General features: G+C 60.4%; 37 protein-coding genes and 5 tRNA genes. 10 read left to right on the top strand and 32 right to left on the bottom strand.

All coding sequences use genetic code 11. From position 1 onward, the window contains the following. Positions 1-281: 281 nt before the first annotated feature. From RIN56_19590 to RIN56_19575, 4 genes are all read right to left on the bottom strand, one after another. Positions 282-1,277 carry a tripartite tricarboxylate transporter substrate binding protein gene (locus RIN56_19590; GenBank protein ID MDR7868999.1) on the bottom strand — a complete coding sequence of 332 codons (996 nt, stop codon included), beginning with the start codon at positions 1,275-1,277 and terminating at the stop codon, positions 282-284. A gap of 44 nt (positions 1,278-1,321) precedes the next feature. Continuing rightward, positions 1,322-1,948, bottom strand: a complete 627-nt coding sequence (locus RIN56_19585; GenBank protein ID MDR7868998.1) for a hypothetical protein — start codon at positions 1,946-1,948, stop codon at positions 1,322-1,324. Positions 1,949-1,950: 2 nt separating this feature from the next. Continuing rightward, positions 1,951-2,673: a 4Fe-4S binding protein gene (locus tag RIN56_19580; protein ID MDR7868997.1), complete on the bottom strand. Its 723-nt coding sequence runs from the start codon at positions 2,671-2,673 to the stop codon at positions 1,951-1,953. Positions 2,674-2,917: 244 nt separating this feature from the next. Further along, positions 2,918-4,837 (bottom strand): sigma 54-interacting transcriptional regulator, encoded by a 1,920-nt coding sequence (locus RIN56_19575; protein MDR7868996.1) that lies wholly within the window; start codon positions 4,835-4,837, stop codon positions 2,918-2,920. Between the two features lie 334 nt (positions 4,838-5,171). Between RIN56_19575 and RIN56_19570 the strand changes: the two genes are divergently transcribed. From RIN56_19570 to RIN56_19545, 6 genes are all read left to right on the top strand, one after another. Continuing rightward, a complete protein-coding gene (locus RIN56_19570; protein ID MDR7868995.1) occupies positions 5,172-6,167 on the top strand; it encodes a 4-hydroxythreonine-4-phosphate dehydrogenase PdxA in 996 nt (331 codons plus the stop codon). 79 nt (positions 6,168-6,246) lie between these two features. Further along, entirely contained in the window at positions 6,247-6,672 is a 426-nt protein-coding gene (locus tag RIN56_19565) for a tripartite tricarboxylate transporter TctB family protein (protein MDR7868994.1), read from the top strand. A 16-nt stretch (positions 6,673-6,688) separates the two neighbouring features. Continuing rightward, positions 6,689-8,206 (top strand): tripartite tricarboxylate transporter permease, encoded by a 1,518-nt coding sequence (locus RIN56_19560; GenBank protein ID MDR7868993.1) that lies wholly within the window; start codon positions 6,689-6,691, stop codon positions 8,204-8,206. Between the two features lie 311 nt (positions 8,207-8,517). Further along, entirely contained in the window at positions 8,518-9,684 is a 1,167-nt protein-coding gene (locus tag RIN56_19555) for an FIST N-terminal domain-containing protein (GenBank protein ID MDR7868992.1), read from the top strand. 15 nt (positions 9,685-9,699) lie between these two features. After that, a complete protein-coding gene (locus RIN56_19550) occupies positions 9,700-10,410 on the top strand; it encodes a diguanylate cyclase (GenBank protein MDR7868991.1) in 711 nt (236 codons plus the stop codon). 46 nt (positions 10,411-10,456) lie between these two features. Next, on the top strand, positions 10,457-13,393 hold the full coding sequence (locus RIN56_19545; GenBank protein MDR7868990.1) for a diguanylate cyclase: 2,937 nt from the start codon (positions 10,457-10,459) through the stop codon (positions 13,391-13,393). Positions 13,394-13,477: 84 nt separating this feature from the next. Here RIN56_19545 and RIN56_19540 read toward each other — a convergent pair whose 3' ends face one another. The 20 genes from RIN56_19540 to RIN56_19445 form a co-directional block, all read right to left on the bottom strand. Beyond that, on the bottom strand, positions 13,478-17,800 hold the full coding sequence (locus RIN56_19540; GenBank protein ID MDR7868989.1) for a PAS domain S-box protein: 4,323 nt from the start codon (positions 17,798-17,800) through the stop codon (positions 13,478-13,480). 174 nt (positions 17,801-17,974) lie between these two features. Next, positions 17,975-18,280 (bottom strand): hypothetical protein, encoded by a 306-nt coding sequence (locus RIN56_19535; GenBank protein MDR7868988.1) that lies wholly within the window; start codon positions 18,278-18,280, stop codon positions 17,975-17,977. Between the two features lie 61 nt (positions 18,281-18,341). Continuing rightward, entirely contained in the window at positions 18,342-18,953 is a 612-nt protein-coding gene (locus tag RIN56_19530) for a LysE family transporter (protein MDR7868987.1), read from the bottom strand. A 9-nt stretch (positions 18,954-18,962) separates the two neighbouring features. Further along, positions 18,963-19,421 carry an Lrp/AsnC family transcriptional regulator gene (locus RIN56_19525; protein MDR7868986.1) on the bottom strand — a complete coding sequence of 153 codons (459 nt, stop codon included), beginning with the start codon at positions 19,419-19,421 and terminating at the stop codon, positions 18,963-18,965. A 351-nt stretch (positions 19,422-19,772) separates the two neighbouring features. Continuing rightward, entirely contained in the window at positions 19,773-20,588 is an 816-nt protein-coding gene (locus tag RIN56_19520) for a DUF2889 domain-containing protein (protein ID MDR7868985.1), read from the bottom strand. Between the two features lie 105 nt (positions 20,589-20,693). Next, complete coding sequence (locus RIN56_19515; GenBank protein MDR7868984.1) at positions 20,694-21,338, bottom strand: phosphoribosyltransferase family protein; 645 nt, start codon at positions 21,336-21,338, stop codon at positions 20,694-20,696. Positions 21,339-21,342: 4 nt separating this feature from the next. Then, positions 21,343-21,780: a hypothetical protein gene (locus tag RIN56_19510; protein ID MDR7868983.1), complete on the bottom strand. Its 438-nt coding sequence runs from the start codon at positions 21,778-21,780 to the stop codon at positions 21,343-21,345. Positions 21,781-21,875: 95 nt separating this feature from the next. Continuing rightward, a tRNA-Phe gene (locus tag RIN56_19505) sits at positions 21,876-21,951 on the bottom strand. A gap of 6 nt (positions 21,952-21,957) precedes the next feature. Continuing rightward, positions 21,958-22,034 (bottom strand) — tRNA-Asp (locus RIN56_19500). Between the two features lie 5 nt (positions 22,035-22,039). Next, positions 22,040-22,115 (bottom strand) — tRNA-Val (locus RIN56_19495). Positions 22,116-22,118: 3 nt separating this feature from the next. Further along, positions 22,119-22,193 (bottom strand) — tRNA-Glu (locus RIN56_19490). Positions 22,194-22,198: 5 nt separating this feature from the next. Then, positions 22,199-22,274, bottom strand: a tRNA-Lys gene (locus RIN56_19485). Between the two features lie 243 nt (positions 22,275-22,517). After that, on the bottom strand, positions 22,518-23,801 hold the full coding sequence (locus RIN56_19480) for an adenylosuccinate synthase (protein MDR7868982.1): 1,284 nt from the start codon (positions 23,799-23,801) through the stop codon (positions 22,518-22,520). A gap of 15 nt (positions 23,802-23,816) precedes the next feature. Beyond that, positions 23,817-25,109, bottom strand: coding sequence for an adenylosuccinate lyase (gene purB / locus RIN56_19475; protein MDR7868981.1), 1,293 nt, complete (start codon positions 25,107-25,109; stop codon positions 23,817-23,819). 61 nt (positions 25,110-25,170) lie between these two features. Beyond that, on the bottom strand, positions 25,171-26,556 hold the full coding sequence (locus RIN56_19470; protein ID MDR7868980.1) for an NAD(P)/FAD-dependent oxidoreductase: 1,386 nt from the start codon (positions 26,554-26,556) through the stop codon (positions 25,171-25,173). A 389-nt stretch (positions 26,557-26,945) separates the two neighbouring features. Beyond that, positions 26,946-28,283: a replicative DNA helicase gene (gene dnaB, locus RIN56_19465; GenBank protein ID MDR7868979.1), complete on the bottom strand. Its 1,338-nt coding sequence runs from the start codon at positions 28,281-28,283 to the stop codon at positions 26,946-26,948. 13 nt (positions 28,284-28,296) lie between these two features. After that, positions 28,297-30,222, bottom strand: a complete 1,926-nt coding sequence (lonC, locus tag RIN56_19460; GenBank protein ID MDR7868978.1) for a Lon family ATP-dependent protease — start codon at positions 30,220-30,222, stop codon at positions 28,297-28,299. A 180-nt stretch (positions 30,223-30,402) separates the two neighbouring features. Next, positions 30,403-30,849 carry a 50S ribosomal protein L9 gene (gene rplI, locus RIN56_19455; GenBank protein MDR7868977.1) on the bottom strand — a complete coding sequence of 149 codons (447 nt, stop codon included), beginning with the start codon at positions 30,847-30,849 and terminating at the stop codon, positions 30,403-30,405. Further along, entirely contained in the window at positions 30,821-32,827 is a 2,007-nt protein-coding gene (locus tag RIN56_19450; protein ID MDR7868976.1) for a DHH family phosphoesterase, read from the bottom strand. Before RIN56_19450 ends, rplI begins: the two co-directional genes overlap by 29 nt. A 14-nt stretch (positions 32,828-32,841) precedes the next feature. Next, complete coding sequence (locus RIN56_19445) at positions 32,842-33,801, bottom strand: YybS family protein (protein ID MDR7868975.1); 960 nt, start codon at positions 33,799-33,801, stop codon at positions 32,842-32,844. A 427-nt stretch (positions 33,802-34,228) separates the two neighbouring features. Here RIN56_19445 and RIN56_19440 point away from each other — a divergent pair, with 427 nt between their 5' ends. Further along, positions 34,229-36,127, top strand: coding sequence for a diguanylate cyclase (locus tag RIN56_19440; protein ID MDR7868974.1), 1,899 nt, complete (start codon positions 34,229-34,231; stop codon positions 36,125-36,127). 41 nt (positions 36,128-36,168) lie between these two features. Here RIN56_19440 and RIN56_19435 read toward each other — a convergent pair whose 3' ends face one another. Beyond that, positions 36,169-37,389 carry an MFS transporter gene (locus RIN56_19435; GenBank protein MDR7868973.1) on the bottom strand — a complete coding sequence of 407 codons (1,221 nt, stop codon included), beginning with the start codon at positions 37,387-37,389 and terminating at the stop codon, positions 36,169-36,171. 160 nt (positions 37,390-37,549) lie between these two features. On the opposite strand from RIN56_19435, the gene RIN56_19430 reads away from it, so the two are divergent. The 3 genes from RIN56_19430 to RIN56_19420 all read left to right on the top strand — a co-directional run bounded on the left by RIN56_19430 (position 37,550) and on the right by RIN56_19420 (position 40,312). Continuing rightward, the gene (locus tag RIN56_19430; protein MDR7868972.1) at positions 37,550-38,380 is read left to right on the top strand and encodes an AraC family transcriptional regulator; all 831 of its coding nucleotides are present in this window, start codon (positions 37,550-37,552) and stop codon (positions 38,378-38,380) included. Positions 38,381-38,500: 120 nt separating this feature from the next. Beyond that, positions 38,501-39,520 (top strand): DMT family transporter, encoded by a 1,020-nt coding sequence (locus RIN56_19425; protein MDR7868971.1) that lies wholly within the window; start codon positions 38,501-38,503, stop codon positions 39,518-39,520. A 30-nt stretch (positions 39,521-39,550) separates the two neighbouring features. Beyond that, entirely contained in the window at positions 39,551-40,312 is a 762-nt protein-coding gene (locus tag RIN56_19420; GenBank protein ID MDR7868970.1) for a hypothetical protein, read from the top strand. A gap of 62 nt (positions 40,313-40,374) precedes the next feature. On the opposite strand, the gene RIN56_19415 is transcribed toward RIN56_19420, so the two are convergent. The 7 genes from RIN56_19415 to rpsF all read right to left on the bottom strand — a co-directional run bounded on the left by RIN56_19415 (position 40,375) and on the right by rpsF (position 45,248). Further along, entirely contained in the window at positions 40,375-41,097 is a 723-nt protein-coding gene (locus tag RIN56_19415) for a DJ-1/PfpI family protein (protein MDR7868969.1), read from the bottom strand. Continuing rightward, entirely contained in the window at positions 41,019-41,678 is a 660-nt protein-coding gene (locus RIN56_19410; GenBank protein ID MDR7868968.1) for a 2Fe-2S iron-sulfur cluster-binding protein, read from the bottom strand. Before RIN56_19410 ends, RIN56_19415 begins: the two co-directional genes overlap by 79 nt. Beyond that, positions 41,675-43,714 (bottom strand): NADH-ubiquinone oxidoreductase-F iron-sulfur binding region domain-containing protein, encoded by a 2,040-nt coding sequence (locus RIN56_19405; GenBank protein MDR7868967.1) that lies wholly within the window; start codon positions 43,712-43,714, stop codon positions 41,675-41,677. The genes RIN56_19410 and RIN56_19405 overlap by 4 nt, the downstream gene beginning before the upstream one ends. Continuing rightward, positions 43,698-44,177, bottom strand: a complete 480-nt coding sequence (locus RIN56_19400) for an NAD(P)H-dependent oxidoreductase subunit E (GenBank protein ID MDR7868966.1) — start codon at positions 44,175-44,177, stop codon at positions 43,698-43,700. The genes RIN56_19405 and RIN56_19400 overlap by 17 nt, the downstream gene beginning before the upstream one ends. 147 nt (positions 44,178-44,324) lie before the next feature. Further along, the gene (rpsR, locus tag RIN56_19395; GenBank protein MDR7868965.1) at positions 44,325-44,555 is read right to left on the bottom strand and encodes a 30S ribosomal protein S18; all 231 of its coding nucleotides are present in this window, start codon (positions 44,553-44,555) and stop codon (positions 44,325-44,327) included. 12 nt (positions 44,556-44,567) lie between these two features. Then, positions 44,568-44,948 (bottom strand): single-stranded DNA-binding protein, encoded by a 381-nt coding sequence (locus tag RIN56_19390; GenBank protein MDR7868964.1) that lies wholly within the window; start codon positions 44,946-44,948, stop codon positions 44,568-44,570. Positions 44,949-44,963: 15 nt separating this feature from the next. Then, on the bottom strand, positions 44,964-45,248 hold the full coding sequence (rpsF, locus tag RIN56_19385; protein ID MDR7868963.1) for a 30S ribosomal protein S6: 285 nt from the start codon (positions 45,246-45,248) through the stop codon (positions 44,964-44,966). Positions 45,249-45,673: the final 425 nt, after the last annotated feature.

Raw genomic sequence — 45,673 nt, 5'->3', positions numbered from 1 at the left:
ATCTTGGCCGTAAGGTAGTCGTAGGCGGTCAGGTAAACGATTTTTTCACCCTTGCTCACCATGCTCTGGAAGTCGAGAATACTTTTTTTCGCCATGATTGAATCCTCCTAATTAGTTATTCTCAGACCCGGCATCTGCCGCAGCATCCATACCCCAGACGCGGAGACCCACCTTCAGCCTGATCATCGGCGATGCGGTGGGTCTCGGGCTCGATTGCCTTCGCTCCCAATGCGGTCGAGGGCGGGCCGGGACTATGCCGTGCGCCAGGCAACCCGCTAAGGCTACTTAAGCGCCCCGATGTCTTTCAGGATATCGGCGTACTTTTTGTTCTCGCCGTCCATGAACTTCTTGAAATCCGCCGGTTCAAGGAAGTGATCGGTTAAGCCGTTTTTCGCGAGATAATCCTTTTTCCACTGTTCGGTCTGTGTCGCCTTCTTGAGTACGTCAACCCAGAATTTGACCGCTTCCGGGGACATGCCGGGCGGTCCGGCTATACCGCGGAACTGCTGGAAGACTACGTCTTTATGACCAAGCTCGGTAAAAGTTGGCGTATCCTTGAAGATACCCCCCAGCCGCTTGGTGCCGAACTCGCCGATGGTCTTTACCTTCCCGGCTTCCATCTGGGCATTGCATTCGTTGGGATTGAAGATGCCGGCCTTGATATGGCCCCCAAGTACGGCAGCCATAACTTCGCCCGAGCTGTTAAAGGCGACATATTTGAACTTCGCGCCCGTATACTTCGTCAGCAACCCTACGCACAATTCGTCCTCGGTCCCTTTGCCCGACCCGCCGATCGTTATCGTGTCCGGGGCGGCTTTGGCCGCGGCCAGGAAGTCGGCGAACGATTTATAGCTATCCGCCGCGACTCCGAGCAGATACTCGTCGAGGGCCAGGTTGGCGATGGGGGTCAGTTTATCATAAGTAACCGCCGTTTTGTTCATCAGGCTTGCCGTCATCTGGCCGGAGACAAATGTGGTGATGGTATGGTTGTCGCCTTTTTTCGAGAACGTGTAGGCGTCGCCGACCGCTCCCCCGCCGCCGGCTTTGTTAACTACCATGACCGCTTCGTTGACAATTTTGTTCTTCTGAATGATATCGGACAGGATACGGGCATAGAGGTCGCTGCCGCCACCGGCGGCGTACGGGACTACGAACTCCGTGCTCTTGCTGGGCGTAAAGGCCGCCGGCTTGTCGGGCGCCTTCTGCTGCGAACCGCAGCCCGCCAGGAAGCTCGCCAGCATCAGACAGGCAAAACCCAACACCAACCACTTTTTCACTTGATCCACCCCTTCCTAAATTTTGGAATAGTATGTTTGGCGCACTAGCGTTTTACGATCTCAGCGATTAACTTTGCCGCCCGGTCAGTGTTGAATATCCCGCACATGCAGGGCTTGAACAGCTCCTGGGCGGCAGCTGCCGGGGTCGTCTTGCCCTTCCTCACCTCATCGATCATTTCGTTGATGAAGTTTACGGATATCATCGAATGACCGCACATGGTCGCGATCTCCAGTATTTCCTGCGGCGGCAGCTTTTCGTTTTTGCCCCAGCGGCCCATGGAATGCTCGACGGTATGCATCTTGAGACCGGTTTTCGAGCAGCACTCGCCCACCTCGTCGACTAGCCCGGAAATTACCACCGACAGACCCAAGTCCTCTTTTTTCAGATCCTCGATCATAGCGATGACGGCCTGTTTGTCCTTGAAGGTGGCGGTGACAACCGCTCTGTCCTCGATATTGTCCAGCATATTTTCCCGGCTGAGTTGATGAAACTCGTTGCCCTTGCGGCAATCGCCCAGCGTAACGCAATTATTCTTCAGGCACAGCTCCAAAAATCTTCTCAGCTTGGGGCCTGAGCCCACATGATTGATATCCTTGCTCGGCATGCAGAGAAATACATAGTCCCCCTGCAGACTTTCCCTTTTGCCTACCCGATGCAGTGTATGAGTCATGACTAGTCCTCCTTTGCTAAAGGCCGGCCGAGACCGATATTGATTTTGCCGTTGGGGGACAACCACAGCCCCATATCCTCGACGATCGCCACATGGGGCGACGTCCCGTCCCCGCTTACCTTCGAGCAGATATCCAGGCTGAAAACTGTGTCGAGGGTCGGCGCGACTTCCTCAAGTTTTTTTAGAATTGCCGGAACCTGCTCTTCGCGTACGCCAAACTCGATGATTGCCGACAGCACCCGCTCGTTCAGAAGCTCTTCTTTGAATTTTCCCGTGTTTTGATCAGCCATCATACTCGTGATCGGGTTTTGTTTTTCAAACTCCACCCCTTCTTTAGCAACCGCCATTGCCACCTTTTCCACGTCGTACATTCTGGTGGCGACCCCAGGCCGGCCCAGTTCCATGGCGAGCCCCACCCAGCCTTTTTTGAAGCGACCCGTGACGTCGTTCGTCTTCATTTCCTCGGTTCCCCGGCCCGAGATCTGCGATTCCTCGGCGATCGTCAGCACGTCGCTCATGATGCTCCTGATCGTCCGGGGCCATTTCAGCTCCTGCTGATATAAGGAATCGGTCGGACACACCCGCCAGCGCAGGCACACCCCGCACTCTACACACTCGTCGAAGTCGATCCCTACTCCCGCCGGCATATCGGTCTTGATAGCCCCGACCGGACATCTTGACACGCACAAACCGCAATTGATGCACGTTTCCTTGTTAATCTGCATTTCCGCATCTCCCTTCTAAAAACAGACTGGCATAGGCGACGCCGGTCGCTTTGCGAAGATTATTTTCCTTACCGGGTGCGCTACCGCTATTGTAAATAGTTGCAATATTCATGCCAATGAAAAAAATCAGCCGGCCTTCCGGCCGACCGAAGATTTTGTTAAGATTTAACGGGAAGAGAGTTCGCCGTCGGCGGGGAAATGACGAACAGACAAAATGAAACGTTCGTTTCAACTGTTCACTATGTTACATATCACATTCCTTCAGCCAGCGCCACAGGGTGGTTCTGCTTATTCCCAGCTTGGCCGCCGCCTTGGTATAGTGGTAATCGACCTCCTGAAGAACATTAATCAGCACCGCTTTGTTCAGCTTGGGCTTGCCAGGCCCGCCGGCCACCGGATGTCCGCCTTGTTTCCTGGTCGCCCCCGCAAATCCGAGCGGCAGTGCATCCACCCCTTGGTCGAACCCGGCCCGGACGTCCTCCTCGCTGATAACCTCATTGCTGCCGATGACGGTGAGTCGTTCGGCAATATTCATCAACTCGCGGACATTGCCCGGCCAGGAGTAGCCGTTAAGAAGCTGCTGCGCGCGGGGGGCGATACGCTTATACGGTTTGCGGAACCGCGAGCAGTACACGCGCAAAAAGTGGTCGAACAGTTGCGGCACATCACCGGCCCTCTCCCGCAGGGGCGGAACATTTAGTTTAAGAATATCAAGACGGTAATACAGATCGGGGCGGAAGGCCTTCTCCCGCATCATCTCCCCCAGGCTCCTGTTGGTAGCCGCAATAACCCGCACGTCTATTGGAATGATCCGGCGGTCGCCGAGCCGCATTATCTCCCGTTCCTGCAGCACCCGCAGCAGCCGTCCCTGCATCTTTATCGAGATTTCCGAAACCTCGTCAAGAAAGATTGTCCCCCGGTGGGCAAGCTCAAACAGGCCCGCTTTGCCTTCTTTGGCCGCGCCGGTAAAAGCTCCCCCCACATAGCCGAACAGTTCGCTCTCCAACAGGTTTTCCGGCAGGGCCGCGCAATTGAAGGCCACGAACGGCCCAGGCGCTCTGTCGCTGGCGTTGTGGATGCTCTGGGCGAACATCTCCTTCCCCGAGCCCGTCTCGCCGACAATAAGCACATTGGAATCTACTTTGCAATATTCTTTGGCTATCGAGATCGCCCGTTTTATCGCCTCGCTTTCGCCCATGATATCGGCGAAGTTCATCTTGGCGCTGTGTCCGCGGTGATAAATTTTCTGCCGTATCTTTCCCTCGAGTTCCTGGATGCTCAGCACCGGCTGGAAGGTGGCGATGGCGCCGACCGTATGCTCTTTGACGGTGATCGGCGCTGCGTTTATAACAACCTGGCGTCCGCCGAGGGTTTTGATCTCCCCTGTTTCCGCCGTCCCGGTCGCCAGAATTCTCCCCAGCCGCAGCTCGGGCAGGATGTCGTCCGCCGGCTTGCCCTCCAGTTTGCCCGCCAGACCGGTAATATTCGCGGCCGCCGCGTTGACGAGGTTGATGTCGCCCTGCTCATTGACAGCCACAATCCCTTCTATGGAATAGTCCATAAACGTGCGGAATCTTTCGCTCCGTTCCTGCTCCTGCCGCTTGATGTGATAAGCCCTTCTCGCCTCGGTCAAGACCTGATAAATGGCCTCCCGCCCCGATCTGATGAACACCGCCTTCATGCCGAGCCGCCCGGCTACGAGTGTTGCCACCAAGCCGCCGCAAACGACTTCGATGCCCTCTTTTTTAAGGGCTTCGAGGCTTTTTTGCATATCGTCCTCGTTATCCACGATGGCCGTAATGGCGTCGATGCCGGTCAGTTCCTTTATGCTGCGGGCGCCGTATACCATATCCTCGGAGCCGACGATGGCGATTTTCGCGGAACCAAGCCGGTCCCTGCACTCCAGCGCGGCGCGAATGACATCGTAACCGCTGACCGGCAGCTTGATGACCGGTATATCCCCCATAAGTTTTTGAGCCACAGAAGCGGTTATACCGCGAGCTACGACCACATCGGTCCTGATCTTTTTGTAATCGATGCGCCGCGGCGCTCCATCGACAACAATGAGTTCGATCGACCAGCCACCGTCATTCTGCTCGGCAAAAACTTCGCGAATTTCGTCGCAGATTTCGGGGTAAGGAACCATAAACGTAATCTTCGCCATTTCTCGCTTCCTCCGAGGCAGTCGTATTATATGGCAGCCTTCCGGGGTCCGTCCTCCGTGCCGGGGTTTTCAGCCCCATTGCTTTAATTATAGCATAGGCTCAGAATATTCTAACCATTGTTAATTATGTTTCCTTTCATTATGATTTGTTACATTTGTAACAATGTCCAGCTTTGTGAACAATTGAAACAATATGTTCCAGCGAAACAACGTTGTCCGCACTTCATTGCTTGATTACCGGCATTTTTTCTTTTTTCTGAATTCCGGCACGATTCATGCATATTAAAAGAAGTTGTCACCTGTTCGCACAGCAATCTGTTGTAAGGAGGCCATCATGGCAAAACCGGTATTAGGAATCTTGCTCGGCGACGCGGCTGGCATCGGGCCGGAAATCGTCGCCAAGCTCTGTAGTAAAGCCCGGCTGTTTGAGACCTGCCGCCCGGTTATCATCGGCGATATGCGGGTCATGAAAAAAGGCCAGCAGATCGCCGGCGTAAATTTCCCGCTGCAAGTTATCGACGACGTTCCAGCGGCCACCTGGCGAGACGGCGTTCCCCTCCTCGATCAGCGCGATCTTACCCCCGAGTCTGTCGAACTTGGCCGGCTCAGCCCTCTGTCCGGCCGCGTCGCCGGCGACATGCTGCTGACGGCCCTCGACCTGTGCCAACAAGGCGCTCTCGACGGGTTTGTTTATGCCCCGCTGAATAAGGCGGCGCTCCGTGCCGGCGGGCACCAGTTTGCCGACGAGCAGCACTTGATGGCCCACCACCTGCAATGGAACGACCCCTACGGGGAAATGAACGTCCTCCACGATCTATGGACGTCGCGCGTCACAAGCCATATCCCCTTGTCGGCGGTATCGGCCCACCTCAGCGTCGAAAATATCGTCCGCGCCATTCGCTTGGCCGATCAAACTTTGCGCAGAGTCGGCTTCGACAAACCCAGGATAGCGGTCGCAGCCTTGAATCCGCACGCCGGCGAGTCCGGTTTGTGCGGGACGGAGGAGGTGGTTGTCATCTCCCCCGCCATCGAACTGGCCAGGCAGAACGACATCGACGCCTGCGGCCCCTTCCCGTCGGACACGGTCTTTATCAACGCCAGCAAGGGCGATTACAACGCAGTTGTAACCATGTACCACGACCAAGGTCAGATAGCGATGAAAATAATGGGCTTCCAGTTCGGCGTGACGGTGGCGGCAGGCCTTCCATACCCGATTACCACACCGGCCCACGGTACCGCGTTTGACATCGCCGGCAAGGGGGCGGCCAACCCCGATGCGTTGGAACAAGCGGTGCTGGTGGCCGCCAAGATGGCGAAGCGGAGGTGCTGAAGCAAACTGACCCTGGATGCAGGATTATCGCGACTGGCAGCAACTGAAAACGGCAACATAGCCAAATGGAGGGATAAACTTGGATGCAGATCGGATTATTGCCCTCATCTGTGGTTTAGTCGGCGCCTTCTGGGCGTTTACTGGCTGGTTCGAGTACGGTTTTTGGGTGAATAAAGGGCCGGGGCCCGGCTTTCTACCGGTAATATTCGGTACGATTACATGCATTTTCTGCGTCGTCAGGATACTCAGGGCCGATAAGAACGCGGAGCCCGTCGACGTAAGGGCCCTGTTGCCCATCGCGGCGATAGTGGCGTTCACTGTTTGTATCTACATCATCGGGTTCCTGGCCTCGGCCTTCCTTTTTATGGTCGTATGGCTGGTCAATCAAGGTCGGTATTCTTATAAGTTTTCCGCCATCTTCGCAGCTATCGTTGTATTCTGCGTTTGGGGAATATTCGAATACTGGCTGCAGGTGCCGTTTCCGACCGGCATGATCCGGCTATAGAAAAGGAGGTAAGCTGATGGAATCGATATTCACTCACCTGATAAACGGCTTTGCCATCGCCTTGACCGGCGACAATCTCATGGCCGCCGTGGCGGGCGCTGTTATGGGCATGTTCATCGGCGCCCTGCCTGGTATCGGCGCGGTAATGGGCGTCGCGCTCCTGCTGCCGCTGACCTTCAAAATGAATCCGACGACCGCCATAATCATGCTGGCGGCCTTATACTACTCGACAATGTACGCCGGGTCGTTCACAGCCATCCTGATAAACATCCCCGGCGACCCGCCGGCCGTGATGACAACGATGGACGGCTACCAGCTTACCCTCAGAGGCAAAGCCGGCAAAGCCTTGGCGGTTTCCAACTGGTCCTCGTTCGTCGCCGGGTTCATCGGTGTTGTCATCTTGACTTTCATGGGGCCTATCCTTGCCGACGTGGGGCTGGCGTTCGGCCCGGCCGAGATGGCAACGGTAATATTGCTGGCGATGACGGCGATCGGCTGGCTTCTCGGCGACGACCCGCTCAAAGGCCTGCTTTCCACCTGTCTGGGCATTCTGCTTGCCACCGTCGGTCTTGACCTGGCTGTAGGCAAGCCGCGCTTCGCGTTCGGTGTCAACGAGCTTCTTAACGGCATCGATTTCATCCCGCTCGTCATCGGCCTGCTCGGCGTGAACGAAATCATCCAGATGGCACTTAATAAAGACGGCTACAAGTTAAAAACCAGCGAAAAACTTTCTCTGAAAAGCAATTACCTAAGCATCCAGGAAATGAAGCAGATCTTCCGCCCGACGATGATCAGCAGCTTTCTCGGAACCTTCATCGGCTGCGTGCCGGGCGCCGGCACGACGACAGCATCTTTCCTAAGCTACATCCTCGAAAAACGGACAGGCAAAAATAAGGAAAATATGGGCAAGGGGGCGCTGGAAGGCGTCGCTGCTCCCGAGGCGGCCAACAACGCGGCAGCGGCCGGCGCCTTCGCGCCCCTGCTTTCCCTGGGGATCCCCAGTTCGGGGACGGCCGCTATCTTGCTCGGCGGCCTGATGATGTGGGGCATTTCCCCAGGCCCGCTGCTGTTCACGGAACATCCCGACCTTGCCTGGGGCCTGATCGCCTCCATGTACACCGGCAATCTGGTCTGCATGGTAATCGCCGCCCTCAGCATCCCTCTCATGGTTCACGCGCTGCGCATCCCGCCGTCGATCCTCACGCCGATAATCATCGTCATTTGCGTCGTATCCGCCTACGCCGCCAATAACAGCCATTTCGACATCTGGCTCATGATTATCTTCGGCACCGTGGGCTATTTCTTCAACCGCTATGATTACCCTGTGGCTCCGTTCCTAATGGCCTTCATCCTCACCCCCCGCCTGGAAACATCGCTGCGCCAGTCTTTCGACATTTCCAACGGCGACCCGATGATCTTCATTCAAAAGCCGATCGCTCTGGCGTTTCTGTGCATAACAATGCTTTTCTTCATCGCCCCGCTATTTATAAAAATCTGCCGGTCGTGCCTGCCCAAGCAGCAGGAGCCTTCCTGACCCGGCATTGCCTACCGCCTTTGCTCTGAAGCATGGTAAAAAGCACAAGTAAGCAACACTTAAGAAATGCCTTCCGGCTTAATCGCCGGGAGGCATTGGTTTTAATGCGGCTGCTTTGTTGCCGCCCTTCGGACTGTGCCGCCGCCGTTCGATATCTGAGAATACGGTCGGCTATAGAAGAGGTATTTGTCGTTATTTGGTTAAATATATTATACAGCGTCTCCGGCGAGTAACGGGGGTTTTCCGTCTGGCGGCAAGTCGCTTAGATTGCGGATTTTCAGCGTCCCGGGGTTGATGAGGAGGAGCTTGCGATGTTTAAAGTTGCCGTGGGTCACAGCGAGGATGTGCTGGCGCGTGAGGCGGCCTGCGAGGTCATCGATCAGGTCAAGGCTTCTTTGGCCGGGGCCGAGCCGCAAGCCGGGATAATTTTCTGCTCGATCGATTACGAGCATGCGGTTATTCTGTCAACTATCAGGGGGGCTTTCCCGGCGATACAGTTGGTGGGCTGCACGACCGACGGCGAGCTTTCTTCGGAGATGGGGTTTACTGAGGATTCGCTGATTTTGACGGTATTCGCTTCCGATACGGTGGAGATAAGCGCGGGGGCCGGTCGCGAGGCGGACCGCCGCGGCGAGGAGGCGGGACGGGAGGCGGCCGAAACTGCCCGGTCTGGCCTGAAGCGCCACGCGGGGGAGGAGAAGTTCGCCGTTATCCTGGCCGACCCGCTGAACGCCGGCGTTTCGACTGTGGACCTGGGCATCCAGGGGGTTCTGGGGCGTACTTTCCCGGTGATGGGCGGGGCTTCGGCGGCGCATTCGAAGCAGCGGAAGACTTTTCAGTTTTTTGGCGGCGAGGTGCTGACCGATAGTGTGGTTTTGCTGCTGTTTGCCGGGCCGGCGGTTTTTTCCTGCGGCATCAAGGGCGGCCATTCGCCGATGGGGCCGAAGGAGCCGGTGACGCTGGCCAAGAATAATGTGCTCCATTCGATCGCCGATAAGCCGGCTGTGGAGTATTTCCGCAAGTATACCGGCAATTACGATTTATTTATGAATTACTGCCTGGCAGTGTACGAGAAGGACCGCGACAGTTTTTATGTGCGGACTGCCCCGTTTTCCGACGCGGAGAAGGGGACGGTGACGCTCAACGGCCGGGTGCCGGAGGGGGCCATGGTGCAGATCGGCGCCGCCGACAAGGAAACTTTGCTCGAGTCGTGCGGGGAGTCGCTCAGCCGGGCGCTCGCGGCTTATCCCGGCAGGCGTCCGGCAGCCGCGCTGCTTTTTTCGTGTGCCGGCCGCAAGATGATAATGGGCACTCAGGCGGCCAGGGAAGTGCAGACGGTTGCCCCGCGTTTGCCGGGGATACCGTTCGCGGGATTTTACTGCTACGGCGAGTTTGGCCCTTTGGAAAAGGGCGGCCCGTATTTATTCCACGGCACTACTTTCGTTACGTTGCTGCTGGGGGCGGCCGAGGAATGCTAGTCTGGAGGTATCCGCGTGGAAGTGTCGGATTTGGAAAAGCGGATAGCGGCGCTGGAGAGGGAGAACCGCATTTTAAAGAAGAAGGTGGAGCGGGGCGAGGCTAACCGCGTTCTGCTGGAAGAGGCGAATGCGAGCCATATGGCCGTGCTGAAGGTCCGCAACGCGGAGATCGAGGAGTCGCGGGAGTTGATCCGGCAGTCGGAAGCCCGCTACAAGGATCTCGCTCTCTATGATGCGCTTACGAGGCTGCCTAGCCGCGTTTTGTTCCAGGAGTACCTGAACCGGGCGATTGCCCGCGCCGAGAAGGAGCACTGTTTGGTCGCGCTGCTGTTTATCGATTTGGACTGGTTCAAGGCGGTGAACGACCACGGCGGCCATGCGGCCGGCGACGCGGTTCTGGCGGAAACCGGCCAACGCCTGCTGGCCTGCATAAAGGATGAGGGAATCGTGGCCCGCATCGGCGGCGACGAGTTTGTCGTTCTGCTAGAGCAGGTGGTTTCAAGGGCGGCCGCGGTGCAGCTGGCCGAAAAAATCCTGGCGGCGATGGGCGAGCCTTTCAGGGTCAGAGGGGAGTCGCTGGTGATCGGCGCGAGTATCGGTATCAGTATCTACCCTTTCCATGGCGAGAATATCGATACGCTGCTGAAAAACGCCGACGCCGCTATGTATGGGGTTAAGCGGCGGGGCCGCAACGGCTGGGGGTTTTACCGCAATCAGGCGGATTAGCTTCCGTTATTTAAGCGTTTATGTCAATTTGATTCGGAGGGGCTAGATGGAAAAGGCGGGACGCTTTATTCGCGACTGGTTGCTGCCTGATAAGGCCGTGGTAGTTTTCTGCGCAATTTTGTTGATGTTTGTGTGGACGGCAGCCTGGTTACAGATAGAGCATGACCGGCGGACAACGCTCGAGGCGATCAGGAACGACGGCGATAAGTTTACCCGCGCTTTCGAGGAACATGTGCGGACGGTGATTAAGACCCACGAGCAGTATTTGCTGTTAATGAAGAACGAGTACGAAAGAGAGCAAGCTGTGACGCCGGCGATGGAGAGGCTATTGGCCCAGCTGCGACCGGATGCCTTGCTTATCCATGCCAGTATCTTCAACGACGCCGGGTATGCTGTGATCAGCACCCTGCAGGCTCCGCCTGCTATCAGTATCGCCGGTGTACCCCATTTCGCCGGCCATGCGGCCGCGGGCGGCACTCAGACTTATATCGGCAGGCCTTTCGACGGACGGCTGTCGAAAACGCTGGCTGTCCACCTCAGCCAGCGCATCAATAAGCCGGACGGCAGCTTCGCCGGCGTGTCCGTCGTGGCCATCGATCCCCATTATTTTTCGAAGTTTTACCGGCAGATGGATCTAGACGAAAACTACACTGCGCGCCTTATCGGCCTGGACGGGGTAATCCGCGCGAGCAACAGTGTGCCGGAGACGGGCGTCGATTTCTCAGAGGCGGTACTTTTTAGGGAAGTGGCCAAGCGGCCGGCGGGGTTTTATTATGCGCCCGGCACGCAGTTCGGCAAAACCGGCTATATGAGCTACCGGGTGATGCCCGACTATCCGCTCGTGGTGCAGGTGGGACTTTCTCCACGGGCGCTGCTGCCGCTGGCCCAGCGCCGCGATACTTATCTGGCGGCGGCCGGCGGCGCGAGCCTGTTTATCGTTATCTATACCGGCAGGCTGCTTATCCGCTCCCGCAGGCAGCGATTGGCCGACCTGGAGCTGCAGGGCAGCTATGAGGAGCTGACGGCCGCTCACGAGGAACTGACGGCGGCCCATGAGGAGCTGACGTCCACGGAGGAGGAGTTGCGGTCGAATTATGCCGCGCTGGCGGACGAGCGGGCGTTTTCGAGCGCCGTCCTGGAGAGTGTGCCGGGGCTGCTGTATCTTTACGAGGATAGCGGCCGCATTGTCCGCTGGAATAAGAACCACGAGACGGCGACCGGTTATTCGGCCGAGGAGATGGCCACGAGGACGCTGGCTGATTGGTACAGCTACGACGAAAAAACTGTCGAGCGCGTGTATGAAGCTGCCGGTAATGCTTTCGAGCAAGGGGCGGCGAACGCGGAGTTTTACCTGCAGAACAAGGATGGCAGCAAGACGCCGTATTATTTCACCGCGGTCAGGACGATTATCGACGGCAAGCCTTATATCGCCGGTATCGGCATCGATATTTCGGAACGGATCAAGATGGAGTCCGTCTTGCTGGAGAAGGAGCAGGAGCTGCAGCGCAGCTTGACGGAGCTGACCGCTTCCCACGAGGAGCTGAGCGCCCTGTATGAAGAGGTGGTCGCCACCAACGAGAAGCTGGTGCACAGCCGCCGGACGGCGGAGGAGATTTTCCATGCCGCGGGAGACGGATTTGTGGTCTGCGACGGGGACAGCGGGGAAATCCTGTCCGTCAACCGCCGACTGACGGAGATGTTTGGCTATACCGAGGAGGAGTTTAAGCAGCAGGGGATTATCCTGATTTCGACACCGGCCAATCTTGAGGTGGCGCTTGCTACCTTCCGGCGGGCGGTTGTGGATGGGCCGCAGCCGCTTTTCGAACGGGAGACGCTCGACCGGTACGGCAACCGCCTGATTATCGAGGTCAGCGCCGGACCGGTGACGATCGACGGTAAAACCCGCTGCCTGGCGCTGATGCGGGATGTGACGGTCCGCAAGCAGCTGGAGGAGGGCCTGGATTTTTTGCGGATGAGGGACCCGCTTACGGGCGTGTATAACCGCGCCTATTTCGAGACGGAAATGCTGCGGGCTCAGGTCGGCGAAGGCGGTACGCCGGGGATTTTCGTGTGCGACGTGGATGGTCTGAAGCTTATCAACGATACTCTGGGACACCTCCAGGGAGACGAGCTGCTCAAGAAGGTGGCCGCTATTCTCGAGGCCGGCGTACAGACGCCGGATTTTGTCGCCCGGATCGGCGGCGACGAGTTCGCGGTGATCGTGTATTCGCCGACCAAGAAGCGGATGGAGGCTCTCGACCAATATTACCGCGAGGCGGTGGAGGCCTATAATAAGGAGCATCTCCACTTGCCGCTAAGCCTTTCGCTCGGCTGGGCTATCGGCGCAAGCAGCGCGGGACCGGATAGTGTGTTCAAGGAAGCGGACAATAATATGTACCGCCAAAAGCTGCATCAGAGCCAAAGTGTCCGCGGGTCGATCGTGCAGACGATGATGAAGGCTATGGAGGAGCGCGACCATATCACGGAGGGCCACGCCGACCGTCTCGGCGATCTGATGGAGAAGATGGGGCATCGCCTGCAGCTGCCGCAGGGGACGATCGCCGATATCAGGCTGCTGGCGAATTTCCACGATATCGGCAAGGTCGGCATCCCCGACGGCATTCTCAACAAACCCGGCCCGCTCACCGACGAGGAGATGGCCATCATGCGGCGTCATTGCGAGATCGGCTACCGGATAGCAAAGGCTTCTCCCGATCTTGAGCCTATCGCGGACTGGATTCTGAAGCACCAGGAGCACTGGAACGGCGGCGGGTATCCGCTGGGCATAGCCGGGGAAAGTATTCCGCTGGCGTGCCGCATTCTGGGGATCGTGGACGCGTATGACGCGATGACCAACGACCGGCCGTACCGCAAGGCCATGCCGCCCGGGGCGGCTCTGGCGGAACTCCGGCGGTGCGCGGGAACGCAGTTCGATCCGCTGCTTGTCGACCTTTTTATCGCGCTGGCGGAAAGCGACCTTTAATTCGACCGGCAACAGCGAAGACTGCCGCGGGCCATCAGGCCGCGGCAGTCTTTTATCTCGTTTGGGCGGCGCCGACGGGCCGCCTCAGTCGAACAGTTTTGTGAACAGCGCGGCAATGTGGGGGTCGAATTGGCTGCCGGCGCAGCGGACGATTTCGGCGATGGCGTCGTCGTGGGAAAGAGCCTTGCGGTAAGGCCGGTTGCTGGTCATGGCGTCATAGGCGTCGGCAATGCCGAGGATGCGGCATTCGAGCGGGATGTCCTCGCCGGCGATGCCAAGGGGGTAGCCTTTGCCGTTCCACCATTCCTGGTGTTTGAGAATCCAGTCGGCGATGGGGGAGAGCTCGGAGGAGGCGCGGGCGATACGATAGCCAATTTCGCAGTGCCGCCGCATGACGGCCATCTCCTCGTCGGTGAGCCGGCCGGGTTTGTTGAGGATACTGTCCGGTATGCCTACTTTGCCGATGTCGTGGAATTTGGCCAACAGACGGATGTCGGCGAGCCGGCCGCCCGGCAGGCCCAGCTGTTGGCCGAGTTTTTCGGCGAGGTGCTGGAGGCGGTCGGCGTGGCCCTCCGTGATATGGTCGCGTTCTTCGAGGGCTCTCATCATGGTCTGGACGATGGAGCTTCGCATGCTCTGGCTTTGGTGGAGCTTCTGGCGGTACATGTCGTTGTCGGCGATTTTGAAAAGTTCCTCGACCCGCTTGCTGGTCGCGTAGTCGGCCGCCCAGCCGACAGATAAGCTGAGGGGCAGCTGGGGGTTTTTGTTGTTGTAGTCGAGGACGAAGCGGGCCAGTGCTTCGATGGCGTGATCGATTCCATCCTTGTCGGGGGCGTAGATGATGACGGCAAATTCGTCGCCGCCTATCCGGGCGACGATGTCGTCGCCGGAGACGACGGTAGTCCGGAGGCCGCCGGCGACTACGCGGAGAAGGTCGTCGCCGGCGCGGTGGCCGAGGGTGTCGTTGATGAGTTTAAGCCCGTCGACGTCGCATACGAGGATGGCGACGCCACGTTTGTCTTGCCAGGCGACTTTGCGCATGGCGTCTTCGAAGAAGGTGCGGTTGTAGACGCCGGTGAGGGGGTCGTGCATGCTGAGGAATTCAAGCTGGGCTTCGGAGTGTTTGATTGCTGTCATGTCCCGCATCATGGCGAGGACGACGGTATCGCTGACTTTGGAAAAGCGCATGTCGCGGTAGCTGAGCGCGCCGCGGATGTTGATGTTGTATTCGTAGAACTGGGTCTCGCCGGTGGCGATGGCCTGGGCGATGCAGCGGCGGTATTGGCCGGCGATGTCGGCGGGCGCCATGTCGGCGATGTTGCGGCCGACGAGCTCCGGCCCGATTTCGATGTTTGTCTCAACGCCCTCCGGCTTGCGGTAGTCAATGAGGGTGCCGTCCTGGTCGATGATGAGCATGGGGTCGGGGATGGCGTCGAGGACAGCCTGTTTTTCCGCCTGGGATTTGGCGAGGTCTTTCTCGGCCTGCAGCCGGGCGGTGATGTCGCGCATTACCGTGAGACACCGTACCTGACCGTCGATGGTCGCCCGCCGGGCGCTAACCTCCACGGCAATCTGCTGCCCGCTCTTGGTGACGGTGGTGCGTATATAGAGCTGCGGCCCTTCAGTGACCGCTCTGCGCATGACGTCGACGGCGGCGGGGAAGTTCTGGGGGGTGGATATGAGGATCGCCCCGTGCTGTTTGAGCTCGTCTTCGGAGTAGCCGAACATTTCGACGGTGCGGCGATTAACCCAGAGGATGCCGCCGTCCTGGTCGTTGACGATGACGGCGTCGTTGGTGCTGTCGAGGATTTCGCCGAGGGTGGTTTCGCTTTGCCGCCGCTCGTCGAGTTCGCGCTGGAGGGAGGAGTGGAGGGCGGCGTTGGCGAGGGCGAGGGAGGCAAATTCGCAGAAGTACTCGAGAAGGCCGACCTGGTCGGGGTCGAACTTGCGCCCTGGCTCGCAGTGGGCCAGACCGATGACGCCGGCGATTTTCTGGCCGTCGCGGAGAGGAGCGGCCACAAGGGCGTGGATTCTGCTGCCGATGGAAGAGGTGAATCTGTCCGGCCAGCTTTGGTAGTCGTTGATGACATCCGCCTTGCCGGTAACGAACACTTTGCCCATGAGGCCTTTGCCTACGGCGATAGCGGGGAAGTCGCCGCCGTAGAGGCCAAGGCCGGCTTTTATGTTTAGGCTGGCGCCGTCGGCCGACGGCAGGGAGACGAAGGCATCGTTAGCGCCGGTGATGGCGGCGGCCCGGGTGAGGATGGCGACCAGCAGTTCGTCCATGTCCAGTTTGTTGACGACGCTGAAGACGGTCTGCTGCCCGATCGACAACAGGGCGTTCTGGCGCGAGATCTGTTGGTTGGCCCGCAGCACTTCGTCATAGCGCAGGCGGAGTTCTTCTTCGGTGGCGAGCAGCTCTTCGTGGGCAGCGGTCAGGTCTTGATGGCTGTCCCGCAGTTTGCTTTCGGCCGCGGACAGGGTGGTGTAGAGCCGGGCGTTGACCAGGGCGATGGCGGCCAATTCGCCGAATTGGCCGAGGAGGGCCAAGTCGTCGGCGGTAAATTTCCGCTCGCCGGCCAGAAGGCTGAGACCGACGGCGCCGATTACGCGACCTCCTTCCTTGAGCGGGAAGTCTATGACGCTCTGAAATTGATCGAAAAAGGCTCCCGGAAGCCTTTCCGGCCAACTTGCGTAGTCTTCGACGAGGCATACTTCGCCGCTACGGTAGGTTTTGCCCACCAGCCCGTCGGTAATCGCAATTTTGCTGCCGCAGCGTCCTTCGTATAGGCCGCGGCCAACCTTCGTCTCGAATACGCCCTGGTCTTCATCGACCAGGCAGAGAAATACGTGGGGTGTGCCGACAAGGTCGGAGGCTTGCTTTGCGATGGTATTGAGCACTTCGTCAAGGTCAAGACGGTTTACCAGGCCGACGGCCACTTCGTGGAGCGAGGCGAGGACGGCGTTGCGGCGGGCGATGGCTGCTTCCCGCTCGGTGGCGATGGTGTACTGCCGCCGCAGTTCTTCTTCGGTGGCGACGAGTTGCGCGTGGGCGGCGTATAGTTCGTCGAAGCTTTCCTGCAGCCGCTCTTCATTTTCCCTGAGCCGTTCTTCGGCTTTTTTCTGCTCAGTGATGTCGACGGCGGCGCCGATGGCGCCGGTGATCCCTCCGGCCCCGTCATATATCGGCACAAGGCGGTTGGTGAAATGGACGCCGTCGACGACCTGGTCGAAGTAGACCCTCTCTCCGACGAGCGCACGCTGCACGCTGTTGAAGCCCTCCGGATAGTCTTTGAAGATTTCGTATATCGACTGGCCGACGTATGCCCCGGGCCGGAGGCCGAGTCTGCCGAGACCGCGTCCTTCGTTAAGGGTGAAGCGGCCGTGCTCGTCAAGGGCGTAGATGATGACCGGCGTATTTGTGACCACTGTCCTGAGCCGCTCCTCGCTCTGGCGGTGCCGGCGGGAGCGGGCGACGAGCCCGGCGGTATATAGAATGACGAAGATGCTGGCCGCCCAGGCTATGCCCAGATAGAGGCTGCGCCGCTGCTCAAGCGGAGCGAGGACGCTCCGGGATACGCCGATCTGGACAACGAGCGGGTAGTCGCGCATCTGTCGGTAGCTTATCAGTGTCGGCCGTCCGAAGGTGTTGCCGCTGGTTTCGAAAAAGCCTGCCGGGCTTTTGGCAAGTTCGTCGAACAGTATGCCGCCCGCTATGCGTACGCCGACTTCGCCGGCGGTGCTGCTGGCGCGTACCGTCCGGTCGGTGCCGACGATCCTGATGACGTACTGCTCGCCCAGGGCCATTTCCTGGTAGAATCTGGACAGGTAGGCGGCGTCCAGAGCGAGGTAGGCTATGCCGCCGAAAGAGCCGTCGGGCCTGTCGATACGGCGGGTTAGGGCGATTGTCGGTTTTCCGGATACTCGCCCGATAAAGGGCTCGCCGATGTAGAGTTCGTCCTTGGCGGAATTCTGTTGGGCGAGGAAGTAGGGCGTCGTATTAAAGAACAAGTCGGGGGCGCCGCGGATAATATAGGCAATCGCTTCGCCGCGGGCGTCGATGATCGAAGCCTGGTTGATGGCCGGATCGCGGGAATAGTTCTGCAAGACTTTTTGGATGTATGGGGTGACGGCCTGATTTTCTTCGTAATCGGCCTTCATGTTCTTGAGGTACTGGTCAAAGGTCGTCAGTATTCTTTCGACGTGCTCCTCGAAGGTGCGGCTTAGGATCTCGCCGTCGTGCCGGATGGCGGCATAGGTGGCCTGGCGGTCTCTCTCGGTTTGCCAGTAGGCGCCTCCCCAGATGGCGCACAAGACAAAAAAGCCGAACAGCAAAACGGCCAGATCGGGCCGAAGCCATCCGTACAGACGCAGTGTCATCTGCCTTACCCGCTGAAGAGCACTCAAGCAGGTCCCCTCCAAGTGTGCCGGGGCGACGTTTTGCCGACGAGCCGGCTAGCAGCAGTCATTATATACTACTTTTTTCTACAAATTGCGCCAATCACCTTCTTACGTCCTTTATTTTCACTGGCGAGCTTCAGGCCGCCGGCCAATAAGAAAGCTCCCCAGGGGGAGCGAGGGTCAGGCCATGTTATCTTTGCATTTTTGCCAGAGCCAGTAGTAGCGGTTAAGCGCTTGTTCGAGTTTGTTTTCGAGGTCGCGGACCTCGGGGTCGAGCCGGCCCTTGTTTTTGAGGGCGGAAAGATCGCGCCTGATGCCTTCGGCTTTGGTGCGCAGGTCCTCGAGCTCGGCAAGACCGGGGTAGGCGTCGGCGGCGACGCCGCCGGTGATGTTGTTTTCGCAGAGTTCGGGTTTCCCGCCGGCCAGGCGATCGAGCGTTTTGACCAGCTCATCGATGCGGATGCGGATTTGTTCGCGTTCGGACATGCTTGCGGCCTCCCTTGTTCGACTGATGGGTTAGTATGTCCGGAAGGCCGCCGGATAATGCTTAGACGAGGCTGAGCAGGCAGGCGAGACCGAAGGCGGCGATGATGGCGCCGGAGAGCCTGTTTACCCATACTAGCCGGGAGGGACCGAGTTCGGCGCGGAGGAAGCCGGTTGCGCCGCTGAGGATGAGCCACCACAGCAACGAACCGGCGAAAACGCCGAGGACGACAAGGGCTGCACCCAGGCTGCCCTGCCCGCCGCCGACGCCGGCGCCGGCGAAGACGGCGACGAAGGAAAGGATGGTGAGGGGGTTGGTAAGGGTGAGGACGAAGGCCGTGGCGTAATCGCTCAGCAGGGTGCCGCTGTGGCTGTCTGGGGCCTGGCGGGCGGGCGGGGTACGGAAGGCGGCCCAGCCGAGGTAACAGAGGAAGAGGCCGCCGGCGAGGCGGAGAAAAGCCTGATAGTCGACGAGGACGGCGGCGGCGGCGGTGAATCCAAGGGCGGCGACAAGACCGTAGAGGGCGTCGGCGGTGGCGGTGCCAAGGCCGGTTGCAAGGCCGCGCAGCGGCCCGCCGGCGAGGGTGCGGCGGATGCAGAGCACGCCGATGGGGCCGACGGGGGCGGCGATGGAGAAGCCGAGTACAAGGCCTTTGAGGAGGAGGTCGGTGGTCATGGCGGCCTCCTAGCCGCGCCCGAGTGGCAGGACAGGGGTTTCTTTGACGGTGGACAGGATGACGGTAGTACGGGTCCGGACGAGGCCGGGCAGGGCCTTCAGCTCGTCGCTGACGAGGCGTTCGAGGTGGCGGGGCCCGGCGCAGCGGATTTTGAGGATGTAGTCGTCGTCGCCGGCGGCGTGGTGGCATTCGAGGATTTCCGGCAGGGCCGCGACTTTTGCGAGGAAAGGGGCGCGGTGTTCGGGCCTTTCCAGAGTGACGGCGACGAAAGCGGCAAAGCCGCAGCCCGCGGCGTCGGGGTCGACGAGGGCGGCGTAGCCTCTGATGACGCCCCGGTCTTCGAGCCTGCGGACGCGGTCGGCGGCGGCGGGGGCGGACAGCCCGAGCAGCGTGCCAAGTTCGGCCCAGGTGGCGCGGGCATTGGCCATCAGTGCGGCAATTATTTTTGAATCGTTCGTATCAAGCATTGTTTTCGCTCTTTTCATAAGTTTTATTTGTATTATATTTTGTATTAGTAATTATTGCAAGCTGTTTTTCTGCGAAATGAAAAAACGCCTGCGTAAGGGCAGGCGAGGGGTGTCTGTTACATGGGTTAATCGACGGCCGTAAGCAAGGCCAAGGCCGTTCAGAAGCCCCCAGATGCTAGGCGGCTCCGTCGGGCGTGCCGCGACGCGTACTCGGACCGTACGCTAGCAAGCGCCCGACGGAACAACAACGCAGATGGGGGCTTATCAACGGCCGGTATCACGGAAGGTTTGGAGCATTCGGACCGTACGCTAGCAAGCGCCCGACGGAACAACAACGCAGATGGGGGCTTATCAACGGCCGGTATCACGGAAGGTTTGGAGCATGTGGGTGATAAGGTCAACCATATGCACACACCCCTGCGCCCCGCCGATTCGGCGGGCGACCGCATCGCGGCCGAGGGCGGCCAGCGGCGTGCCCGGCAGCGCGGCGAGGGCGGCGACGGATTGTGTGCAGATGTCGTCGGGAGCGCGCAAGAAGGAGGCCTGGGCGGCGGTGACGACGCCGCCCAGGACGGAGAGGCGGACGCCGAGTTCGTGGAAGGAGTCGGTGAAGCTGCCGGCGATTGCGAGGGAGCCGTCCGCACCGGCGGTGACGGCGGCTGTTTTGATACGGGTGAAAAGGATGTCGCTCCAGGCGCGGTCGGCGACGTGCCCGTACCAGCTGCGACCGTGGTAGGTGCGGTCGCTGTACCGCCGGCAGGAGCCGGTGTAGTTTTCTTTCCAGGTTTGTTCGTATGTTTCGGCGTCGGGGTAGCCGCGTTCGCGGAAGAGGTAGGTTTCGGACTGGATAATGCCTTTTACGCATTCGGCTAGCAGGCGGTAGGGAAGGTCGCCTTCGTCTCTGGCGGCGGCGCGGAGGGCGGGACCGGAGCCGAGGCCGGCGGCGACGCCTGTGAGGGCGGGGACGGGGCGTCCGCCGTTATGGGCCGAGCCGGGCGAACGGCAGATGTCCCAACGGGCGTCGGCGATGACGAAGGTGTCGGTGGCGGCGTTTATCGCGGCGGCGGCTTCCCAACCGGTGGACAGCAGGGTGCTGCGGGCGACGAGCTGGCCGGGACCGCTCCTGGTGACGACGGTGAAGATATTGCTGTGGTATAGCAGGGTCATCAGACACCTCCGGGCGTTGTTTGGGCAATATTATACTGCATACGGCCGGTTGGGACAAGCGGAAAAGGATAAAGCCCGGTCGCACGGCCGGGCTTGGGGATAACGTTACGATCGGCTTCTTTTGTTTACAACGCGCAGGATGGCGAGCACTTCTTCATCGCTGTTCTGGGGGAAGTCGCGGTAGTGTTGGCCGACGGCCATGAAGGCGGTCGGCTGGAGGGGACAGATGATTTCGTCGATATCGCCGGCGATTTCGGCGACGGTTTCGGGCGGGGCCACGGGGACGGCGACGACGATCTTCGCCGGGCCGAGGGTTTTGAGCCAGGCGATGGCGGCGCGGATGGTGTAGCCGGTGGCGATGCCGTCGTCGACGATGACGGCGGTGCGGCCGGCGACGTCCGGGGTGGCGGCGCTGCCGGTGTAGGCGATCATGCGCCGCTCGATTTCCGCAAATTCGCGGGCGATGGCCCTGTCGAGGTATTCCTGGGGGACGGCGTAGGCGCGGATGAGTTCTTCGTCAAGGACGGCGGCGCCGTCGGCCATGACGGCGCCGATGGCGACTTCGGGGTTGGCGGGGTGGCCGATTTTGCGGGTGACGAGGATGTCGACGCCCACGCCGAGGCGTTCGGCGATCGGGGCGGCGACGAGGACGCCGCCCCGCGGTACGGCGAAAAGGCGGATGTTCTCGTAGCGGCGGGCGGCCAGTTCGGCGGCGAGGGTCTCGCCGGCGTGGCGGCGGTCTTGGTACATTTCCTCACCTTCTCTTATAGTCTCTGCTGCCGATGGCGGCGAACTCGGCCCGCGCTCTGGCGAGAGCTTCGCGGGCGCGGCGGGGGGCGGCGGCGTCTTGCGGGCGGCGCAAGGCGTCGGCCGAGGCACGGCACCATTCTTCGGCGCAGGCAAAGGCGTAGACGAAGTCGTAGGCCAGGTCGCCTTTGAGGTGGACGGCGGCCTGTTTGCGGCGGCCTAGTTCGTCGGCGGCGTCGAGGTAGTAGCTGCCTGCCGCCGAAGTGCCGGCGAGCTGGTCGGCCTCTACCGTCATTTGTTCAAGGAGGCCGAGCATTTCTCCTGCGTATTCGCGGGCGAAGGCGGTGTCGTCGTCGCCCAGGACGCCCAGGTAGGGCCGGGTGATATAGCTTGCCGCCGTCAGCAGGAGGAGGAGCAGCAGCCAGCCGATGATTGTCGCTCTCATGTCTGTTAGCTTTCGCCGGTGCACGGGGGGACAATGCGTGGGAAATAGCGGCAAAATGGAAAGAGCAGCTTGCGATATGCAAGCTGCTCTTTCTGTGGTGCCGCAGGGCGGAATCGAACCGTCGACACGAGGATTTTCAGTCCTCTGCTCTACCGACTGAGCTACCGCGGCATGAAATGGCGACCCCGAACGGATTTGAACCGTCGATCTCCGCCGTGACAGGGCGGCATGTTAGACCACTACACCACGGGGCCGCGTATGGTGGGCGATGACAGGATCGAACTGCCGACATCCTGCTTGTAAGGCAGGCGCTCTCCCGGCTGAGCTAATCGCCCTTATGGTGACCCGTAGGGGACTCGAACCCCTGTTCCCGCCGTGAAAGGGCGGTGTCTTAACCGCTTGACCAACGGGCCATAACTGGTGACCCACGATGGACTCGAACCATCGACACCCTGATTAAAAGTCAGGTGCTCTACCGACTGAGCTAGTGGGTCATGTCTGACAATATCAGATTATACCGTAAGCCCAGCAGCCTGTCAATGGTCAGATTCTGGAAGTTACAAGCGCGGAAATAGCTTTTGAATTTGTCGGAATGAAAAGCGCAGCGGCCGAGGATAAAAGGCCAGATACAAGGCATCCTGAGGACGCGCAGCGACGCGTACTCGGAACGTACGCTAGCAAGCGCCCGCAAGGATAACGCCGTAGCTGGCTTTTTAGACCGGCCGCCTATGTTCCCTCTAAAAAACTTCGTGGAGTACGATAGTTTGATCCCTAGCCGGGCCTACCGATACTATCCCCAGCGGCACGCCGACGATTTCGCTGAGGCGCTCGACGTAGCGGCGGGCGTTGGCGGGCAGGTCCGCGTAGGCGCGGATGCCGCTGATCGTTTCGGTCCAGCCGGGCAGTTCTTCGTAGATGGGCTCTACTTCGCTGAGGACTTTGAGGCTGGCGGGGAACTCTCCGAGGGGCTGGCCTTTGTATTTGTAGCCGGAGCAGACTTTTATGGTTTTGAGGCCGTCGAGGATGTCGAGGCGGGTGACGGCGAGGTAGTCGAGGCCGCTGACCTGGCCGGCGTAGCGGACGATGGCGGCGTCGAGCCAGCCGCAGCGGCGGGGCCGCCCGGTGACGGTGCCGAATTCGCGGCCGCGGTCACGGATGTAGTCGCCGGTGGCGTCGTTGAGTTCGGTGGGGAAGGGGCCTTCGCCGACTCTGGTGGTGTAGGCTTTGACGACGCCGATGACTTTGCTGATCTTTGTGGGGCCGATGCCGGCGCCGATGCAGGCGCCGCCGGCGATGGGGTGGGAGGAGGTGACGTAGGGGTATGTGCCGTGGTCGAGGTCGAGGAGGGTGGCCTGGGCGCCTTCGAAAAGCACTTTTTTGCCGGCCGCCAGCGCTTCGTTGATGTATACGGAGGTGTCGGCGACAAAGGGGCGCAGAACCTGGGCATAGCCGAGGTATTCGGCGCGGAGAGCGTCGAAGTCGAAGCCCTCGACGCCGTAGACGGCCTGGAGAAGGTGGTTTTTGGCTTCGAGGTTGCGTTCGAGCTTGGCGGAGAACTCGTCTTCGTCCATGAGGTCGACCATGCGGATGCCGCTACGGGCGTTTTTGTCCATGTAGCAGGGGCCGATGCCGCGTTTGGTTGTGCCTATCTTGTGTTCGCCGCGGTAGTCTTCTTCGACTTCGTCGAGGAGACGGTGGTAGGGCATGATGAGGTGGGCGCGGTTGGAGACCTTAAGGTCGGAGGTTTCGACGCCCTTTTCTTGCATGGTGCGGAGTTCTTTGATCATGACGGCCGGGTCGACGACGACGCCGTTGCCGACGACGCAGGTCTTGTCTTTGTAGAGGATGCCGGAGGGCAGGAGCTGGAGCTTGAATTCCTTGCCGTCCACGACTACGGTGTGGCCGGCGTTGTTGCCGCCCTGGTAACGGACGACGACGTCGGCTTTTTCGGCCAGGTTGTCGACGATTTTGCCTTTGCCTTCATCGCCCCACTGGGTGCCTATGACGATTACTGCTGACATGTTATCACCTCTTGTTTATAGGCCAAAACGGGCCATAATGGTATCGACATGCCGCAGGTGGTGGGAGGGGTCGAAGCAGGCGGTGATTTCCTCCGGCGACATGAATTTGGCGATGTCGGGGTCGCGGGTAACGTTGGTCTTGAAGTCGGCGCCTTCGAGCCAGCGGGCCATGGCGTTGCGCTGGACCCAGCGGTAGGCGTCCTCGCGGCTGACGCCCTTGTCGACGAGAGCGAGGAGCAGTCGCTGGCTGAAGATGAGGCCGCCGGTCTTGTTCATGTTGGCCTGCATGGCGTCGGGGTAGACGAGCAGCTTGTCGATTATGTCGGTCATGAGACGGAGCATGTAGTCGACAAGGCTGGTGCTGTCGGGCAGGATGACGCGCTCGACCGAGGAGTGGGAGATGTCGCGCTCGTGCCAGAGGGCGACGTTTTCCAGGGCGGCCTGGGCATTGCCGCGGACGACGCGGGCCAGGCCGGATATGCGCTCGCAGGTGATGGGGTTGCGCTTGTGGGGCATGGCCGAGGAGCCTTTTTGGCCGGGGTGGAAGTATTCTTCGGCTTCGCGGATGTCGGTGCGCTGGAGGTTGCGGATCTCGGTGGCGAATTTGTCGAGCGAGGAGGCGACGACGGCCAGGGTGGTGAGGAATTCGGCGTGGCGGTCGCGCTGGATGACCTGGGTGGCGAGCCGGGCGGCTTTGAGGCCCATTTTTGCGCAGACGTGGGCTTCGACCTTGGGGTCGACGGTGGCGTAAGTGCCGACGGCGCCGGACAGTTTGCCGACGGCGACGGTTTCGCGGGCCCGCTTCAGGCGCTCGATGTTGCGTTCGGTCTCGTCGAGCCAGAGGGCGAATTTCATGCCGAGGGTGATGGGTTCGGCGTGGATGCCGTGGGTGCGGCCGATCATGACGGTGTGTTTGTGTTCGCCGGCCCGCCGGAAGAGGACGGCGCGGAGCTTGGCGAGGTCGTCCAGAATGATGTCGGCGGCCTGGGCCATCATGCTGCCGAGGGCGGTGTCTTTGACGTCGCTGGAGGTGAGGCCCATGTGGATGTATTTGGCTTCGTCGCCGACATTTTCGGCCACGGCGGTGAGGAAGGCGATGATGTCGTGGCGGATTTCCCGTTCGATTTCGCGGATGCGGTCGACGGAGAATTTGGCTTTCTCTTTGATGACCGGTACGGCGGCGGCCGGAATCTGCCCCAGCTCGGCCATTGCTTCGCAGGCGTATATTTCGATGTCGAGCATTGTTTGGAATTCGTTTTCGTCGGTCCAGATCTTGGCCATGGCGGGGTTGGTGTAGCGTTTGATCATTGCGGTTCTCTCCTTCTGGGCAGACCGCCGGTTCGGGGCGGCCTGGCTCGATTCCATCGGTTTATTTGCCTTCGCGGGCAATTATCTCCCTGGCCACGACGACGCCGGCGGCTGAAGCCTGGGCAAGGCCGCGGGTGACGCCCGCGCCGTCGCCGGCGGCGAAGAAGTTGGCGATTTCGCTTTCCAGCACCGGGCTGAGGCGAGGACGGGAGGAGTAGAATTTGACTTCGACTCCGTAGAGCAGGGTGTGGCGTGAGTTGACGCCCGGCGCGACTTTGTCGAGGGCTTCGAGCATTTCGATGATGGCGACCATGTGGCGGTAGGGGAGAACGAGGCTGAGGTCGCCGGGGGTGGCGTCTTTAAGGGTGGGCTCGACCATGCCGCGGTGGATGCGCTCCGGGGTGGAGCGCCGGCCGTCGAGGAGGTCGCCGAGACGCTGGACGATGACGCCGCCGCCCAAAAGGTTGGCGAGTTTGGCGATCGATTTGCCGTAGGTGATGGGTTCTTTGAAGGGTTCGGTGAAGCTTTTGGAGACCAGCAGGGCAAAGTTGGTGTTCTTGGTCCGTTTTTCGGCGTAGCTGTGGCCGTTGACGGTGATTAGGCCGGCGTTGTTTTCGTTGACGACTTCGCCGTAGGGGTTCATGCAGAAGGTGCGGACCCGGTCGTCGAAGGATTTGGTATAGTAGACGAGTTTGGACTCGTAGACGATTTCGGTGATGTGCTCCATGACGACGGCGGGCAGTTCGACGCGCACGCCGATGTCGACGGGGTTGGTCATCATCGACAGGCCGAGCTTGCCCGCCTGGCCGGAGAACCATTCGGCGCCTTCGCGGCCGGGGGCGGCGACGAGGTATTTGCTTTCGATCTTTTCCCCGCCGACCAACTCGAGCCCGGCGTATTCGCCATTTTTGACGATGATGGCTTCGACGGCGGTGTTGGTGCGGATCTCGCATTTGTCGTCGAGGTATTCGCGCATGCGGGTGAGGATTTCGGTGCATTTTTCGGTGCCGAGGTGGCGGATGCGGGCGGGGATGAGGTTGAGGTCGGCGGCGGCGGCCACCCGCTGGATACGGCGGATTTCCTCTTTCTTGTCGTCGCCGTAGACGGTGGTTGTCGCGCCGAAGTCAAGGTAGATTTTGTCGATATAGTCAATGAGTTCGGCGACACGGTCTTTTTCCATGTATTCGTCGAGTACGCCGCCGAATTCGGTGGTAAGCGTAAGTTTGCCGTCGCTGAACGCGCCGGCGCCCCCCCAGCCGCACAGTATGTCGCAGGGCTTGCAGCGCAGGCACTTGCTGCCGTGTTGGTTGATCGGGCAGCGGCGGGAGGTAATATCGCGACCTTTTTCGAGAATCAGGGTACTGAGGCCGGCCCTGGCAAGTTCGAGACCTGTAAAGATGCCGGCAGGCCCGGCACCGATCACGACAACATCGTAGCTTTTGGTCACGTACATCACCTCTTGTTTAGTCTTCCCTTGGTCAGAAAAATAACTCAAATAGGCGCGAGCGTCGCTGCTATTTGAGTGGGCGTGAGGAAATATACGTATTTTCCCTTGATTATAATAGCATTTCACTTGGGGGGTGTCAACAACAAATTTCGAATGTTTTTTGAGCTTGGGCTAAAATCGTTCGGGAAAACGAGGGGGCCTTTAAAGGAAAAAACGCCGGCTATGCCGGCGTAAAAATATGCTTTATGGAAGGCAAGCCCGCAGGCCGTTCAGAAGTCCCCAGATGCTAGGCGGACCGAGGACGCGAGCGGAGACAGTACTGCGGGGGTACGGCGAGCGAGCGCCCGGAGGGCCAACAACGCAGATGGGGGCTTATCAACGGCCTGCGCTTATGCCGGCTCGCTCATTTTGGAAGAGTCTTTGAAGCGGGTGAATTCCTTCTGGAAGTATAGTTCGACGGTGTCGACGGGGCCGTTGCGGTGTTTGGCGACGATGATTTCGGTGATGTTCGGTCTTTCCGTTTCGTGGTTGTAGTAGTCTTCGCGGTAGAGGAAGGCGACGATGTCGGCGTCCTGCTCGAGGGAGCCTGATTCGCGGAGGTCGCTGAGCATGGGGCGCTTGTTCTGCCTGGCCTCGACGCCGCGGCTGAGCTGAGAGAGGGCGAGGACGGGGACGTTTAGCTCGCGGGCGAGGGATTTGAGGGAGCGGGATATTTCCGATATTTCCTGCTGGCGGTTGTCGTTGCGGCCGCCGGAGCTGCCCTGCATGAGCTGGAGGTAGTCGATGACGACGAGGGAGAGCTCGTGCTCGACTTTGAGGCGGCGGGCCTTGGAGCGGATTTCGGTGACGGTCATGCCGGGGGTGTCGTCGATGAAGATGGGTGCGGAGGAAAGGCGGTCGGCGGCTTTGACGAGGCTGGACCAGTCGTTGTCCTTGAGGTCGCCGATCTTAAGGCGCTGGGCGTCGATGGTGGCTTCGGTGCAGAGCATGCGCTGAACAAGCTGTTCTTTGGACATTTCGAGGCTGAAGAAGGCGACCGGTTTTTTCTCTTTGACGGCGACGTGCTGGGCGATGTTGAGGACGAAGGCGGTCTTGCCCATGCTGGGCCGGGCGGCGATGAGAACGAGGTCGGAGGGCTGCAGGCCGGCGGTGAGGCGGTCGAGGTCCCTGAAGCCGGTGGGCAGGCCGGTGATGCCGCCTTTGGTGTGGTAGAGCTGCTCGACCCGGTCGAGGGCGGCCATGAGGATGTCTTTGATGGGCACGAAGGCGCCGGTGACTTTGCGGTTGGCGACTTCGAGGATCATCCGCTCTGCCTGGTCGAGGATGCTGATGACTTCTTCGTTGGCTTCGTAGCCGAGGCCGGCGATGTGGGTGGCGGTGTTTATGAGGCCGCGCAGGAGGGCTTTTTCTTCGACGATTTTGGCGTGGTAGATGACGTTGGCGGCGGTGGGCACGCTGTTGGCGAGCGAGGTGATGTAGGAGATGCCGCCGGCGGCTTCGAGCTTGTCCTCGCGACGCAGTTGCTCGGTGAGGGTGATGAGGTCGACGGCCTCGCCGCGGTTGTAAAGCGCCAGCGTGGCGGCATAGACGAGGCGGTGGGATTCGCGGTAGAAATCTTCGGGACGCAGGAATTCGGCTACGCGGGATATAGCCTCGCGCTCGATGAGCATGGCGCCGATAACGGATTGTTCGGCTTCTAGGTTCTGGGGCGGCATTCTGTCTAGCACGGTATCCTCTCCCTTATGCGCTGGCGCTCTCCGGGGCGGCGAACAGGACGGTCAGCGCTTCGTCCACCGTTTCCACCGGGCGGATGTCGAGGCCGAGGTGCCCGGCGGGAATGTCTTTTTCGTTTTCCTTGGGGATTATGATGGTGGTGATGCCGGCCTGCTTGGCGCCGAAGGCTTTTTCGAATACGCCGCCGACACCCTTGACCCGGCCCTGGATGGAGACTTCGCCGGTGATGGCGCAGTCCTGGCGGATGCCCTGGCCGGTGATGGCCGAGACGAGGGCGGCGACGATGGCCGTGCCGGCCGAGGGGCCGTCGATGCGGCCGCCGCCGATTATGTTGACGTGGATGTCGTAGTCGGCCGGGTCCTGGCCGGTGACTTTGCGCACAACGGCGGCGGCGTTGAAGACGGAGTCTTTGGCCATGCTACCGGCGGTGTCGTTGAAGCGGATCGAGCCTTTGCCTTTGACGGCGGCCGGGAAGGCGACGGCTTCGATTTCGAGGACCGAGCCGAGGTAGCCGGCGACGCCGAGGCCGAAGATTTTGCCGATTTCGCCGGTGGCGGTGGCTTTAAGGTTGACGAAGGGCGTAAGACGGCTGACCTGGGCAACTTTGTAGATGTCGTCGACGCCGATGGTTATCTGCCCGGTTTCGCCGCGGTAGAGGGCGAGACCGTAGGCGTCGGCGAGGATGTTGATGGCTTTGCGGCCTTCAATGGTGTATTCGCCGATGAGGCGGGGGATGTCGGGGTGGATGGCGACGTCGAGTTTCCGGGCGGCGTTAAAGACGATCTCTTCGATGTGTTTGGGGGTGAGGGGCTCGAAGTATATTTCGGCGCAGCGCGAGCGGATGGCGGGGGTGATTTCCTTTGCGTCGCGGGTGGTGGCGCCGATGAGGATGAAGTCGGCGGGGGCGCCGTCTTCGAACAGTTTCTTGATGTATTTGGGTACGTTGGGGTCGCTGGGATCGTAGTAGGCGGAGTCGAAGAAGACGCGCTTGTCTTCGAGGACTTTGAGGAGTTTGTTCTGAAGCATGGGGTCCATTTCGCCGATCTCGTCGATGAAGAGGATGCCGCCGTGGGCGTCGGTGGCGAGGCCGGGTTTGGGCTCCGGTACGCCGGTGTCGGCGAGGTCGCGGCGGGCGCCCTGGTAGATGGGGTCGTGGACGGAGCCGAGGAGCGGGTTGGTCATGTCGCGCGGGTCCCATCTGAGGGTGGTGCCGTCGACTTCGACAAAGGCGGCGTCCTTGGCGAAGGGGGTGAATTTGAGTTTTTTTGCTTCTTCGAGGACGAGGCGGGCGGCGGTGGTTTTGCCTACGCCGGGCGGCCCGTAAAGGATGAGGTGCTGGGGGTAGGGGGAGGCGAGTTTGGCGCGGAGTGCTTCGATGGCCCGCTCCTGACCGACGATTTCCCCCAAGGCGCCGGGGCGGAGCTGCTCCATGGCCGATTTAGTGAGTTTCTTCTGTTCGAGTTTTTCGAGGATGGCGTATTTTTTCAGCGTCTGGGGGGTCTCGACGTTCTCTTCTTCTTCTTTGAGGACTTGCATTTTGATTTCCTGGACGTATTCGCGGTGGCGCTCTTCCATCCTGTCGGCGATCTTCTTTTCGAGCTTGTCTTCCACCGCCCGGCGGGCCATGAGGTCGGCGAGCTCGTCCTCGATCTCTTCGAGGATGGCGGGGATTTCGTCGAGGGTGGGGAGCTTGCTTACGGTGGGGTCTTCGAAGACGAGTTTCTGGAGGGCCAGGACGCGTTCGGGGAGGCTATCGGAACGCAGCAGGTCGAGGGCGTCGAGTTTGCCTGCTTTGAGGACGACTTTTTCGGAGCCGATGAGACCGGAATAGAGACCGTAGAGGGAGGCGACCTGCCGCTTGAGCTGTTCGACAGCCGTGTCGCGGGCGTCAGCCGGCCGGTGGGGGATGAATTTGTTAAAGAAGTTCTTCATTGCTTAGTCCTTTCGGGTTCGTGATAGGAGTCCCGAATCAGGCGACTCCCAGACCGTTCAGAAGCCCCCAGATGCTAGGCGGCTCCGCCGGGCGTGCGGCGACGCGTACTCGGGTCGTACGCTAGCAAGCGCCCGGTGGAACAACAACGCAGATGGGGGTTGCTGGGCGGTCTGGGAAAATTACTGGGCGGTGACCTGAACCTCTATCTGGGTCGACACCTCCGGATGCAGCTTGACGGTTACCGGGTAGACGCCGAGGGCTTTGATGGCGTCCTTGAGTTCGATTTTGCGTTTGTCGAGGTCGACGCCGTGCTGGTCTTTGAGGGCGTCGGCGATGTCTTTGCTGGTGACCGAGCCGAACAGGCGGCCGCCTTCGCCGGTTTTAACGGCGACGGTGACTTTGAGCTTGGCGAACTGGGCGGCGTAGAGCCGGGCTTCGTCGAGGAGGCGTTTGGCTTTGCGGGCGTCGTTTTCTTTCTGCTGCTGGACGGCGTTGACGTTGCCGGCGGTGGCGGGGATGGCGAGTTTCTTGGGTAGCAGGAAGTTGCGGGCGTAGCCTTCGGATGCCTCTATGACGTCGCCTTTCTTGCCGAGGTTTTTAACTTCTTGTTGGAGGATTAGTTTCACGGCTGTCACTCTCCTTGATGTACTTGGCGACGAGCGCGGTAACGCGGCTCTTGGCGTCTTCGATGTTGGCGCCTTTGAGCTGGGCTCCGGCCACGGTCTGGTGGCCGCCGCCGCCGAGTTCTTCCAATATTACCTGGACGTTGATGTCGCCCTGGGAGCGGGCGCTGACGGCTACGCCGCCTTCGATGGGGAAGAGGACGAAGCTTACTCTGACGCCCTCGATGTTGAGCAGCATGTCGGCCGCCTGGGCGGCGGCGATCTGCGGGTCGCTGATTTTTTGGGTGTAGGTGGCGATGACGACGCCGCCGGGCAATGTTTCGGTGTTGTTGATGATTTCGGCCCGGTGTTTGAGGGTGTCGAGATCGACGCGGAAGAGCCGGCGGACGAGTTTGGGGTCGGCCCCGGCCCGGCGGAGGTGGGCGGCGGCGTCGAAGGTGCGTACGCCGGTCTGGACGGTAAAGCTTTTGGTGTCGACGACGATGCCGGCGTAGAGGGCGGAGGCCTCGGTCCTTGTGAGGTCGAGCTTCTCGTCGAAGTAGGTGAGGAGTTCGGTGACGAGTTCGCTGGTGGAAGAAGCCGAGGGCTCTAGGTAGACGAGCAGCGGGTTGGCGATAAAGTCTTCGGCCCGCCGGTGGTGGTCGATGACGATGATTTTTTCGGCCTTGCCGAGGAGGGCGGGGGCGGCGACGAGCGCCGGCCGGTGGGTGTCGACGACGAACAGGACGGTGCCGGGGCCAACGGTTGCTTCCGCCTGGGCCGGGTCGACGAATAGGGTGCGGTGTTCTTCGTATTCGTCGAGGCATTCGGCGAGTTTTTCGACCGCCGCGCCCGGACGGCTGGCGACGATCTGGGCCGGCTTGCCGAGGAAGCGGGCCATCCTGGCTACGCCGAGGGAGGCGCCGAGACTGTCGTAGTCTTCGTTGGCGTGGCCCATTACGACGACGGATGAGGCGCCGGCGATGATGTCGCGGAGGGCCTGGGCAACGATACGGGCTTTTACGCGGGTGCTCTTTTCGACGGTCTTGGCTTTGCCGCCGTAGAACTGGACTTTGCCGGCAATATGAACGGCGGCCTGGTCGCCGCCCCGCCCGAGGGCAAGGTCGAGCCCGGCCTGGGCACGCTGGCCGAGAGCGGCGACGGTGGACTCGTCGGCGGCTACGCCGAGGCTGAGGGTGACGGGGATGCGGTTGCCGCCGTGGATGGTGCGGACGGTGTCGAGGATGTCGAATTTGTCGGCGAGAGCGGCGTCGAGGGCCCGGCGGTCAAAGACGGCGATGTAGTTGTCTTCGCTGTATTTTTTGAGGAAGCCTTCGAGGAGGCCGACCCATTCGCTGAGGCGGCGGTTGACTTCGGCGAGGATGGCTGAACGCTGGCTCTCGCTGAGGCCTTTGAGGACGTCGCTGTAGTTGTCGATCTGGATGTACGCGAGTACCGGCATGGCGCCTTCGCAGCTGAGTTTGACGGTTTCGCTGGCGGTTATGTCGGTGAAGGAGAAGATCATGAGCGGCGGGGCGTTCTGGTTGGGGCCTTCCAGCGGCTTGTAGACCGCCTGGTAGTGGCGGCCGCGGGCGTGGAAGGCTTCGAAGCCGGCCTTGCCCCACAGGCGGGCGAGGTCGATGCCCGGCCAGAAGCGGTCGATGCCGTCGGATGGCCCGAGTTCGGCGTCCGCCCAGTCGGCGAGGACGCTGTTGCGCCAGTGGAACTTGCCGGCGCCGTCGACGATGGCGATGGCCAGCGGCAGGTTCTGGAGGGCGTAGCGGGCCGCCTGGCCGACGCTTTCACTCATGAGGTCAAGGTAGGCCGACAGTTCTTTCTGCCGCTCGAGGTGCCGCTCCCGCCCGTAGAGGTAGAGGATGTAGAGGAGGATGGCGCCGATGACGGCTACGTATTTATTATAGAAGAGGATGATGAGGAGCAGCGCGGCCGATACGGCGAGATAGACGCGGGTATCGAACCACAGCGACGGTCCGCGGGACATTATTTACCCTCCTGTCAGGACGACCGGGGTGTATTTAGCTGGCGGAAATTGACGGCAAGATCGAAAATGCCAGCGAAAACGACGACTGTTTGTAGAAGAGAGTTGGTCAATATCATAATCAGTATAATGGTGCGCATAAGCCTTGACAAATTGTATTTGTCGGCAAGGTAGTAAAATAGCGCCAAGCCTTGCCCGAAAAGGAGTATGACCGATCCCCCAAGCAGATTTAGGGCAATTTTGGCAAGCAGGTCGTTTTGCAGGTTTTGGCTAAAAAAGAGGCCCGCGGTGGCCAGGGCGGCAATGTAGAGCATCGCCTTGGGCAGCGACCATTCGCGGAAGGGGGGGAAGACGGGGGTGGCGTGGCCGAGTTTGCGCAGCACCGCCCGGGCTAGAAGGAAGTTGAGGTAGGTCTGAAAAACGGCGGACAAGGTCAGCAGGGCGGGCAGGAGCACCTGAAAGATCGTCATCATTATCTTGAACTGCTCCTGCATTTGGGCAATCATCGTTTCCGTCATGCCGAAGCCGCGGTATAGCTCAATCGCTTCGACCATCGATTTTTCCATGGATTCGATTTGAAAGGCGAACGGGTTGACACCCATCACGACAAAGGTGAGCCCCATAAGGGCGAGGTTGGAGATCAGGCAGACGACCGAACCCCAGAGGATGGTTTTGAAGGGCCCGAAACCGGCGCGGAAGGCGTGGCCGAAGACGAGGCCGATGAGTCCGAAGCCGACGACGATGTGGATCGCCTTGAGGGGCGAGATGAGGATGGCGCTGAGGACGCCGGCAACGACGGTGGCCATGACGCTCCAGCGGAAGCCGTGGCGGACGCCGAGAAGGATGATGGGTACCGGCCACAGGAAGGTGACAAAGGCGCCGACCACGGGGACGTAGACGCTGATGAGGGCGAAAACGACGGCGATGGCGGCCATGATGCCCGCTTCGACGGTGGGACGCGTGTTGGTCTGTCGCATGGTTCACCTCGGATATAGATTAGCGGTTGCTCTCGGGATTAGCATCGGCCAAACGCCGGCTTTCGATTCCCGGCCACGGGCTTATTGCCGCCGGGGAGGGGCAGTGCCTTGTCTGCGGCAGATGGGGGCTTATTCACGGCCGAAGGAGGCCATTTAGAAGTGCCCAGATGCAAGGCGCACCGGAGGCTGACACCGGAAGCGTACACGAACGTACGCTGAGGATGGCAGCCGAGGAGCAACGCCGCAGACGGGGGCTTATCAATGGCCGCAAAAGCCTGGACTGTATTTATTCGCACTTGTATGTCCCGTTTCCTTCATGGCGCCGACGATCGACGTGCGGACGGTCCCTTAATTTCCGGCGACAATATTACGATAATAATAGTGCATGCAGATAATCCGGCATTATATAGTAAGAAGGTGATTGCTGATGTCAAGTCACGAGCACGCGAAACGCCACCCCGATGAGGATGGGGCGCTGCACCGGCAGCTGGCCGAGCTGGCGTCGGCAAAAGCCGGCCTGAACAGAGAGCTGGATTTGTCGAGGGCGGCCAATAAGTTTTTGAGTTCGGTGCTCGATACCGTCGACGCGCTGGTGGTAGTGGTGGACTCCACCGGCCGGATTGTCCGCCTGAATCAGGCTTTCCGCCAGGCGCTGTCCGCGCCGGGGCAGAAGATGGACGGACGGTATCTGTGGGATATGCTGCTGTTGCCTGACGATGTTCTGACGGTGCAGACGATTATCGGCAAGCTGCAGGCTCAAGAGTGCCGTACGGCGTCGGCCAATTTCTGGCTGACCAAGAGCGGCCATCTCCGCCTTGTTGCCTGGTCGTTCACCGTCCTGCGCGGCGTGGGCGAGGAGGGCGATTATATCGTCGGCGTCGGGCTTGACGTTACCGAAAGAGAGCAGGCGGAAGAGGATCTGCGGATAAGCAAGGAGCGTTACCAGGTTCTGTTCAACAGTGTCAACGACGCTGTTTTTGTCTACAGCCTGGCAAAGGGCGAAGAGCCAAGCCGGCTGATCGAGGTGAACGAGGTGGCCTGCCTGCGGCTGGGGTACAGCCGCGAGGAGCTGCTAAGGCTTTCGCCGGCCGATATCGAGCAGCCGGTCATCGCCGCCCAGCTCCCGCTGATCGACCACAAGCTCCGCCAGCAGAAGCACGCTCTGTTTGAGGCTGTGCACCGGACAAAGGCGGGGGCCGAAATCCCGGTGGAGGTAAACGCCCACCTGTTTTCGCTGTACGGGCAGACAACCGTTTTGTCGGTGGCGCGGGATATAACGGAGCGCAAGGAGCTGGAGGAGAAGCTGCGGTTTATCACGATGCACGATTCGCTGACCGGGCTTTACAACCGGGCTTATTTCGATGAGGAGGTCCGCCGTCTGGAGGCGGCCCGCGAGCTTCGGGTCGGCGTCGTCGGCTGCGATGTGGACGGGCTCAAGCTGATAAACGATTCGATGGGCCACCAGGCCGGGGACGCGCTGCTGCGCGCGGCCGGGACGGCGATCGCCAGCGCGGTTCGCGAGGGCGATTTTGTGGCCCGTGTGGGCGGGGACGAGTTTGTCGTCCTGCTGTATAATATCGATTTCCAGGGTGTCAAGAAGGTTATGGACCGCATCCGCGCCGCCATCGCCAGGCAAAACAAGCTGGAACCCGGCCTGCCGCTGAGCATTTCCCTCGGTTGCGCGGTGACCAGCGCGGAGACGAAGGATATCCACCAGCTGCTCAAGGAAGCGGATGACAATATGTACCGCGAGAAGCTCCATCACAGCAAGAGCGCCCGCAGCATGCTGGTGCACGGCCTTAAGAAGGCGCTGGAGGCCCGCGATTTCATCACCGACGGCCATGGCGAGCGGCTGATCGTCCTGATCGATAAACTCGGCCTGGCTCTCGGCCTGGAGGAGCGCGATATGGCCGAGCTCCGCCTGTTGGCTCAGTTCCACGATTTCGGCAAAGTCGGCGTTCCCGACCGCATTCTGTTCAAACCGGGCAAGCTTACCGAGGAGGAGTATGTGGAGATGCAGCGCCATTCGGAGATCGGCCACCGCATCGCCCAGTCGGTCCCCGATCTGTGCCCGATTGCCGATCGTATTCTGAAGCACCACGAGTGGTGGAACGGCCAGGGGTATCCGCTGGGGCTCGTCGGCGAGGATATCCCCCTGGAGTGCCGCATTCTGTCGATCGCCGACGCGTACGACGCGATGACCAGCGACCGCCCGTACCGCAAGGCGATACCGCCCGCGGAGGCGCTGAAAGAGCTGGAACGCTTCAAGGGGCGGCAGTTCGACCCCATGCTGGTGGACAGGTTCGTCAATGTGCTGAAGCAGTAGGAATGATTAAAGCGCCGGATTTCCGGCGCTTTTTTTTTGCGCTATCGTTCAGCCTGGTTTCCCGCTGGTGTGAGAGCGCCTTCCGCCGCGCCGGTCCAGCGCCGGCAGGCGAAATAGTAGAGGAGGTAGAGGGTGGCGAGCGCGACGAGGCCGGCGCCGGCCAGGACTTTGTCGGCTCCGAAGCGGCCGGCGAGATAGCCGCCGGCCAGCATGGAGACGATGGCGGCCGGCGTCAGGATGGCGGTAACGGAGCCGTAGACGCGGCCGCGGAGGTTGGCGGCGGTGCCTCTGTCCCGGAGGGCGTGGATCCCGACGAGGGCGGCGTAGAAGAAGACGTAGCCGCCGAAAACAGTCGCCGTAGCAAGGAGAAAGCTTGGAACGAAGCCGAGGAGGACAAAGCTGGCATAGTGGACGGTGAGCCCGGCCATTGCAAGGGGGAGAGGGTTGCCGCGCTTCATGAGCCACGGGCCGGCGAGGCTGCCGAGGATGCTGCCGAGGCCGACGACGGTCATGAAGAGGCCGTATTCCGCGTCGCCGCCGCCGAGGGAAGATTTGACGTAGACGACGAATAGCGGTAGCTGCAGGCGCAGGGACATGGCCCACAGGAAGGCGACGGCGATGAGGAAGCGCAGTTGGGGACTGGCAAGGATGAAGCGAATGCCGGCAGTCATCTCGCCCAGAACCTGGCGCTCCTTGGCGGGGCAGGTTTGGCGCGGAATATCGATAAGGCGACTGAGCACGGCGACGGCCAGAAAAACAGCGCCGGTGGCGATGAAGAGGGCAGCGGGGCTGAAGAGGGCGGTGGCGAAGCCGGCGAGGAACGGGGCAAGCATCTTGGCGCAATTGAGGCTTATAAATACCGCGGAGTTGCCTAAGACAAAGCCGTCCTTGGCCATGATTTCGGTCATCAGTGCCGTTCTGACGATGGAGATGACGGTGAGCAGCACCGAGATGAGCAGCCACAAGGCGTATATCCACGCCAGGCCGAGACTGAGGCTCATAGTGGCCACAAGGAGAGCCGTTACGACCGAAACCCCGGCTAGCACGGTCGCACGCCTGTAGCGGTCGATGACGACGCCGTAAAGGGGGGCGAACAAGCGCGGAACGAAGGTCAGCGCGCCGAATACGCCGACGTTGAGGGCGCTCTGGGTTAAGCCGTAGACATAGATGGTCATCAGGAAAAAAACGAACTCGAAACCGAAAGCGGACAGGATATAGGCGGTGAAGAATGTGGCGATGTTTGTTTTGTTTGTTGGCTGCACAGGGATTCCTCCTTGCTCTCAATTGGCCGAAAGCGCTTTTCCTTCGGCCCCGGTTGGTATATAATGGTTGCTAATAGCGGAGCTTTAATGCTTAGTACCATTGTCAGGGCTTTCAGGAACGGTTTCTTGTATTATTTTGCGGTGTTGGGAGGTGGCGGCGATGAACGGTCGTAGCGTTGCCCCCGCGGATGGGATCAGCTATTGCCGCGTGGGCGACATCCCTGGGCTGGAGCTTTACCGTGGCGTCGGCGTCACCCGCCACGTGCCGCGGCACATCCACGGCGTTTTCAGTCTGAGTGTCGCCGAGGCGGGGGTGCGGATCAGCGAGAGCAGGCGGGAGAAGTACGCTATCACGCCGGGGTCAATTTTCGTGAGCGAGTGGGGCGAGGCACACGCCGGCGACATTCCTTGCGGGGCCAGTTATTCCAGCCGCTCGCTGCGGATCAGCCGGGAGCTTTTCGCCGCCCTGCTGACGGAGCTGCCGGGACGGGAAGCGTCGGAGGCCCATTTCCCCGTGCCGCTGCTGAAGGACGGCGAACTGTACGGGAAGATTTTCCGCTTGTATGAGCTGGCGCCGTCACCGGATTCGCAACTGGCCAAGGAGTGTCTGCTGCGGGAGGTCTTTTCCCTGTTGGTCAACCGTCATTCCCGCGGCCGGGACGAATGGCCGGCAGCCGGCGACGAGACGGGGGCGGTGCGACGGGTATGCGAGTATCTCGGCGACTGCTGCTACGAGAATGTTTCGATCGGGACGCTGGCGGCGATCGCCGGGTTTAGCCCTTTCCATCTCTGCCGGGTTTTCGAGCGGACGGTCGGCGTTCCGCCGCACGTGTACCAGCTTGACGTGCGTCTGACGAAGGCGGCCGATCTGCTGGCCAGCGGCCGGAAAATCGTCGCCGTGGCGATGGAGACGGGCTTCTGCGACCAAAGCCATTTTCACAAGGCTTTCAAAAAGAAGTTCGGGGTGACACCCCGCCAGTATCTCAGGTAAGCGAAAACCGCCGGGACACCGGCGGTTTTTTTGCGCCCGCAAAGAGCAAGATTCTACAATAACTGGCCTTTCCGCGCTTTTATTATTGGTGATGGATAAATATCTGCGGGAGGCGCGACTTTGGGGCGGTTGGCGATAGATGCCGAGAATAACCGGGGCGACGGCGGGCGCGGGGAAGGATTCGCCGCTCTGGCGGGGACGCTGTGGGGGGTAAATTATCTGGTGGTCAAAATCGTGCTGACGACAGTGCCTGAACCGCTTTTTCTCGTCATCCGCTTTGTGGCGGCGATCGGTCTGCTACTGCTGTACGTCGCCTGGCGCGGCGAGAGCTTTCGCGTTGACCCCGGCGATGTGACGCCGGTCATTTTCCTCGGGCTGTTTGGAGTCGGACTGCAGAATGTGACCTGGACGTACGGCATTCACCGGACGACGGTGTCGTCCGCAGCGCTGCTGATCTGCACGGCGCCGCTGTTCACGCTGCTGTATGCGTTCGCGTCCGGCCGGGAGCGGGCGGGGTGGCTCCGTCTGCTGGGCACGGCGGCCGCGTTCGCCGGCATCTATGTGATTGTCGCGACGACGCCGGGTTCGCGCCTGGAGTTCACTTCGGCGGCATTTGTAGGCAATCTGCTGATTCTGGCGAGCGCGGCGCTGTTCGCTTATTACTCGCTTGCCTCTTCGCCGTTGCTCAAGCGTTACTCGGCCGTCAAGCTGTTTACGCTCGCCTCGGTTGTCGCGCTGCCGCTTTTCATCGCCAACGCGGCGTTCGCTCCGCCGTTCGGCGACGTTAGCTTCGGGGGGTTGACGGCGCTGGAGTTTGTCTATATCGTGGTTTTGGGTACGATTGTGGCGTTTGTGTGTTGGTTTCAGGGTATCGGCCGGACTTCGCCGGTGCGGACGACGCTTTATCAGTACATGACGCCGCTGGTGAGTACAATATTGAGTGTAGTCGTGCTGGGCGAGCCGTTCAGTCCCGGCCACGCGGCGGGGGCGGCGCTGATCTGCGGCGGCCTGCTGGCGGCCCGCTATGACCGGCGCCTTCCTTTCCTGAGATACGGCTCCGGGAGCGATTTTGCGGTTAAGGATACAGGTAAGAAATCAGAATGCTGTCAGGGAGGGAACGGGAAGGTGAGGGGCGAATAATAGCGGTGTTATTTCGAAGGGGGAGTTCTCATGCGGTTGATTTCGATTGTTATTATTTTGCTGCTGGCCGTCGCCCTGGCCGGCTGCGGCGGCGCTAAGCCGGCCGCGCCGCCTGCCAAGCAGGCGCCGCAGTTTGCCAAGCTGCTGACGGTCGCCGGCGGCGACTCTGTTTCCCTCGACCCGTCCACCGTAAAGGTGAGCGGCAACGATGTGTCGGTCATGCTCCGGTTCGCGAAGAGCGAAATCAAGAACGGCGTCAAGGCCGAGAGCTGGGATGCCGTGTTCAGGCCTTCGGAGCAGTTGGTGGCCGTGAGGGCGAAGATGCTGTACGGCGAGGGCGGCCAGGTGCTTTCGGCCGATACGGCCGGCGGCGGCTGGGAGTATGTGATCCCCGGCTCGGATACGGAGCGGATTATGGCGGCAGTGGCGGAGTATTGCAAGGGCCGCGGGCTGGCTGTGAACGCGACGCCGCCGCCGTATGCTCTGCCCGGCTACAAGTATCTGGCCAAGTCGACCGCCAATGACGCGTATTATCTGTATAAGCCGGCTTCCGTACGCTCGGGGGGCGGTCAGACGAGCGCCGAGGTGTTGATGATCTACGAGACGGCCAAGGACGGCACGAAATACGCTGTTTTGACGGTGGATTTCCAGACGGCGGCGAAGAAGTACCGCACGGCGTCCCGGATGCTTTACGACGCGGCCGGAAAGATGCGGCCGGCTCCCGGCGACCAGAGCTGGCAGGCGGTGACGCCCCATTCGGTGTACGATATGCTGCTGGACGAAATCAAGTAGGACCGATGGAACAGACAGAGACCGCCACGAGGCGGTCTCTGTTTTAGTTTTATGACCGTGGTTCACAGGGCGCTGACGTCGATGTCGTACTCTATCCGCCGGGCCACTTCCTGGGCGAGGTCGACGCCAAACAGCAGCCGCAGGAGATAAAAGCCAAGTTCGAGCCCGGAGCTGACGCCGGCGGCGGTGATGATGCCGCCGTCGTTGACGACTTTGGCCGGCACGACTTCGACGGAATAGGCCGCCAACTCGGCGAAGGCGGTGTGGTAGGTTGTGGCTTTCCGGCCGGTAAGCAGGCCGGCCTCGGCCAGCAGAAAGGCGCCCGTGCAGACGGAGGCGACGTGCCTCGCGCTTGCCTGCCGGCTGCGGAGGAATTCACGGATAGCGGGGTTCTTCATCGCTGCCATGCGACCTTTGCCTCCAGGGGCGACGATTATGTCGAGGGGCGGGCAGTCCGCGAGCGTAGTGTCGGGGATGATACGCATGCCGTTGAAGGCGGCGACCGGTTCGGGGGTTTCGGCCACAAGAAGGACAGTGGTGCTGTTTGGCCGCACTTTGTTGATATAGTTCAGCACCTCGTAAGGCCCGACGAAATCCAGCTCTTCGACCTGGGGGAAGATGATTATGCCGACGGTGATCAGGCGTATTACCTCCTTCGGGATGTATTCTTGGCGATGCGGCGGATTGTTTGCCCTATGTGGCGGCGCTACTCCCGATAGAGCTTCGCCGTAAAGGTTGTTTGGCCGTTGGTCAGGATAAAGGCGGTGGGACAGAGCTTCGCGCATGCCTTGCAGGCGCCGCAGCCACGGGTCGCCGCTCCCGGCGCATAGCCTATCTGGAGTTTTTTTCCCTTATTGAGAAAGGTCAGGTAGTTCCTGCCGATTTTCCGGCAGATGGCGATACAGCGGCCACAGAGGATACACCCTTTTGCCATCGCCGACGCTGCCGGGTCGCCCGAAAGCCCATCGCCATGGCCGGCGTCACGACCGGCTTGCCACGGGACGCCGGCGGCTTCCGCCGCGGTCAGCACTTCATTAAGCATGACGGCAACCGATTGGTCCCGAAACGGACCGCGCGCCAGCAGCATTTTGGCAGCCAGCGCCCTTAGCCGGTGTATGCCGGGGGAAACGGTGCGTATTTCAAGCCCGGAGGCCCCAAGTACCGTGCAAGCATGGCTTGGCTGCCATTGCCCCTGGCTGTGCACTTCGATTATACACAGGCTGCAGCGGCGCAGCGGACCAAGCCGGGGATGATGGCAAAGCGCCGGTATATTGAACCCCTCAGCCTGCAAGCCGGCCAGCAGCGGTTCGCCTTCCCGGACCGCACACAGTCGCCCGTCGACGATTATTTTAGCGGTCCGGTTCACGGCCGGTCACCTCCGGAAACCGCCCGGATGGCGTCATGGGGGCAAATTTCGGCACAGGAGCGGCAGCGGATACATTTCTCATGGTCGACGGAATAGCCGAGCGGACCCTGGCCGGCTTGGCGGCTGATCGCCTGCACCGGGCAGTCCAGACAGCCCCGGCAGTCGGTGCACCGGGAGGGAATGATCTCAAAACGGATCAGGGGTTTGCAGGTGACAGCCGGACAGACACCGGCCAGGTGTGCTTCGTATTCGCTACGAAAATGGCGGATGGTCGTCAGAAGGGGGTTTACGGCCGTGCGGCCCAGCGCGCACATCGACATGTCGGCGACGGCCCGGCTCAGTTCTTCGAGTTGTTCTATAAGGCCCGGTTTTCCCGTCCCGGTTGTCAGATTATCCAGCATGCCGGTGAGGAGAGCGAGCCCGTCCCGGCAGAACAGGCACTGGCCACAGGACTCGTCAGCCATAAAACCGGTCAGGTGGCGGGTCAGGTCTACCAAACAACGCGAATGGTTGAGGACAACCAGCCCGCCGGAGCCGATCATGCCCCCGGCGGTGGACAGCGAAGAATAGTCCAGGGCAAAGTCTTTGTAAGGCACAATGCCGCCGGAGGGGCCGCCAATCTGCAGTGCTTTGATTTCGTTATGCGCGGCGCCGCCAATATTTTCTACGACGGTGCGGACGCTGGCGCCTAAAGGTACTTCGATAAAGCCGGTATTCGGTATGTCGCCGGTGATACAAAATATTTTGGTCCCCGGGCTGTCATCGTTGCCGGCGGCGCGAAAGGCGTCGGCGCCGTGGGCAATGATCCACGGGACGTTTGCCAGCGTTTCCACGTTGTTGATAACGGTGGGATGCCCATGGAAGCCCTGTTCCGACGGGTACGGCGGGCGCGGCCAGGGTTCGCCGCGCTGCCCCTGCATGACCTGGAGCAGGGACGACTCTTCGCCGCAGACGAATGCGCCGCCGCTTTGAATAATACCGACCTGCAGGGCAAAATCCGTCCCCAATATCCGTTCCCCCAGCAGGCCGGCGGCCCGCGCGTCGGCAATCGCCTGGCGCAGCCTCGCCACCGCCAGCGGGTACTCGTGCCGCACGAAAATATATGCTTCGCCGGCGCCGCAGGCATACGAGGCCAGAATGATTCCTTCCAGCACCCGGTGAGGGTCGCTTTCCATCAGCGTCCGGTCCATGTAGGCCCCAGGGTCGCCTTCATCGGCGTTGGCAACGATAAACCGCCGCCGGTCGCTGCTGGCGGCCGCCGTTTCCCATTTCCAGCCGGTGTTAAAGCCGCCGCCGCCCCGGCCCCGCAGGCCTGATGCGGATATTTCGGCGACGATATCTGCCGGGCTTTGCTTGATCAGAGCCTTGGCAAGGGCAAAATAGCCGCCGGTGGCGACATATTCCGGCAGGCTGAGCGGATCGATAAGCCCGCAGTTGCCGGTGATAAGGCGCTTTTGATGTTCAAAAAAGGCGGCGAAAGAGTCTCGATACGATTTTATTATTTCCAAATCGCCAAACCCGGTTAACAATCCGGGGTGGCGTTCACGCAGCACAAGCCACGCGCCCCGCTGCAAGGACTGCTGCTGGGCGGTGCGAATGATCGGCCAGTGCACCTCGCTCGACACCCGGCCGAAAAGGTAATGAAGACCCTCGGTTGTCCGGACGTCGACCAGCGGCTCGCCGTAGCAAGCGCCGAGACAGCCGACGTTGCGCACGATGACGCGGTTGACAAAATCCGGCCGGGCCGCCAGCCGGGTGGCCCACGGGCCTGCGCCGGACGCCTGTCCGCAGGACGCCATGCCCACGCTGATGCGGGCCATGTTGGCCGGGCATAAATCAGCATGCCCCTGCTCGGCTATCTTCCGGAGGCCGGGCGGTATGTCGCCGAGCCCATAGCGGGCAGCTAACAGGGGAACGATTTCTTGCCCCGCCCGAGGGGGCAGCGGCAAGGCGGGCGGCGGCGGGGTATATTTCAGGGGGGCCAGTTGCAGTTTCGCGCGGACGGTGGAGAATAAGTTTTCAGCTGTGCTTTGCATCGTTTTCTCTTAAGGCCCGTATTTTTGCCGGCATCTGGTTTGATTTTACCTTGCCTTCGAGGGCGCCGTTGCAGACAAGCACCGGCGCTAAGCTGCAGGCGCCGACACACTGCACCTTGTCGACGGTGATGAACCCGTCGGCGGTGGTACCGTCGGCATCTAGTTCCAGTTCGCCGGCGAGACGGTCATATAGCAGGTCGGCCCCACGGGTATAGCAGGCTGTCCCGTAGCAAACCGACAGATGATTTCTGCCCAGCGGGCGGGTGCGTAAGCTGTTAAAGAAGCTGACAAGCCCGTGAAGTGAAGCTTCCGGCTGTCCGGTCTCAGCCGAAAGGTTTTGCAGATCTTCCTGGGAAATATACCCCTTTTTCTCTTGCAGTTGGTTGAGGACATTAATCAGTTGCCTTTCATTTTCCGGCAAAGCCTGCATAATCTTTGTTGCGCATAGTGGTCGGTCGTTCATCGGAAACCTCCTGAGACAGCGCCTTTTCCAAATGTTTCTGCTTTCATTATAACATGCTGCTGCCGCGATTATCTTGTAATAGCTTTATGGTAAAGCGTACAACGGGCAAAAAAAAGCACCCCTCAGAGGGGTGCTGGCTTTGATTCGCTATTCTGCGGTGAAGGGCAGCAGGGCCATGTTGCGGGCCCGTTTGATGGAGACGGTGAGCTGCCGCTGGTGCTTGGCGCAGTTGCCCGAGATGCGGCGGGGCAGGATCTTGCCGCGTTCGGTGGTGTAGCGGCGCAGCTTGGGTACCTCTTTATAGTCAATGGACTCGACTTTGTCCACGCAGAAACTACAGACTTTTTTCTTCGGCTTGCGGCCTTTTTCGCGTTTCACTGTAACCCTCCTTTAGAAAGGAATTTCTTCTTCCGGAAATACCTGACCGCCAAACGGGGTCGCTTCTTTGTCTTCGGCAGGCTGCTTGCGCTCGAGAAACTCGATGTTCTGGGCGACGACTTCCGCTACGCGGCGCTTCTGCCCGTCATTGGTCTCGTAGGAGCGGATTTGCAGACGGCCTTCGACAAGAACGCGCTGACCCTTGGTGAGGTTGTTGCCGCAGGTTTCGGCGAGCTTTTCCCACGCGACGATGGGGATAAAGTCGGCTTCCTTCTGGCCGCCGCCGGAAAACCGGTTGACGGCGATGGTGAAGGAGGCGACGGCTTTGCCGCTTTGGGTGTAGCGCACTTCCGGATCCTGGGCGAGCCGGCCGACCAGAATGACCTTGTTCATAGCTATCCTCCTGGCCTAATCTTCCTGTTTGACAACCATGTGGCGCAGGATTTCGTCGGTAATCTTCATCACGCGCTCAAGCTCGGCGACGGCGCCGGCCGGGGCGGTGAAGTAGACTATGAAGTAAATCCCTTCGTTGAAGTCTTTGAGTTCGAACGCCAGGCGACGTTTGCCCCAGCGGTCGACTTTGTCGATCGTGCCGCCGTTGTTTTTGATGAGGTTCTCGAATTTGGCGACAACCGCCTCGACAGCCTCTTCTTCCGCCGGCTTCACGATGTACATGACTTCATACTTTCTCATGAAACCACCTCCTCCTTTGGACTATTCGGCCCCCGCGAGGGAGCAGGGAAGGTTCAAATATAGAATTTGAAACCTGTCTCATTAGACCAGTATATTATAGCACTTATTTAGCCGGTAATGCAAGAATACATGCTCAACTATTTTCGCTTGCCGCCACGGCGTAAGCACAAATTTACTTGTTACTATGTGTCGGCTGGAGCGATGTTTTGTCGCAATGGCTTGGTATAAAGGAAAAATTCTTTGTTACTATGCGAGCGCAGGAGAGAAAGAAATGTAAAAACGAGGCCGTGTGGCCCCGCTTTTATTAGCAGAAAACACGAGGCCGTTTAGTGGACTGAACCCCGAAAAATGGACATTGAGCAAAAGAGCCTCCTGTTGTAGGATGACTACGACAGGAGGCTCTTTCATGGGAAAACATTTCGGTA

It is taken from the genome of Sporomusaceae bacterium (assembly GCA_031460455.1).
Lineage (GTDB): Bacteria > Bacillota > Negativicutes > Sporomusales > UBA7701 > Anaeroselena.
Note: the sequence above shows the minus strand (reverse complement) of the source record. Positions and strands in the feature narration are given on the sequence as shown.

Bases quoted from the DNA above. Each gene is read 5' to 3' on its own strand.
- RIN56_19585 (MDR7868998.1), bottom strand. From the start codon at position 1,948: ATGACTCATACACTGCATCGGGTAGGCAAAAGGGAAAGTCTGCAGGGG.
- RIN56_19580 (MDR7868997.1), bottom strand. From the start codon at position 2,673: ATGCAGATTAACAAGGAAACGTGCATCAATTGCGGTTTGTGCGTGTCA.
- RIN56_19575 (MDR7868996.1), bottom strand. From the start codon at position 4,837: ATGGCGAAGATTACGTTTATGGTTCCTTACCCCGAAATCTGCGACGAA.
- RIN56_19570 (MDR7868995.1), top strand. From the start codon at position 5,172: ATGGCAAAACCGGTATTAGGAATCTTGCTCGGCGACGCGGCTGGCATC.
- RIN56_19560 (MDR7868993.1), top strand. From the start codon at position 6,689: ATGGAATCGATATTCACTCACCTGATAAACGGCTTTGCCATCGCCTTG.
- RIN56_19555 (MDR7868992.1), top strand. From the start codon at position 8,518: ATGTTTAAAGTTGCCGTGGGTCACAGCGAGGATGTGCTGGCGCGTGAG.
- RIN56_19545 (MDR7868990.1), top strand. From the start codon at position 10,457: ATGGAAAAGGCGGGACGCTTTATTCGCGACTGGTTGCTGCCTGATAAG.
- RIN56_19535 (MDR7868988.1), bottom strand. From the start codon at position 18,280: ATGTCCGAACGCGAACAAATCCGCATCCGCATCGATGAGCTGGTCAAA.
- RIN56_19530 (MDR7868987.1), bottom strand. From the start codon at position 18,953: ATGACCACCGACCTCCTCCTCAAAGGCCTTGTACTCGGCTTCTCCATC.
- RIN56_19525 (MDR7868986.1), bottom strand. From the start codon at position 19,421: ATGCTTGATACGAACGATTCAAAAATAATTGCCGCACTGATGGCCAAT.
- RIN56_19520 (MDR7868985.1), bottom strand. From the start codon at position 20,588: ATGACCCTGCTATACCACAGCAATATCTTCACCGTCGTCACCAGGAGC.
- RIN56_19515 (MDR7868984.1), bottom strand. From the start codon at position 21,338: ATGTACCAAGACCGCCGCCACGCCGGCGAGACCCTCGCCGCCGAACTG.
- RIN56_19510 (MDR7868983.1), bottom strand. From the start codon at position 21,780: ATGAGAGCGACAATCATCGGCTGGCTGCTGCTCCTCCTCCTGCTGACG.
- RIN56_19480 (MDR7868982.1), bottom strand. From the start codon at position 23,801: ATGTCAGCAGTAATCGTCATAGGCACCCAGTGGGGCGATGAAGGCAAA.
- purB (MDR7868981.1), bottom strand. From the start codon at position 25,109: ATGATCAAACGCTACACCAACCCCGCCATGGCCAAGATCTGGACCGAC.
- lonC (MDR7868978.1), bottom strand. From the start codon at position 30,222: ATGAAGAACTTCTTTAACAAATTCATCCCCCACCGGCCGGCTGACGCC.
- RIN56_19450 (MDR7868976.1), bottom strand. From the start codon at position 32,827: ATGTCCCGCGGACCGTCGCTGTGGTTCGATACCCGCGTCTATCTCGCC.
- RIN56_19445 (MDR7868975.1), bottom strand. From the start codon at position 33,801: ATGCGACAGACCAACACGCGTCCCACCGTCGAAGCGGGCATCATGGCC.
- RIN56_19440 (MDR7868974.1), top strand. From the start codon at position 34,229: ATGTCAAGTCACGAGCACGCGAAACGCCACCCCGATGAGGATGGGGCG.
- RIN56_19430 (MDR7868972.1), top strand. From the start codon at position 37,550: ATGAACGGTCGTAGCGTTGCCCCCGCGGATGGGATCAGCTATTGCCGC.
- RIN56_19420 (MDR7868970.1), top strand. From the start codon at position 39,551: ATGCGGTTGATTTCGATTGTTATTATTTTGCTGCTGGCCGTCGCCCTG.
- RIN56_19415 (MDR7868969.1), bottom strand. From the start codon at position 41,097: ATGCGCGAAGCTCTGTCCCACCGCCTTTATCCTGACCAACGGCCAAAC.
- RIN56_19405 (MDR7868967.1), bottom strand. From the start codon at position 43,714: ATGCAAAGCACAGCTGAAAACTTATTCTCCACCGTCCGCGCGAAACTG.
- RIN56_19400 (MDR7868966.1), bottom strand. From the start codon at position 44,177: ATGAACGACCGACCACTATGCGCAACAAAGATTATGCAGGCTTTGCCG.
- RIN56_19390 (MDR7868964.1), bottom strand. From the start codon at position 44,948: ATGAACAAGGTCATTCTGGTCGGCCGGCTCGCCCAGGATCCGGAAGTG.
- rpsF (MDR7868963.1), bottom strand. From the start codon at position 45,248: ATGAGAAAGTATGAAGTCATGTACATCGTGAAGCCGGCGGAAGAAGAG.